Genomic DNA, 57,671 nt, shown 5'->3' on the forward strand with positions numbered 1-57,671 from the left:
CGCGGGGCGCTGAACGACCACGACGCCTACGTGGTGGCCAAGAGCGTACTCAACTCACCGCTCGTGAAGACCATGGTACATGGTGCCGACCCCAATGTGGGGCGCTTGCTCATGGCGGTGGGCAAGTGTTTTGACTGCACCATTCGCCCGTCGTCCACGGATGCGTGGATCAACGGGTACCAAGTGGTCGCCAATGGCGAGCGTCTCAATTTCGACGATGCCATCGTGCGCGCAACGCTGTCACGTGAAGTGGTGGACCTCGAGATCTCGCTGGGCGTGGGTGACGCCGCGGCGCGTGTCTTCGGGTGTGATCTGACCAAGGGTTACGTGGAGGAGAACGCGGCGTATTACTCGTCGTGATTGTCGGTTAGCCACATGGTGAACGGCGACTACCCGCCGTTCACCACCTGCCGCACGCAGTCCACAAACGTCATCGCCACTTTGGCCGGCGCGCGATCACGCGGCCACAGCGCGACGATCTCGCGCTCCAATACCATGTCGGTCAGCGGCACCACCGCGCAGCGCGATGTGTTGTGCTTGGCGGCTGCCATCTGCGGCACGATACTGAGCCCCATGCCAGCGCCCACCATCTCGAACACGGTGGTGAGCTGCGAACTGCGACACACCACGGACGGGTTCACCTGTTTGGCATTGCAGAATCCTGCCACCTGATCACCCAGGCAGTGCACAGGATCGAGTGTCACCGTGGGCGCGTCCTGCAACTGCGCCAGCGTGATTTTTCCCGCGCGCGCGGCGGGATGCATGGAGGGCACGGCCACCAGCAGCGCTTCGCTGCCCAGCACATCACGCGGCAACGTACCAAAGTCGTACGGCAATGCGGCGATGGCGACATCGATGGCGCCATCGCGTAGCAAGTCGGCGAGCACGGCAGAATAGTCCTCGCGCAGCTCGACACGTGCACCGGGATGCCGGTGCTGCAGTCGTTCCAACGCGGCGGGCAGCACATACGGCGCGATCGTGGGAATCGCGCCCACCGTGATACTGCCAAACCCCTCGGCCACCTCACGTCGCACGGCTTCTTCGGCGGCGCGCACATCGTCCACGATGCGGCGCGCACGGGGATACAGCCCCTTCCCCACATCGGTGAGTGCCACACCACGTCCATGACGCTCGAACAACGTGGTACCCAACTGCTGTTCGAGCCGCTGGATCTGCAGGCTGAGTGACGGCTGAGCGAGGCCCAGTCGTCGGGCGGCGCGGCTGAATGCGCCGGCGTCAGCGACCTCGAGGAACGCACGCAGCAGAGTGATATCCATACGACCTATAATAACAGCCTATTGAACGTATTGATGTTCAGCGATTGCTGGCTATGGCGCGCACTTGTAGCCTCAGGTGTGGGCGTCGTTTGCGCGGGAAGGCGCGGCGGCTCCACAGGGAACGGAGAAAGGGAGGTGGCCAGGAAGGCACGCGGGGGCCAGATCCCCCTGCGTCATCCTTCCTGGTCATCTCCTTCCGTCATTCCAGGACCGCTCAGTTACCGGCGCTCGGCCGGTAGCGCGGTGCCTTCCAGTGCTTCGTCACCTGCTCGTAGTCGTATACGAGCTGAATCAGGCGATACTCACTCCACGCCTTGCCGAAGAAGCTGATGCCGGCCGGCAACGTGCCACCGCGCGTGTACCCCATTGGCACGGTGATGGCCGGGAAGCCCGTGGTGGGCGAGAACAGCTGGCTGTTGTCGCCGTGCGGCGTGTTGAGATCGCCGATGAGCCGTGGCGGGTTGCTCCACGTCGGATAGACCATCGCGTCGAGCTTGAGCGAGTCCATGAGCTGCGTGACAGCGACGCGCACCGCGGCACGTACCTGCTCACGACTGCGGCAGCCTGGATTGTCCTCGGGCATCTGCGTGGCCGCCGCGGCATCACGCAGTCGCTGCTCCACGGTGGGATGGAAGCGTCGACTGCTGATGATATCGGCCAGTGTCTTTACGGGCGCATTGGGTGCACGGGCCGCGAAATAGCGTTCGAGGTCGGCTTTGAAGCGATTGCAGCCACCCTGCTGACGGCGCTGGATGGCGTCGAGCGAATCCACGCGTACCGTATCGAGCACCACGGCGCCCGCCTTGCGCAGATCGGCGACCGCACGATCGAACACCGCGTTCACTTCGGCATCGAGGCCGGGACGTTCGTAGGCCTGACGGAGCACACCAATGCGCGCGCCCTTGAGCGCACCACGCGTGAGCGCATCGGTGTACTTTGCCGACCGCCGATTGTCGGCCTGGGCGGTGACCGTATCGGCGGGATCGCTGTGTGCAATGACATCGAACACCGCGACGGCATCGGACACACGACGCGCCATCGGTCCGGCGATATCGGCGCCTTCGTTGAGCGGAATCACGCCGGCGCGCGACGTGAGCCCCATGGTGGAACGAATGCCGACCAATGCCTGATGCGAGGACGGCCCACGAATGGAATTGCCCGTGTCCGTGCCCAGCCCCAGCGTGCCGTAACTCGCCGCGACCGCAGCGGCGGTGCCACCGCTCGAGCCGGCCGTCACGCGATCGAGCGCGTAGGGGTTGTGCGTGTAGCCCGGCAGGATGGAGCTCACCGTTTCGTACGGTGTGAACGCCCACTCGGCCAGGTTGCTCTTCGCCAGTACGATGGCACCGGCGTCCTTCACCTGCTTCACCATCGTGGCATCCTGCAGCGGCTTCCAGCCTTCGAGCGCGAGCGAGCCGCCGGTGGTCTGCAACCCGATCGTTTCGAAGTTGTCCTTCACGATGAGCGGGATGCAATGCAGCGGGCCCACCGGGCCACGCGCCGCGTACGTCGCGTCGAGCAGTTCCGCGGTGGCGAGGGCCTGCGGATTCAGGGTGACGATGGCGTTGAGCGCGGGGCCTTTCTTGTCGAGCGAGTCGATGCGCGCGAGGTACTGCGAGACGAGGGTCTTGCAGGTCAGGCGACCGGCCTTGAAGGCGGCGTGGATGGTCGCGATCGACGCCGTGTCGATAGGGAACGGACGGCGGGGTTGGGCGTCGAGCGCGGCGGCATGTGTTGCCAGCAGCGCGATGGCGGCAAGAATAGTTTGGCGTGGCATTCGGAGAATATGGCGCCAATTCCTCACGGTATCAGGAGGAGTCAGGGGGAGAGTTGGAAAGAGTGCGGGTCGCAGGACAGCCGTGGTCCTCTTGAACTGCGCCCTCTCCAACTCCTTTCTGACTCCTCTGGAAACCGTGAGGCCGGGGCGCCAAGGCCCGTGGCGACGGGCTTACGCCGCCACGCTCTGCTTCCCCCGGACCAACGGGATCACCTGCTCTGCAAACCGCTCCATCTCTTCGAGCTGCGGGCTGCACTGCAGCAGCAACAGATTCACGCCCACGCGCTCGAACTCCCGAATGCGATCAGCGATCTGCTCCGGCGTGCCCACCAGCCCGGCGCGCAGCCCTCGGTTGGAGACCGAGTAGTCCTGCAGCGACACCTGCTGATCGAGCTGCGTGTTGGCAATCCAGTCCTGATAGTTGCCAAAGCCCGGTGAGCCCGGCTCCACGTTGGTGATGCGCTCGAGTTCCCGCTGCGCTTCGGCCTCCGTGTCGCGCACAATCACATACGCGGCCATACCGTACTGCATCGCCCGCTGCCCCGTGCGTTCACGGCGCGCCTGCATATCGGCCACCTTGGGCGCGACACGCTCGGCGGGATCACCATGCATCACATACGCGTCGCAGGCGCCCGTGATCAACGTCTTCGCCGCGTCCGATTCGCCACCCGCGTACAGCACCGGATGTGGACGGCTGCGGCTCGACACCGGCTTGGGCTCGACGATGAGATCTTCGACCTGGTAGTACTTGCCCTGATAGGTCAGCGCTTTCTGCGACCACGCGCCGTGCAGCACATCCAGCCACTCGGCCGTGCGGGCATAGCGATCATCGTGCTGGTCGAACTGCGTACCGTAGCGACGAGCTTCGTCCTTCCACCAGCTCGAGACCACGTTCAACGACAAGCGTCCGTTGCTGATGCGGTCGATGTTCGCCGCCTGCTTGGCCAGCGTGGCCGGGTGGTGAAACGTCGGGCGCACGGCAACCATCAGTTCGAGACGCTGCGTCACGGCCGCCAGCGCCGCCGCCGTGCTCCATGCGTCGAGCGCCGGGGCTTCGATGCCCTTGATGTCGTTCAGGAACAGTTCGGCGATGAGCGTGAGATCGAACCCGATCTCCTCACTGCGACGTGCCAGACGCTGCACGTACGCCCAGCTCGCATCCATGCCCTCGTCGGGCACATTGCGCAGCCATCCACCAAAGACCGGGAGCCAGTATCCGAAGCGCATCAGCTGGCCGCCGTGGTGACGAGGCCTGCGCGCTCCTCGAGGTAGTCCACCAGCTTCGCGAATGGATCGAAGCCGATCACGTTGACCGCATCAGCCACGAAGTTCGACAACGCGTTCACATCGTAGAAGTAGTGCTGTCCATCGCGGTCGTCCACGAGATACTCGATGCCACCCACATCGATGCCCGCGGCCTGCGAGATGCGCTCCACCTGGGCGATGATCTCGGCGGGCGGATCAGCACGCTCCACACGCATGCCGCTCTTCGGCGCATCAATGGCGCAGGCACCACGCACCAGCTCCGCGCCACTCGTGGTCTGGCACGCGTCGGCCGGGCACAGGTCGAACGATCCCACCGCCGGATACACGTTGATGGCGTAGAGGTACTTGCCGTTCAACGTCTCCACGCGGGTGATGTGGCCGTTGCGCAGCGGCGCGGCTTCCTGCACCAGCGCGGTACCGTCAACACCAAGGTCCACGGTGCCTGCAGCCACCGCAGCTTCGAGCGCCTCGCGCGACTCGTACTTCACGATGCCCGCACCGCTGCCTCCCACGTTCGCCTTCACCAGCACGGGGTAGCGCAGTCCTTCAGCCGCGGCCACAGCCTGCGACGCGTGATTGATCACGCGCGACTTGGGGTACGGCAAGCCGAGTGACTGCAGGAGGTCGAGCTGGGTGGCCTTGGACAGCTCGTTGCTGTAGGCCTGCACGCCGTTCACGATGGGCACACCGAGCCGCTCGAGGTGGCGCAGCCAGTGCAGCGTGTAGAACGTGGTCTGTCCGTGCCCGCGCAGGTACGCCGACGGGCTGGCGCGATTGAAGGCCAGTGACCAGCGCGCTTCCGTCTCGGACGGATCGAAGACATGCGCAGCGGCATCCAGCCGCTCGTACGGAATGCCCCGCGCGTCGAGTTCGGCAAAGAGCGGCCGGAACCAGTCCGGATGCTCGTGATAGATCGCGATGGGGAGAATGGACGGCGACGAGGACATGACCCGCTCCTGCTGCTCACGGTGGCGCCGTCTGCATACGACAATGCCCGGGCAGTGGAAGCCGCCCGGGCGTCGCGTTTTAGCTCTTTGTTTTACGTGGCGGCAATAGGCGGCAAATGACCACGGATCGGTTGTCCCATAGTATTGTCGCCTTTTGTCTATTAGTCAAGCAGTGAGAATCTTAAACATGTACAAATCATTAACTTAGGGCATTCCACACCATTCATCACCATTCGATCACGCCACGGCTCGTCGTCGGGCGTTCAAGGACAACTGATCGGGCAATCGGCCGGCTACGTCCCGGGTCTTGAAACCCTGCACCACCGCCGCCAGATGGCTGGCCTGCGCCAGCAGCTCATCCGATGACGCAGCCCCTTCCTCGGCATTCGCCGCGACCTGCTGCGTCACGCCGCTCATCACCGCCACACCCTTGGAGATCTCGCCCGTGGCCTCCGATTGCTGACGGGCGGCGAGCACGATCTCCTCGATGGCACCGGCCAGACGCTCCACGTGCTGCCGCGCGGCCAGCAGCTGCTCACGCACCTGCTCTTCCCGCTCCACACCACCATTCACGTTGGAGATCTCCTCGTCGATCAGTACGGCCGTCTGCCGCGCGGCATCGGCCGAACGAATGGCCAGGGCGCGCACTTCGTCCGCCACCACTGCAAAGCCGCGGCCTGCGTCGCCAGCACGCGCGGCTTCCACCGCCGCATTGAGCGCCAATAGGTTGGTCTGAAACGCAATCTCGTCGATGGTCTTCACGATGCGGCGTGTGGCATCGGCCGACTGCTTGATGCGCTGCATATCGGCATTGAGTGCGATCATGTTCTCAGCGCCGCGCTGCACACTCCCCCGGGCCTGTTCCGCACTGGCTTTCATCGAAGTGGCCTGCGCCGCCGACTGCTGAGCGCTCGTCGAAAGCGCGGCGATGGCCGCACTCACCCGGTCCGCATGCTCTGACTGCGTGGACGCGCCGGTGGCGAGCTGCTGACTGCTGTCGGCGATCTGCCGGGCCGCACCATCCAATTGCCCCGACGACGCACGCACCTGACGCACGGTGTCAGCAAGCTGCGCGATCGCCGTGTTCAGCGATTGCTGCATCTGCGCGAACTCGCCACGGAACTCACCCTCCATGCGCACTTCCAGGTCGCGCGCCGCAACGGCGGCCAGTACCCGCCGCGACTCAGCGAGTGGCGCGGCCACCGCGGCCACGACCCCCTCCACCCCTTCGAGCACCTCGGCGTAGCGCCCTTCGGCGCCCTCCCGCTGTGCCGTTCCGGTGAGCACTCCCTCGCGTGCCTCCGACGCCAGACGCCCAATCTCACGCACCGTGTGCGCCACGGCGTCCTGTGCACGCAGGCAGTTCCGCATCGACTCCTCGCACTCCACAGCCATGCGATCGACGGCCTGCGCCACCGCGCCGAGTTCGTCGTCCTGCGTATCGTCGAGGCGCGCAATCGCATGGTGTTGCAGCATGACCTGTTCACCGCGTGCGAGCGCAGCGAGGGCACGGCGTACACCTTCCACACCGAAGCGCTGCAGCGTCGCGACCTGTTCGGCGATGCGTTGCATGCGCTGGCCCAGGGATTGCGCGACATGCCACGCGAAGGTGACGCCTGCGACGAAGAACAGCGCAAAGATCACCCAGATGAGGATGGTCGCGCGCGAAAACTGCCGAGTGGTATTGGCTTCGACACTGGCGCTGAGTGCCTGAATCCCGTCGCCGAACGTTTCCATCCGACCTTCGAGTTCGGTGAAGCGCGCGCGAAATCGATCGAGACGTGCCGTGCGTTCCTCCACCGGCAGGTTCGCCCCATTCAGCGCGCTGTCGGCGATGGCCGCGTATGACACAACGGCTGCGCGCAGCTCGGGCAGGAGCGAATCGGCCGACGTCCCGTTCAGCAGGGAGTCCGCAGCGGCCAACGAGCCGGTGAACCGCGCCGCATGTTCCTGCAACGATGCCCGGGACGTTGTGATCGCCGCTGTGTCGTTGCGCGACGCCGCCAGCAGCGCCTCGAGCACATCGCCACGCATGGCGTCGTGCATCATATCGCTGTCCATCTGCAGACGCTGGGCGGTGTTGAACTCCACCAACTCCGCCGTAGCCTCGCGCGCGATACGTAGCGCCCCCTGACCAGCAATAGCCACGGCCAGCATTCCAACCGCACCAAGCAGAGCTACGGCGCGCAATCGCGCGCGCAACGTGCGCAGGGCAAACATTCGACAGGACGTGAGGGCGATGCGTATGCGCACCGACCTCGTCGTCAGCACAAGAGCGCACGCCGATGTGCCGACGTGCGCTCCTTATCAATATCGGACCTGCTGAGCGGGGACTTTAACGACGGGGTGTCGCCGGAAGCGTCTGCGCCGCGACCGGCCACTCGTTGTCAGCCGGATTCCGGTCGGGGAAACGGCGGTTCGGGTCGAGCACGATCTTCTCGATGGGGCGTGCACCGAACATGAGATCGGTGGTGACGGAACGTGCACCATTGAACCACACATCCACCGGAACGGTGACCAGTGCGGTGGTCTCGTCGAGCATCACGGCGTTCTTCATGGGGCGAATGGGTGCGCCCTTGGCCGCGAAGCTCACCTTGAGCACGATCGGCGCCGGCATGTCGCCGTCCTGCGCCACGGTGACCGACATGCGACCGGCCACCGTCTTCACCGAGGCGATGCGACCGTCGACGCTACCGGTGGTGAACAACCAGGAATACCAGAACCAGCCGAGGTCGCGGCCGAGGGCCTTGTTCATGAAGAACATGTAGTCCCACGGCGACGGGTGCTTGAACAACCAGGCGTTGGCCCACTCGCGATGGGCGCGCTGCACAGCGCTGTCGCCCACGATGCCACCGAGCATGGACAGCATGAGCGGCGTCTTGCTGTACGTGGTGAAGCCGTAGAAACCGGGACCGCCGTAGTTGGCGTTCCACATCATGGGGGCTTCGGCTTCGTTGCCCGACGTCTGGCCGTACTTCTGCCCCTCACCGTCGAGCACTGGAGCGCGGCCTGCCGCATCGGCGGCGGACAGAATGTTCATGTACTGATTGAACCCTTCGTCCATCCAGCCATACCACGTCTCATTGTTGCCAACGACCATGGGCCACCACTGGTGCGCCGTCTCGTGATCGGCTGCGCCCTGATTGGAGTTGATGACCATGGGATACTCCATGCCGGCGCTCGGACCGTCCTGCAGCGTGAGCTGCGGGAACTGGTACGGGAACCAGAGCTTGGAGTAAAACTCGAGGGCGTGGCGGGTGATCTGCGGCGCGCGCTCGAACACATTGGCACGACCCGGCAGGAACAGCATGTGAATGGGCACCGGTCCCTTGCCCGGGATCGTCGCCCGCGTGGCCTGCCACACGTACTTCTTGGCAGTGGCCCACGCGAAATCGTTCACCGTGTCCGCATGGAAGCGCCAGGTGAGGCGACCCGTATTGCTCGTCGCCGTGGCCTGACCAGGTCCCACTTCATCGGGCCCGACAATCATGGTGACCGCGTCGGACTGCGTGACCTTGGCAAGCTGTTCGCGTGCGCGCGCGGTGAGCACCTGCTCCGGATTCTGCAGCAGACCGGTGCCGCTCACGATCCAGCCGGCCGGCACATCGACGTTCACATCGAACGTGCCAAAGTTGTTGTAGAACTCCGACGGACCGAGATACAGTTCGGCGTCCCATCCGCGCAGGTCATCGTACTTGGCGACGCGCGGGAACCACTGCGTGGGCTGGAAGAGTGTATCTGCCCAGCGCTGCGTCATGCGGTGTCCGGTACCCGGGCCGCCCGGCAGCTTGTGCGACCAGTCCACCTCGAGCACCGCGCGCGCGCCCGGCAGCACCGGCATAGCGAGGCGAATGCGCGCATTGGTGGAACGACCATTCAGCAGCGTGTTCTCACCGGCGGCGTTGGCCGCCGCGGCCTGTGCCGTCTGAATGGCACGGGCCCCTTCGGCACCAGCAGCCTGCGGCGCGGCGTTCGATGCGATGTTCACCACCGCACCGTTCACCGTCATACGCGAGAACTGCATGCCATCGGTGATCTCCGCAGGCACCCACGGGGCGGCATGTGGCGCGGTGCCGATGAAGTGATTCGGATCGAGACGCAGCCCGATTTCGCGCAGCGAATCAGGGCTGGTGTTGTGCAGTGTGATGCGCGCCTTGCCCGTGAGTCGCGCACTGGCCGGATCGAGCGAGACGTCGATCTGGTAGTCGGTGCGCAGCTGCCAGTAGCGCGCCCCCGGACGGCCCGTGGAGTCGCGCACGCCCGCGCTCATCGCACGACGAATGGCGTTGGTGATGGGAATGTCGCGTCGCACCGCACGTGGCGGACGCTGTCCCGCTGCGGTGGTCGCAGCAGGTCTGGCGGCGGCTGTCTGCGCGTGCGCGCCAGTGGGAACGACCGTCAGGGCCAGCGCGGCCAGAGCGGCACGTACCGGTACAAAAACAGAAGAACGGAACATGGCCTCGGGGGAAGAGCGGAGGGGACCGATCCCCGATAACTAGCCTGCCAAGGCGCCTCCCGTCAGGGTGGGCCCCTTCGGGCGGCTTCCACCGGCAGCCCGGTGGGGCCCTACCCCTTCACCGCACTGGTGAGATTCGCCGCGGTCACCCGGCGATGCGACCCGTGCCACAGCACCTCGCCATTGTGTACGACGATGGCCTGCGGCGACTCATGCTGCACCTGCAACACCTTGGCCAGTGCATTCGACAACGGTCGTTCGGTCTGCACGATGACCATGCGCGTGGGCACATCGGGGTTGGCGGCCACGAAGGCGTCGTACTCGCGCTTCACCGACACCGAGATCGAGCAGGTGACGCTGTGCTTGAAGAGCACCGTGGGCTCGGCTGCCGCGGTCAGTGCGCGGGCTTCCGCCAGCGCCGGGTCGTGCTCGTCCACGGGCACCTGCCACGCTTCCTGCCACACCGGAACCGTCGGCGCGGTCGTCGTGCCTCCGGGCAGCGCCGCCTCGCCCAGCAGCCGGTCGACGGTCGCCGTGTAGGTCCCGTACGACTGCGCACCCGACTGACGGGAGACCAGTGCGCCGTTGCGGAAAGCGAGTACCGACGGCAGTGAGCGCACGTCGTACTTCACCACCGTCTCCACGTTGGCGTCCGCGTCGAGCGTGACCACCTGCGCCTTGCCGCGATACGCGTCAGCCAGACGCTCGAGCACGGGAGACAGGGTCAGACAGGGCGTGCACCAGGCCGCCCACACATCCACCAGCACCAGTCCGGGAGCGGCCAGCACACGCTCTGCAAAGTCCGCATCCGTAACCGCGGGCAGGACAGAAGAAGCACTCATACCCGGAAACTTAGTGGTGTGACACCGGCAGCCCTATGGCGCGGGTTACGGAGCGCCAAATCCGGCGTTCCGAGCGTGTTCGTAGATGAGTGAAGTCTCCACATGCACCACCTCTGGACGCGCCGTGATGGCCCGCAGGATGAGATCACGCAGCTCGTCCGAGTCCCGTACCGCCACCTGCACCAGAAAGTCGGTGGCGCCGGCCACATGGAACACCGCGATGGCTTCGTTCAGCGCGAGCATGGCCTGCCTGAAAGAAGCCACGGCGGCATTGGTTTGCCGCGAGAGGCGAACGGCCACCAACGCCTGCAAGCCGATACCCAGCACCTTTGGATCCACCTCGGCGTGGAACCCGCGCAACGCGCCACCGGCCACCAGACGCTTCACCCGTTCATGGCAGCTCGACTCGGCGAGCCCCACCCGCGCTGCCAGCTCCTTGTTGGTGAGCCGTGCATTCTGCTGGAGGGCCACGAGAATGGCGCGATCGATTCGGTCGAGCGCCTCTGGTTCCAGCAGAGGCCGAATCTTCTTCGGATCTTGGCTTTCCATAATGGATCTCATTCTACAGTCTAATCATCCCACCGAACACCGTCCGCCATCCGAATCCTGCCGGAGGCACCGTGATCCGCCCCGTCCCGCCCGACTTCGAGACCCTGGCCGTACACGCCGGCCGCGCTGACTTTCACGCGCTGGGGGTGCACGCCCCGCCGATCGACCTGTCGTCGACCTACCCGGTACCGGACCCCGAGCAGGGGACGGCCAGCTACGACGCCATGGCGGCAGGTGGCACCCCACAGGGGAGCGCGATCTATGCCCGGCTGCACAATCCCACGGTGGCACGTGCCGAACAGGCCGTAGCCGAGCTGGAAGGCGCCGAGGCCTGCGTGGCGTTTGCGTCGGGCATGGCCGCCACCACCGCCCTACTGCTGGCGGCCGCGATGGACGGTCGCCATGTGGTGGCCGTGCGCCCGCTGTACGGCGGCACCGATCATCTACTGGAGAGTGGACTGCTGCCGATCGACGTGACCTTCGCGCAGCCTGATGCGGTAGCGCAGGCCATTCGGCCCGAGACGTCACTGGTGTTCATCGAGACGCCCGCAAACCCCACACTCGACTTGCTGGATATCGAGGCCATTGTGCGTGCTGCGGGCACGGTGCCGGTGGTGGTGGACAGCACCTTTGCCACGCCCATTCTGCAGCAGCCCCTTCGCCATGGAGCGGCAATGGTGCTGCACAGCGCCACCAAGTTTCTGGGCGGGCATGGTGACGTCGTGGCCGGCGTGGTAGCGACGAGTGAAGCGTGGGCCCGGCGACTACGCCAGGTCCGCATTCTCACGGGTGGCATCCTCCATCCGCTCGCGGCGTTCCTGTTGCTGCGCGGCCTGCCCACATTGCCCATGCGCGTGGAGCACGCGCAACGCACGGCCGGCGTGCTCGTCGAACGGCTGGCCGAACACCCCATGGTGACGACCGTGCACTATCCCGGGCATGGCCTCAGTGACCCGCATGGCCTCATCGGCAGCCAGATGGCCGGGCCGGGCACGTTGGTGGCCTTCGAGGTGCGCGGCGGCGTGGAAGCGGCCAATGCGCTCATGCGTGCCCTCACGCTCATCACACCGGCGGTGAGCCTGGGCTCTACCGATTCGCTCATTCAGCATCCGGCGGGGTTGACGCATCGTCTGCTCGATCCGGCGGTGCGGGAAGCTGAGGGCATCACGGATGGGCTGTTGCGCCTGTCGGTGGGGCTCGAGTCGGCCGAAGCGCTGTGGCGGGACCTCAGCGCCGGTCTCGACGCGGCTGAAGACGTGGCCGAACACACCGAAGGAACACTGGCGATGTCATCGCGCTGACGCGCATGGGGTAGTTTGGTGCGACCCCCACACGGACGCACGACGGTGAATGCGATGGCTGATGCGAAGGTGAACCGGTGAACGGCGAACTCGAATCCCAGTACGAAGCGATGGCGGCGGCACTCGAGGCATCGGGCGACTATCAGGTCGTTCGGCGTCTGGTCGTGCCGCCGTTCTACTCGGCGCCGGAGTCCGTACCGCCTGGGACGCCGTTGATGCGGGGACTCGTCGTGGACGTGGAAACGACGGGTCTCGACACCAGTCGCGATGCCATCATCGAGTTCGGTGCGGTGCCCTTCGACTTCGACAGCGAGGGCCGTGTGTACACCGTACATGCGCCCCTGTCGTATTTCGAGGACCCGGGACGACCCATTCCCGCCGAAGCCGCGGCCATCACCGGCATCACCGACGAGGATGTGCGCGGCAAGCGCATCGACGATGCGGCGGTGCTGCAGGCGTTGGAGCAGTCAGTGCTGGTGATCGCGCACAATGCCGGCTTTGATCGCCGCATGCTGGAGCGGCGCTTTCCGGCATTTGCCGCGAAGCACTGGGCGTGCTCGCAACAGGAGGTGCCGTGGGTGCGCTTTGGCAGCCGCAGCATGAAGCTCGACTACCTGCTCTATCGCATGACCGGAGCGTTTCACACGGGGCACCGCGCGGCGGACGATTGTCTGGCGACGCTGCACCTGCTCGCGGCAGCGCGTGCCGAGCCCGCGGATCCGTCCACAGGAGATGCGTCCGACGCAGTGTTGGAAGCAGAACTGAATCCTCTGCGCCTGCTGCTGCAGAATGCGCGCAAACGTACCTACCGACTGTGGGCCACGGGCACGCCGATCGAAGTGAAGGATGTGCTCAAGGCGCACGGCTATCGCTGGTTCCCGGGCAGCGAACAGCGGCAGAAGGGCTGGTACCGCGACCTGCAATCCGACGAGGCGTTGGCCGAGGAGCAGGTGTGGCTGCAAGAGCACGGTTACGGCGGTCGCGTGAATCCCAACTGGAAGATCGAGAAGTTCACGGCACTCGAGCGCTATTCGGAGCGGATGGGCTGACGGTCCTCGAAGCCCGTGTATGTTGCGACGGTGACCGGGATGCCTATCGCGACACCATGCGCACATGGACATGGACAGCGCGGGCGTGGCAAGCGAACTTGGCACATGATCTCCCGTGTGCTGATTGTCGACGACGAACCGCTGGCGCGTGAACGCCTGGCAGAGCTCACGCGCCGTCACGCGCCGGATGCTTCACTGCGCGAAGCCGGCAATGGTGCCGATGCTGTGACACTCATCGGCTCCTGGCGCCCCGAGGTGGTCCTGCTCGACATCCAGATGCCGGGTGGTACCGGGTTCGATGTGATCGAAACGGTGGGCACCGATCGGATGCCGGCCACGCTCTTCATTTCGGCCCACGACGAGTTCGCGTTACAGGCATTCGAGGTCGCGGCCGTCGACTACTTGCTCAAGCCTTTCGACGATGCGCGATTCGCCACCGCCTGGAAGCGTGTATCTGAACGCGTCGCGACCGGGGCGGTACTGGAACAGGCGCGCATCCTTGGCGCCATGCTCGGCGCGCGTACACCCGCCGGAGCGGCAGACGAGAAACCCACAGCCTCTGCGTCACGAACGCCCGTCGGCGGACGCTGGGCCGATCGCATCGTCGTGAAGCACGACCAGCGCACCATGGTGGTGATGTTGGCCGAAGTGCAGTGGATCGAGTCGGACGGCAACTACGTCGTGCTGCACGCCGGTAAGGAACGCTATCAGGTGCGCGAGACACTCACGAGCCTCGAGTCACGGCTCGATCCGCGACGGTTCCTGCGCGTGCATCGGCAAACCATTGTGGACATGCGGGCCATGAAGGAACTGCAGCCCTGGTTTGGCGGCGATCAGATCATGATCCTGCGCGACGGAACCCGGCTCAAGGTCAGTCGTAACTATCGCGCCGAAGTGGCCAAACGACTCGCTGGCGAAACATGAGCGGCATGCGCACGTGGCGGGTGCGTACCGCGCTCCTGGGTTTCTGGTTGTTGCCGACCATCATCGGCACGATCGGGTTTCATCTGGTGCCCTCGCGGCTCAATCCCAGCCTGCCCACGGCGGCGTTGTTTCTCTCGCAGTTCGTGATGTGGGGCGCGTGGGGGCTATGGACCGCGGTCATCTGGTATGTGGGCGACCGTGTGCCTTTCCGCGCCGGCGAACGACTCCGCGCGTTTGTCGTGCACCTGCTGCTCGCGGCGCTGATCGTGTTCGTGCAGATCTTCGTGTATGCAAAGACGTCGGTGGCGTTCGGACTGGACGAACCGCGCGGCTTCGAGAGCACGTTGGTCATCGGCATTCGCTCCAATGGCGACGTGTTCCTCGTCATCTTCTGCGCCATCGTGGTCGCACAGATGGCCATGCGTTGGTACGACGAGTGGCAGGCGGAGCGCGTGTTGGCCGCCCGGATGGGGGAAGATCTGGCACAGGCGCAGCTGCGCGCACTGCAAGCCCAGCTCAATCCTCACTTCCTGTTCAATGCCCTGAACTCCATCGTCACGCTGATCGGGCGCGACCCGGCCATGGCGCAACAGCTCGTGGTACGCCTCGCCGACTTGTTGCGTGCCACGCTTCGAGCGGGCGATGGACAGGTCATCCCGTTGGCGCAGGAGCTGGAGTTCACCCGGCGCTATCTGGACATCGAGCTGGTACGCTTTGCCGATCGGTTGCGCGTGGAATGGCCAAGCGGTGTGATGCCCGCCGCGATGGTACCGGCCTTTGCCCTGCAACCGCTCGTGGAGAATGCGCTACTGCACGGCATCGCGCGGCAAACCGGCGCCGGCATGGTGTCCATCAGCACCTCACGGGAGGAGAACCATCTTGTGCTGCGTGTGACCGACACCGGCCCAGGCTTGTCTGCCGACACCACGTCTTCGGGCGCGGGCACCGGATTGCTGAACCTGCGTGCTCGCCTCTCGCGACTCTACGGCGAGGATGCCGTACTGCGCGTGCAGGATGGTGCGACGGGCGGCGTGGAGGCCGTGCTGCGCTTGCCGTTCGTGCCGGAGGAGATGGGCACGCACAGGATCACGGTGGGTGCGAGCGACGTACCCGCCACGCGCTGACCGCGGCCGTCGTACTGATTCCATTGGCTGTTGGCCACATAGACGAAATGGTCTCGCCAGATGGTGCCGATGGTGGGATCGGATGCGATGTCCGGCTGACGGTCGATCACCACCACCGACTCGACCTGCGTGAAGCGCTCGTCCAGCTGCATGCGCACCACACGGGCCGGCACGACACCGTTCTGCACGCCGTACAGCGCGCCGTCATGCCACACTAGACCATCGATACCGAGCACGGTGGTGCCAGGCGCATCTCGCAATCGATGCACGCGCGCTCCGATCACCGCCGGAGCGATTTCCACATGCAGCAATCCATGTGAGTAGTCGGCGACGATTACCGCAGATTTGCCGGGCACACGCGATGGCACGGCCACCACACCCTGCAACGAGCGAAACCACGGATCAGTGATCACTCGCAATTGTCGCGCGCGCGGGTCGAGCACATACAGCGCTTCGGCATGTGAGTCGGTGACAATCACCGTGCCGTCGGGTGCGACGGCGAGATCTCCCGGGATGTGCGGAGCGGTGTCCGGTGAGAGTGGCCAATAGCCCTGGATGTGGCCGTCGCTGATGCGCACCTGCACGAGGGCGCCACGTCCAGTCACCTGTGCGGTGGGCGGCAATGGTGGCGCCGGCGTGGATGCCGCATGTGGGGCGGTGGTGAGCCACAATGTCCGACCGTCGCGGGCCACGCGCACGCCGTACACGGCAGCGATGCGCGGATCACGGTGCAACTGCAGATCGCGCACGGTGCCATCGAGAGTGCGTTCATACACGGTGCGATGGCGGACGCTCGTCAGGTACAACACGCCCGTGCGCGGATTGGCGTCCACCCCTTCGGCGAAGAGGGTACTGTCGGAGAAGATGGCCGCGACCAGCGCGGGTGCTATCGGCACTGCGAACTGATCCAGTTGACGCCGTGCGTCGCCGAGTGCGGGCAGGCTCCACCAAGGCAGCAGCGAACTATCGGCCAGCAGTGGTTGTGGCACCTGCATGGCGGCCATGGCGCTCACGGCACGCACCACGGTGGCCGTGTCATGCAGGCGCCCCGCCACACGGGCCAGTGGAGCCCAGTAGGACGACTGCGAAGGCCATGCCGCGGTGGCACGCAGTAACAGGGTATGGGCGGCCTCGCGCGTGGAGGCACGCAAGGCGCTGCTGTAGGCTTCACGGGCCACAGCAGCGGAGTCGAGCGGTTGGGCATGCACCGACGTCGTCCATGAGAATGCCACGAACGTCGTCACCGCGCAGATGAGGGATTGGCGGCTCATTGAGGCATCGCTCCCGCCACCGGTGGCCGCGCAGGATTGCGATCAAGCGCTGCGGTCGCTGCACGTTGGAGAGCACGCACATCAGCACTGTCCATGGGCATGCCCGGAATGGTGGGCGGCAATTGCTCCGGCCGGATATCGCGCAGTCGCGCGAGCAACGTCAGTGCAGTCAGATACGTGCCCGGCCCCGTGGGATGCAGGCCGTCGGAATACAGACGGTCGTACTGCCCATAGGCGGTCCAGGCATCACCAGCTGGCGCGAACAGACCACCCACGCTGCCCGCCGCATTGCGGTAGGAAGTCAGCACGTTGGGGAAATCGAACAGGCGCCCCTGCTGTGGCCACACCATGAGCAGCACGGGCTGTGCGCCGGCTGCGCGGATGAGTGGTGCGAATTGCTCCGTCCAGCTGCGCAGATGCACCTGACTGGCCGGCAGCGCGGACGAGCCCTGCTGCATCACGACGTATTCCCACTGACGCTCCCGCAGCCAGCGGGGTGCGGTGCCCTGCTTCCAGTGCTCCTCGAGTGAATAGTCCGGCTCCGCCAGTGCGGCGACCGAGACGGAGGTGTCACCGGCCAGGCGGGCCAGCCGGAGCAGCATGCCCGGCAGGTCGTTGGTGTAGGTGAGTGAATTGCCGAGGAAGAGAACGCGGGTGCTGCCGGAGGGAAGTGAAGGGGCGGTGGGCGGGGTCAGGCAGGCGGCTGTTGCAACACACGCCAGCAGCAACAGCACAGCACGGAATGGGCGGATGGACATACCCTACGGTGCGGGCGGACGGCTACAGCGGCCGCACTTTGCGGACGAATGGGGGGCTGTGGCGGTTTGACGGTGCGGAAAATGTGATGAACCGAATCGTACCAGACCAAGCCCCAAACACCGCGCGGGCCTCCCCGAAAAGGAGGGGCCCTGTGGTGCGCCTTCTCATTTTGTCACGACTTCACATGAAACTGGTCGGTGAAATCAGTGCTATCTGTCGGGCGATTCTACGCACATGAAATTGCGGGCTGCCTTCGAGGTGCCCTCCGAACGTGGGTTTGACATGTAGTGCATCCACGGCGACGAGCGTACCGCTGTGCAACGAAAGCGTTGGAACCTTGCGCGTACGTGGTCTACTCATGCGCCATCTCCGCGATGAGATCAGCGGCCGCCTGGACGTGTGTCTTCCTAGTCATGGGGTTCATCCGAGTTGCCGCGGCACGCGATACGAGGTCCGCGTGTGCGGCTGTGAGCGTGTCCATCACCACAGCGGTGAAGTTGGGGTGGTCAGCGGGAGTACCCACGACCGCGGACTGATACACGCTTCGGTATACGCCCGCGTTTGGATTCGGAGTGGACTCCCGCATGTGGACTAGTTGATTTCGCCGAACCGCTACCGGAATCTTGGGAGAGAGAACTAGGAGCCGCATGCCCGCCGGCTCAATGGAGATCGATCTGCTCGCGAAGTCTCAGCTGAAGGCGGATGCGACGACCCCGCCGGCGCACTTACGCACGCAGCGCTACTTCGACTGCGGCTTGCTCATCATCGACGAAGTCGGCTTCCGCCCCTCGACCGCATGGAGGCGAATCTCTTCTTCCGGCTCGTCTCCACCCGCTACGAACGCGGCTCCATCCTGCTCACGTCCAACAAGCACGCCCGCGACTGGCCGGATATCTTTGCAGGCGACGAAATCCTGACCGCCGCGATCCTCGACCGCTTACTGCATCAGGTCGCGGTCATCCACATCGACCGTCAGAGCTACCGGCTCCGTGAACTCGGTGCCCTGCTCAGCCCCACCAGGGAGGGCCCTCGAGCGGACAGCCCCCGATCCACCCAACCCCCGGCGACTGCGGGAATTTGCGTGTTCATCAGGTGCGGGAGTTTAGGTGTACTTGCACAGCCCTGCATGCCGACTTCGTGTCCAGCGCGCGGACGCAAGCGGTGTTGCGCCTTCATGTGCACGACCTGCCGATGCTGGTAGACGCCTTTAAGTGAGGCGTTTGGGAGACAACGGGAGGCGTATGAGAGAGCGAGCCGCCCAAAGGGCTAAAGAGCGTCTGACCAAGGTTCGCTGACGAAGGCGGCGCGCGTACAGCAGTGCTCCGCTGCTTAAGAGAAGCCACCCAGAGGCCGGCTCAGGAACCTTTGGCGACGTCGTTGTGAAGAACGCGAGGTCATAGGTGTCAAACGTCGTCGGCAGGCTCGTTACGCCATTCGGAGCAAAAAACGCTTGGCCGCCTGCGTAGGGGTCGCCATCTGCGAAGTACGAAAAGACGTCTGGAGCGCTGCCCCAGAAGTACAGCCAATACTGCGTACCAGCGAGCACATCGATCTCACCAAGGTTGGTGTAGAGAAACGCGGTAACGCCGCCTCCGAGCGTCACGGTTCCCGTCGTGCTTCGCATGAGAGTGCCGCCAAGATGTGCGGGCGCAGAGTACAGCTGCAAGTTGAAGGAAAAGCCATTGTTGACGGTGCTCGAATTTCCTAAGTAAATCCCAACGCCGTCGATGAGGTACGTCGAGGCGCCCGTTGTGAATGACTGACCAACAATCGTTGTAAGGGGGGCGAATACACCAGAGACACTGCTCTGCACCTGCTCGTAAGATCGCTGCGCAGACGCCGAAATAGGCATGAGGAACGCAACGGCCACCAAAAACAGATTCCGCAATGTCACTCCTTGGCGCGCTCGCGCCGATAAGCTACTTGAAGAGTGGGCTGGCATACGCTCAGGCTCATCATTGACACACGACAAGTACTGCGCAAGCGCTCTCAGCCTTGGCAAGCTATTTCAAGCGGTTACTGAGACTCCGATTTACCTGCTGACTGGCCTGTGCAAGGACCCCACGCGCCCCGTCTCCTCCCGCTACTCGGCGGGGAGTTTTGGTTCAGGCTCGTTGACCGAGCACCAGGCGGACAGACGAGCAAGAGATCTTCGCCTTGCGTGATGAATTCGCCCGCCGCGAGCTCGAAGAGCAGTGCGCGATTCATCTTTTTGTTCAAGGTGAAGTGAAAGGAGTCGAGCGAGCGACTCGGGTCGCGGAAGCACGCCTGGACGCGCCGCCGCTCAGCAAGCGATGCTGCCGGCGCCGCAATTCATCATTGACGAGCATGGCGATGAGATCGAGCGGCGGCAGCCGTTCGGCCTGCGCATGGCGCAGGCGCGTCGCAAGTACGTCTGCCATACCGGAGAGGCGGAGTTTACAGAGGGCGCGATCCAGTTCGGTAACGTTCATGAGGCGGCTCGCTGTTCGATGAGGGCGCGGTAGACGGCGAGATAGCGGATGAGCGGGTCCATCTGTTTGAGCGCCATGGCCGGCAGCCTCACGCGTTCGAGATGGCGGCGCAAAAAGCGGTACGACGGCGCCGCCGCTTCGCGGGCGAAGTGGGCGGCGTCCTCGGTCAGCGCCGGGCCATGTTTGCGCGCCAGCGCGAGCACCCTGAGGATTCGGCGCAGGGCGAGCACGCCCTCGGTGCGATGGATGTGATCACAGACCGCGCCGATGGACGGTCCCGCTTTCCGCGCGACGTCGAGCAGCGCAAGCGTTTTCGCGGGCGCGGGTGCAGGGCGATCCGCATCGGCGACCCGATGATGCCCGCGGCGTGTGCGGAGATCTTCGCGCAGCAGACCGCTGGTCTTAGGATCGAGCACGCGCACGTGGAGGTCATCCCACTGCACGAGGACCTGTTGGCCGATCCAGCCCGGCGGTAGCTGTAGTACGCCGCCTCGACTTCGACACAGCCGTCGAGATGCACGACGCGCATGCCGCGGCAATATTAGCGGAATGGCTCGAGGGACAGCGCCTGCAGATGCCGGCACTCCTCCGGAAACATCACGTTGACCTGGCGCTTGGTCGTGCTATGGATGCGCGTGTCCGCCCAGCGGAGCTCCCAGTGATCGAGGTACGCTTGCGCGACGTCGAGCGTCACGAAGCGGAGGCCCTGGAGCGGCGTGCGCTGCGTGTGTCCGATCCCCGACTCGCCTTTCCCCTTGCGATCCGGATCGCGCACACGACACGGCAGCGCCACCACACCTTAGTGCGCGAGGACATCACGATACAGCGGATTGAGCTGCGCGTCGTACACGTCGGGCGTGAGCACGCCCTCGCGGAGATTGTCCAGGACGATCACGCGCGACGTGCCGCCCAGACGACGGAAGGCTTCCTCATGGAGCGCGGCCCACTGCTGACTACTGGAGCGCCACGTCAGCAGCCGCACCGACTTCCGCGAGTAGCCGGAGGGTGAGCACGAAGAGCCGCGTGCGTTTGTACCTCCCGCTCACCGGATCGTGGACCATCGGCCCTTCGTCGTAGTCGTCTTGGGCCTCTTCCCGGCGCGGTCTCGATGATGCCCGCTGGCTCGAGTGGCACGCCACCCGGCACGCGCCGCACGTAGCGCCGCACACTCGCGTAGCGCTCGTCGGAGCCGTGCTGTTCGACGAGGTCCTGCTGGATCGCCATCGCGTTCCGACCGCGCCGCGCCGCCTCGAGGATCACCTCGCGATACGGCTCGCACGCGGTCGGCGCACGGGCCGGCCGCACCGAGGCGGCCACCACGTCGGTGGTTACCACGTCGGTGGTTACCACGTCGGTGGCCACCGGGTCAGTGGACACCTCCCCCATGGTGGCCGGATTTGGCGGCGGCCACTCCGTCGACCGCCCCCCGCGACGCCGCACCGCGACGCTCGCCGCCTTCAGATACCCCTGCTGATCGTCTCGCGGCGCACGCCGGTCGCCACCTCGATGCGCCGCAGCGCCCACCCTAGTCGCCCCAGCGCGATCACCGGCTGCTGTTTGGTCTCGTCCAAGACGTTGCTCATGGCGGGAAACGTCCCTTTCGGAACGCCCCGCCGGCCTACGCCTCAGCTCGCCTTTGGTAGCCGGTTTTCAGGTGTCGACTGGTGGCCGGATTTGGGTGTCCACCGAGGTTACAAAACCGAGGCTATCCGTCAGCGCAGGGCGTGGAAGAGCATCGATTACGTGAAAAATGCGACGAGCAAATGGGTCGCGTGGTTCAACACCCGGCGCATCCTCGAACCCTTGTGGTACTTTTTCCCCGCGGAATCCGAGGAGCAGTATTGCCGCACCCAAGCGGCTCCTGCGGAGCGCTCGGCACCGAACTAACTGAGTCTCCTCAGGTCCCGGCGCGGTTCAGTGCTTCTCCAGAATGCCCCCGTCGCACTCTTCGGGCACCGATCTTCGGTGAGATTCCTCCACGCGTGCTCGGCGGTGCCCGGTACCACGCCGACCGCTGCTGCGTTGATCGGTGGGCCCCTCAGCCGTCTGGCCGGTGAACTCATGTTATCCGAGGCGTTGGCGACCCTGGAGACCGGCTCAATGGGATCCGGCGTTGTAGACAACCGGGCCGGGCGGCCTACTGAAGGGCCGGCGTCGGTCAGCGACACCACCATCTCCCCTTCCAGTAACTCGCAACAATCAGCGGGCCGGTCCTGCTTACACGGGAGTAGGGCGCCACATCAGGGGAGGCGGCTTGGTGGCAAGGTTGAATGAAAAGACAATCGGAGGCCCGCATGCGGAGCCTCCGATGTCATCATGCTGTCGCTCGTTGAGAAAGCAGCTTACCGGCAACCGGTAAACACAACCAATCTGTCGGTTTGGATGCTGTCTCGTAAATCGCGCTATCATCTACGAGAATATCGTCACAATGGCTGCCCTTACCATCTCGCATTTGGCACAGGCACCGGGTTTACCCGATCAGTCAGTCTAGATAGCTCATGGTCTGACGAGATTACTCTCGTGATTCAGCGCGAGAGACCCGGCGGCTTGGGGGTCGCCAGCCTCCCCGGTTGAGGCGAATCGTCGCACAGCAGCGCGACGAAGCGACGTAGCTGGGCGGCCGGCTGCTCGTGATGGTCCGCGCGAGCCAGTAGGCGGCGGCGGTGTTTGTCGGAGAGGGTATGCATTTCGCCCAGAGTACTGGAGACGTCATCGCTGCGTCATCCCGGGTCCCCGAGGACCCGAACGCGACTTAACCTTCAGGGGCCGCTCACTGACCCTTCCGCGCCCTCGTCGTGTCATCCCCCGATTCCCCTTCGACTTCTCCTACGCTTGACCAGCTCCGGTCACAGATTCGGTTCCATCTCTCGGAGCTCTCTAAGCGGAACGATCATCACGGGTTTGAGCGCCTGTGCTACGAGGTCGCTCGGGTCCGCATCGCGTCCAACATCTTGCCCGCCACAGGCCCCGTAGGGGCTGGCGGCGATCAAGGTCGGGACTTCGAGAGCTATCGGACGTACGTCGGCGGTTTACCGCTGGGGCCCCAGGCCATCGTAGGGCGCGCTAGGAGGGACCTGCTGGTGTTCACCTGCTCGACGCGTCAGACCCACGTCCGCCAGAAGATTCTCGATGACGTGGCCGCCGTCATGGGCGGACAGGAACGCCCGCAGGTGGTGTATCACTTCACCACGGCTGACGTGGCGGTGGCCGTCCGTCACGAGCTACAGGCGCAGTGTCGCGCAACCTACGGCGCGTCCCTCGAGATCTTCGACCTGCAAGCACTCGGGGATATGCTCGCGGACCGTGACTTGTTCCCCGTCGCGTCCCAGTATCTCCATCTTCCGGCCAGCCTGCTCCCGGCGATCCCGGCCGAGGACCCCTCGTGGTACGCGACCACCCGCATGCGCTGGACGTCCCGGGACGGGTCCACCGCCAACATTGCGGACTTCGACGATCTCCGCACGGCCATTCGCTACGCGGGGCACACGGAAGGTGCGTCCGGCGACGTGGCCATGTGGGCGCAGCGTCTCCGGGAATACGCCGCGCGCACGGCCTCTCCTCGTGTCGCACGGATCGCCACCTACGAGCGGACGTATGCGACCTGGTATGCGCGGGAAACGTTACGCGGGCTCGAAGGCGATCTTCGCGCATACTTCGAGGATTGTACGGCGTTCGGGTCAGCGGGGGAGCTTGAGGATGCCTCGACCCTGCTCACGCTGCTTGCGGGCTCTGTAACGCGTTGCATGGTCGATCTGAGCCCTGCCGAGGTGGGGACGTGGCAGCGTGCGATGAGCGCGGTCGTTGCGGACCGCCTCGCGCTCGAGTCGGGGTTCTCGGAGCGGGCCCAATTGCTCGCGACAGCTGGATTTGGCGCCCTTCTGCCAGACGTCGATGGGGAGCACCGGATGCTCGACCTTGATCAAGCACTGATCTTCTGGTCGGAGCTCGTCGCGCAGGTACACCGCGCACCCCTGTTCGCGCTTGATGCGTTCGCTGACCGTATGGGCAAGATGGCGCCGATGCTCGACACGCACCCGGGATACGACGACTTCGTGCAGCAACTCGACCAAGCCACGGCTGTGCGGTCCGGTCAACGCGCTGTGGCGAAGCAAGCGACTTCGCGCGCGTTCGCGTTCGCGCGGGCCGACCGACCACTACGCGCCATCCACGAACTGCATCAGGCGAAGGTCGACTGGTTCACCAGCGAGACGTTGCGGTCGTCACTGGCCGCCATGGTGCTGCTGTGCGACTGGTACCGACAGTTGGGCATGACCTTCGCGGCCAAACGATACGGGTTGGCGGCGGCATACCTCGCGGCCACGGCGACGGAAGCCGAGGCACAGGCATACGCGCCCAAGGCGATGTCGCGGGTGACGCTCGCGGACTTTCAGCAGGGCGCGTGGGTGGCCGCCTTAGGGGATGCCGACGCCACCGTCGGCTATCACGCGGCCTTTGCGCCCCGCGATAGCCGAGGAGACACCGAGACCGACATCGACTTGCTCGGCTACGTGGTCGGGCACATCACGGCGTGCGTCGAGGCCTTCCTGCCGGACGCCGTGCCGGCGGTCGCCGCTGTGACCACCGCGTGGGGTCAGTCGGAGTGGTTGGCGACGGAAGTCGAGTTGGCACGCGACATCTTCGGAGCGGACCTTGACGCGTTTTGGGCGGAGATGTCCGGGCGACTGTTCGACGCGGCATTCAGTGACGCGGGAGTGGAAGGAGAGGTCGTATGGGACGCGCTCGGCCTGCGCTTCACGGCACGATATGCGAACGATGCTCGCACGGTCCCGTTGGCCGAGGAGTTTCTCGCGGCGCTACAGATCGTGCTGAGCGATCTTGAAGAGCAGGAACTCTTGCTGGTGCCCACGCGAGTAATGCTTGCCATGGACGTGCACTGGAGCGAGACCGAGCCTCCGACGGTGTCGCTCACGCCGTTGCCGTCCAACGCGTCGCGGTCGTGGGCGCTCACGCTCCGCGTTCCGGAGCGGATGCCGCACGCGGCGATGCGAGAGTGGGAGTCGCTTCTTCTCGGCGGTGTCCTGCAGATCCTTCGGGAGACCACGCTCTTACCCGCCGCGCGATTCGATGCGCTGCTGGAGCGGCTGATGCGCCGAAACATGCCCGGCAAGGTATCGGTGGCGTTGCCGTACCACGTGCTGTACACGGAGATGCTCGGCACGCATCGCTTCTATCCGGGCCTGCGCATGGCGGACATGCGCGCCCTCCGGCGTCGACCGCTCCCCCGGCCGATGATTCGAGAACTCGCGTGGAGTGAGTCTCTAGGGCCCGGATACGACGCCGCGGCCGCTGCTGAACGCATCAAGCGGCGCTACACCCGTGGGCTTCCGCCGTGCCGACAGACACTGGCGCGGTTGCGTCTGGAGCCCGACTTCGTGGCCGCCGTGGAAGCGTTGCGCAGCGAGGGGTGGAAGGACTGGCACATCCTCGTCGGCGTAAGCGCCATCATCCTGAACACGCGCAATGCGGCCGCATTACAAAACGCGTCCGACCCTCAAGCGGCTGCCGCGCTCTTGTCGCCCGCAATGGACGAAGTAGAGCCGGCTGACGCGCCTCCGCTGCCGGTCTCTCTGTTCTCGACCTCGCGCCTGCGGACCCAGATGCAGCTCAACATGCTTAACGAGGTTCGCGGCTGTGGTTTAGAGCTGCACCAGCGAACCCCAGACTTGGAGGGACTGCAGCGGTTCTTCGCGGTGCGCTACCGCTACCTCTCGGATGACCAGCCGCATCCTGCGGATCTGCTCACCCCAGCAGCGCTCTCGTAGGATGGGTCCGAGGTCAGCCGCAGCGTGTCGCGCCGAAGGGTGCGTCGTACGTATACAACGCCCGGCCGCTCTTTGTCTGGCGAAAATGGGGTGCGCGATGCCGCCGTCCTGGCGTTACAGTCGCGGGGCTGCAGACGAGACCTGGCCGACGGACGCGATCCGCTCACACGGTCAGGTGGCGCAACCGCCGTAGCACCGGCGACCAGCAATCGAATCTCAAACGTCGTTCCCTGCTCTCGAATACTGAAAGTACGAGAACTGCGGAGTAACTCGATCTCGACGACCTCATGCCACCTGGGGTGGCGATGATTCAAAAGTCTTGTCGGCAATGCGCGCTAGAAACGGGCACTACAACACACTGGTGGGGGCGACACTGACCGCGACCCGGCGGATCTTTCTTTATGCATCGAGACGACAGTGTTTTTCTGATCAGCTACATCGTCGTACACGACACTCCCAATACTGCGAACCCCTACAGCCCATTCCAAGGGTACGGAACGGGCATCCTCAGTACGGCGGCCGCTTTTCTCCGAATTGCCGCCCTCGGCTTTGATTTGCGAGATGCGCCGGACGCTCTTGAAGAACGGCTGTGGTCTCGAATGACGGGGGTGGGCGCCCGCGTCATTCCACTCCAGCTTAGTTCGTTAACGGAGGGACTCCCACTAGTTCCAGGCCCGTTTATTTGCGTCTGCAGCGCGCCAGGTATTGAAGGGTCGGTAGCCGAGATAATCGACGATTCTGGCCGGCCCATCTGGCACGTGCCGGCCAGCTCCACCAAAGCGTTCTCTTCGACCACCGAGGGGAACGAAGGCGGAAATGACGGCGATCCATACGTGGACGGAGCGGAGGAGAACGAGGCGTTCTCTGCTCTGTCGCGCTCAGGATTACGTGACTACATACTCTCCACTCTCGACGCGCTGTCCGGAGAGATCCCCTCAGACTTCGTCGATTTGATTCGCGACATACTCGCGCGGCAACAAATGTCCCTCGGCACCAGTAGGGTCGGCGTTACTGCTCGGTCCACGAACAGCTACGGACACCTCGTGACTCTTCCAAACGAGTATGTCCTTGAGGCTCTAGGCTTCCATCTCCGTAACGTCGATCCACCGACGTTACCATCAGCCTCTTCGCTTCCGTACGAAGAAGCCATTGCTGATGGCGCGGAAACTGTCTTAGGCGTCCGCGCGGCAGCTTTGGCGAAGGACGAAGGACTCAAGAGGAGGCCAAACCTCCGCAGCTTGGTTCCGTATGACATCATGATTGTCGCGCCGGCGATGGGTCGCCATTGGTATAGCGGCGCCCTCCGGCAAAAACTGGGGAATAAAGATCGTGAGATCTCCAAGGCTCTGCGAAAACTGTTGCGCGCCTTTGCAGAGCAGGCTGGCTATCACCTCCAGATGGAGGTGGCGGCATTTCAACTCGCGGCGGCTTCACCCATTGGCCGGGCAATGCTGCGAATCCGCCGTTTGGAGTTGGAGACGCTGACTTCCGTGGTTGCTCTTCGCGCGGTCGCGGACGTAGTGCCAGTCATACGCGCCCCGTGGAGAATTAATACGGTACACGAAAGAGCAGAACGGGTGTGTAGAGCGGCTCGCCAAGCCGGGGCGAATCGGGCCGAGCGCTTGAACAAGTTCGCACGTGAGATGTCCGACCATCTGACGAGTGCGCTACCACCGTCGTTTCTGACTTTAATGGAGAAGGCCGGCCCAGGTATAAAGATCGTCGCCGACGCGCCTCTGGAGTGGGCACGAATACGGCAAGTGCCGCTTCTTCTGCGAAAGATCGTGAGCCGCATTCCAGCCACGCCTGGAAACCTGAATGTCCTAGCGACTTTGCCGGTTGAGGAGGAACTCATTCCTATCTCGGCTCTATCCCAAGTACTCGTACTCCGATCATTCGCACCGCACGATCCAATACGAAACGATCTGGAGAACGCAGTAGATCTCATGAAGCAGATAGCTTCGAAAGACGGCGATCAGCGCGTCGATTTGAGATTCACTGATGTCAACAGCGAAGATGATGTTCTCGCGGCGCTACAGTCTTTCGAGGGAGCACTCCTCATTTTCGACTGCCACGGTTCTCACAATCGGGGCGACGAGTACGGCAGCCTTCGGATAGGAGGTCGAAACCTCGATCCGCGCCAGCTTCGAGGCCGAGCCAGAATTCCGCCAGCAGTAGTGATGAGCGCCTGTGATACGCATCCCCTAGATGGATCGCACGCATCGGTTGCGGCGGCGCTACTTGCAGCGGGAGCCCGCACGGTACTGGGGACGACGATGCCCGTCACATCCAGTTACGCGGCATACTTCGTGGCACGTCTCGTCATTCGGCTGAGCGAGTGGTTACCAGCAGCTCTCGGACGGCCGCCGCATATGGCGCGGTGGTCCACTTTGGTGTCTGGACTCCAGTGGCGTGTTCACATGACTGAGCTGCTTGAAACGGTAGACGGGAAGTCTGGAATTCACCTGTCTCAAGCGGCTCGGCAGTCTATCGCCATTCGGGTTGGTATGAAGATCGAAGAGGGCGTCGAAGATTGGTACGATGAGCTGTTGTCACTCGTTGCGTCGGAGTCACATGCGGACCTGCAATCAATCCGCGAAGCCGTTACGAGATGGGCGACGATCACCGATGCGCTCAAGTACATTCAACTCGGCAATCCTGAATCTCTCGTCATCATATCGGATCGGATACCGCGCACCACGGCCAGCTGAATTTGAGTTCCGTCTGTTCAGGAATTCGCTGGCGTTGTTAGTGCCGATTGAGGAGCTCGGAAGTGCCGACCGAACTTGCACTCTCGGGACGCCTCATGGGGCCGTACTGGTCGGAAGGCGCGGATCATAGGTCCATCGCCGTACCTTGCGCACGGTGACCGCCTTCATGTCGGGATGCATCGGGTTGAGGAGATAGTTCGGCTCTTCCGGCACGATCACGGAGGGCACCTCGGCGATGAGCGCCGTCATGTCTCGCGCCCACGATGTGCCCCAGTCGAGGGAGACCAGCCCGGCGGGCAGCGCATCCCACCCGACGTGCGAAGCTGGGTTGAAGATGGTTCGACTCATCCAACTCGCGTACGGTACGATGACCTCGACCAGGTAGCGGTTGAAAGGCCAAGCGCCGGCCGGCGCGACGTGCACCAACGTCTCCAGACACGCCAGCGCGCGTGAGGGCGCCGCGTATATCACCGCCGTATCTGGTCGATTCCACCGACCACCGGTCTTCTTGGCGCCGGCACCTGTTCGGTCATCCGCCCCGTACGCGGGCGTGTCCGCGGCGATCCTGAAGAGCGTGACTGGTGCCGCGGCGAGCGATGCGCCAGCGGTCACCAGAAGGTCCCTGACTCAAGGCTGCCGAGCACCTGCGTCACCAAGGTCCGACCTTCCGCCGTATCGAGCAACGTCAATGGCGCGGCGCCGCCGAGCGCGGGATTGGCCGTGGAAAGCCACTCGCCGAGCCATGCGGTTGGGGCAAAGCCGTCGGGCGCGCCGTCGCCGAGCTCCGTGGCCCATCGTTCGACCATGCCGACGAGCTGCATGACGCCCGCCACGCGCTCACTGTCGGGCGTGCTCAGCGCAATTTCTTGGCGGGCCCTGCGATTGAGGGTGGGCACCGAGATGTCCAACGCCGTGGCGAGCTGTTCCTTCGACAAGCCGAGCCCGCCGGCGAGGACTGTGACCGCGTTGGCCGGGATACCCTGACGCACGATGGTGATATGCCGCATGACGTCCGCCGACGCGTAGTCTCTCACCAAACCGCGCAACCTCTTCTCGTCCCGTTTGACCGTTTGAGGCCGGGTTCCGGGCCGCACCTTCCCGGCCGTGCCAGACTTCCCTCGTATGAGGAGCTGGCCGGCGTTCTTGGGCTTGGGGACGTCCTTTCCGCGTTGCGTGTGACGGGCCATCGCGCCTCCGATCAAGTGATCGATGAATATCGCTCAAATGAGCTGAGCCGACAACGGGATAGGAGGCGATCCGAAAGGTAATGCGGCCGGGGCTTCACGTCGGGACTGAGCGACCGGGGTGGTCCCACTCGCTCGAGCAGGCTTGAGCCATGCCTCCAGTCGGAAACTCAGAGGGCGGCCAGCGCCGCTGTCGCTCTTGCAGGCAGCAACCCGCCCCTCGCGGCCGTCGCCTCCTGGTCCTGCGCAACGCCCGTGAAGGACTTTCGAGCAACGCAGGCAGCAAACACTTACCGGCGAAGCGTTTACCCCGCGTTCCGCGTGAACCGATGCATTCCCGCGGGCGTTCAGGATGAGAGCGGCTGCGCAGTCGAATCGTCCCAGTTGACATGGGAGCTTGTGGCCGCCGAAGAAATGCCGTAGCGTCGTGGGTATGGAGCTTGATCGGGATATCGAGAAGTCCATGCGCATCGGGGAGCGGAATCGAGAGGTTATCGAGCTCCTAGGGAATTGGTGTGCACATGCACGCGTAGTGAGTGACGGGGGGATTGGCCTTCTGGAACAGATGTCCGGCCTGCCCATCGGCATGCGACGCGTCACCTGCGTTCACGAGCGGGCCAAAGGCAATACCAGCATGCACATGCAGCTCAATGCGCTGGATTTCTATGACCGAAACTGTGAAGGCTGCGCTGAACGTCTTCCGGTGCGGCTCCCGAACCTCATTGAACTGGTCCGAGCCCGGGACTCCAAGGCCTTTGCACGTGAGCAAGAGCGCAGCACCCGCGAGGAGGCGGCCGCCCGCGAGTTGGATCGCCGCACGAAGGAGCGGTTCGCGACCCGCCTCACGGCGTCGCCACTGGAGACGAGTGTGCTTGACCTGCTGGATGCTTTTGACCGCGATCCCACGCCGGAAGCCGCGAGCCTCCTCGTAGAGAGCGCCCGCGCTGTGCCAGGAGCGTTCACCCAGGTGATCGTGCGACACGTAACTGATGTGGTGGGCGCTGGCGGCGTTGAGCGAACCGAGGGCGCACTGTCGGTGCTCGATGTCGTGCCAACCAACCCGACTGCTCATCTCGGTGTCGCACTGGGCGCGCTGGCAAGAGGTGAAGCGGTGCCGTTAGCGGCGAAAGGCGTGGCTCGTCTGCTCACCCGCCCCCCGGTCGATTCGTCGCCCAACCCGTCAGAAGCCGCTTCGCCGACACGGGCTCGCGCAGAGTTCGCGCCAAAAGGCGCGGCGCAGGCAGCATTGTCCGACGACGGAACGACGCGCGCAGATGAGGACACTGCGATGCGCACGTCGGCGGCGAACGCGCTGGATCCCTCGATCCTCGCGGCGCTTCCCGGCGCGATGCCGAGCCTGATCGGCTTAGCGCGGCCAATTCCTGGCTGGGCATTCATGGGAGACGCACGCGATGCGCAGCCGGCGGGGCTGATCGCCGTGTTTACGGCTGCCCCGAGCATTGCGGCCGTTGGGGTGCGCCGCGCGTTGCGGTCGGAAGCAAAGGCGTGGCGGAAAGCTGGTGCCCATGCGGTTGCGGCCATCCTCGATGCGAGCGGGCCGGCGGCGGCGCTACAGTTTGTGCCTGATCTCCTCGCGGGCTTTGCTCAGCCGGACGATCAGTATGACGACGGCGACGCCGCCCATACGCTGGCTTGGGTGTTGGCCGAGCTGCTGCAGCGTGAACCCGATATCGTCGATGCGGCACTCTGCCGCGCGGCGGCGCAGGGTGGCGCGCCTGAGCGACACGGGGTCCTGCGCACGTATGCTGCGGCGCTAGAAGGGCACGACGAGCGCACGGGAGCTTTGGAACGTCGCGGAAAGGAAATTGGCCGTGATCGCGCCGCGACGACCGTAGAGGCGCTCGCGTACCAGCGGCTTATTGACGCACTTGCGCGACTGCCCGAGGAACGGAGGCTCGTGGATGCCGTGGAATCCGTTTTTCGGTACGGGTCTGGCGTGCCAACAGCGCTGGAGCGTGACGCGGCACCGACCCTGCTCGGCATTGCGGCGCTCGCCGCCAGTGCAATGACGGTTGACACGAACGCGCATGGCACCCTGGACGCTTCCGGCCTTGTGGATCCGCGCCCGGCCGCTGAACGGGACTTGGACCGCACGGTGCGTCACCTCACGCTCGACCGCCTGATTGACGCAGCGATGGTAACGGTGTTGCGCGCCGCGTCGGAATCACCGTCGCCAGATCTCCATCGATCCATCGTTACGATGATGGTGGACACACTCGCCAGCGTGCCGGAGGTTGCCGATCAGTTTCGCGCGAGGCTTGTGAAACACCTTGGGAGCGTGAGTACGAATGCCGCCAGCGCGTCGCTTGTGTTGCCTTCGATCTATCGGGCCATGACGGACAGCTCGTCACGCGTGCGGGCTGCATCCGCGGAAGCGTACGGCGAGTTGGTGCGCGAACTCGGCGAAGATAGTCTGCCAAGCCTGCTGCACGACACCTTTCTCGTGCTACTTGCCGATCCTTTTGTGATCGTCCACCGTGCGGCCTTGCATGTTATCGACCGCATTGGAGTACCAACGACCCACCTCGGGGAAGCATTGAGCCGCGTCAGTGTCCTGCTGAACATCTACGCCGACGGTGAGTCGACCGATGCGCTCGACGTGACGCTGCGTGTCTTGATCGATCTGATGCGCCAATTGGATCGTTTCACGCCGCGAGCCCGCGCAGTTGCGGTGAAGCTCGCCGCCAAGTTGCCGCCCTACAGCGCCATGCACTATGTCGAGCGTAACCGCATGGGCCTGCGAGGTTCGCCCGGATACGCAGAACTGGTCATCGCGCTGCTGGCGAACCCCGCTACGTTTGAGACATCACATGGGCCGCTCTTGGACGAACTCTCCGAGCTCGGCGCGCCGGAAATTCAGCGCCTGGCAAGCGCGCTCGTCGCCGCGGGCAAGCTGGTACTCGAAGTCTATCCGTGGCATCTCGAACGCTTCCTACAGATGCTGGGTGATGCCGGGGCGTGGGAGGAAGCGCAGGGGCTTTCAGCAGATGCCGTGGCGGCCTGTGGCGACAGACGTGATCGCCGGTCCCGAAAGTTGCACACGGTGCTCGCAGGAAAGCTGGTCAGTGTCGAAGCTGCCGCGGCCTACGGGGATGTGGAGGCGGTCATTCGCGCCGCGCGTGCGGCGCACGTGGCCGACGTCGCCGTAGATGAAGACAAAGCGAGCAAACCAAGTCGAGATGATATCCGGCGACTACTCGAAAGCGCGTCTCTCGTCGATTGAGGCGATTGCGGCACTCCGACGAGCCGTGCAGCAGGCGGTGTACGCCGACACGTCGGCACTAGATGCAGCCGCCGACGTCATGGAGGATTCGATTGCGCATGTGATCGACGCCGACCCATTGAGGCGTGCGTACACTGAGCTTGCGTCGCTGCTCCGGGCTACCTCGCTGCTGGCGCGGTGGGCGAACGCGGTCCGCGCCGCCGAGCCCGATGCCGCGCGATTTCTCACGGCGAGCCGCCAAGCCGTGCGCGACCTCCGTCGACGGATCGCGCCGCGCACGCTTTTTCCGGCGCTCGCCGGCCCGGCGGACGCCATCGAAAAAGTGAATGTACTTGAGGACGTCGAGGATGTCCTTGGCGCGTTGCTGCGCGCCTCGCTTCCACTACCGCTCGGCAAACACGAACTGAGACGGGCGCCGATGCCACGGCTTGAGGGCGCCCCACCCTCGTCCACGCCGACCTCAGATGCAACGAACTTGGGCCGAGCAGAGCCGGTTCCCGTCGCCTTCCTGCACTTCAGTAGTCCAGGAGTGAAGCATTCTGGGTCTGACGTCATCACCCTGCAGCCCGACGTGCTTTATGATTTGGCGCTCGAGGTCAAGCTGTCGCGCTGGCCCCGTGACACCTCACGCATCGAATTCCTGCCACTCCACGTAGAGCCCGCAGGGACTCTTACTGTTCCGGCGTTCAGCTTCGACCGGCCGGTCGACCGCGATGACGTGACCGCCGAAGCGCGCGCAGTCGAGCTACGAGGTACCGGGCGAGTTCGCGTCCATGGCGCGCAAGATCTCCTCGCGCGGCCACTCGAAGTCACGTATGTAGGTCAGGTCGTAATTTCGAGCCGCGAGTCCTCGCCAAGCTCCGAACGGGTAAGTGACGAAGCCTCGGTGGAAGCGGTCAGCCTACGGTCGTCACGGATCGAGGTCCGGGGACAGCACCGCCTATCGTTTTGCGGGTTGGACCCTCGACTTACGCCAATCACAGGGTTTCCTCTGCTCGATGCGCACCTCCTTGCTCTCCGGACCGAGGCGCGTCGGTTCGGAATTCCGGACAAGGATTTGGCCCCGTTCCTCGCGCTGTTGGCGGCGACTGGGCGACTGGCGCAGTTAGCGATCACTGACGCCCTGTATCCAGGCAGCTGGACAGAGGAGAACTTCCAGCGCGATCTACGCGACAGGCTCCGCACGACGTCGGAGATTGGTTTCGACCTTGAGGAACACCCGCACGTCGCGGGGGGCATCTCCGACCTCGTCCTTCGCGGCATTCACCTCGAACTCAAGGTTGAACAGTCTTCTGGCCTCTCCATCGAAAACGTCGCGGAACGGTACGGCCAGCAGGCGACACAGTATGTCGCCGCGAGTGGGCGCCGATGTGGTGCGCTCGTCGTGCTGGATTCGTCAGCGAAGACCACCGCTCCGGGACTGGTCCAAAACGACATCGCGCTGCGTGCTATCGCCCCTCCGTCAGGTTCTGGCCTGCCGGTCATTCTGGGAATCGTCATTCTTCGGGGCAACCTCGCTCTCCCGAGCGCGCTGTCAAAGGGCGGCCGGCGTCGTCGAAAGGCAGAGCCAAATACGTAAACGCCGTCGCCAGCACGGCGGTCTGCCACGAGGGTGCGAAAGGACAAGAGGAGGGTGCCCGTTTCACAACGGGCACCTGTCGGCGCGGATGCGCTCTCGTAGTCTCGGCCACGGCGCAAAAACTTCGTCACAGTCTCTACCCGATTCGTCGCGTGGGGGGACGCTTTCTTGCTCGCACCAGCGACCACCGTTGAACAAGCGCGCGCATGACGAAGAGGGCTCGGCTCTCTCGCTCACCGCCGACGATGTACATCGACGCATGGGACACGGCGGTGACTCTGGTGCGCATAGACGGCTCACGAAATCGCATCCCCAGCGCGCGCGCACTGCCGCCCCCGCACGATGTGTCCGCCCACGAGATGGACTCGTGCACCAGCTCCGATGCGCTGCTGATGAACATCGCGTGCTACCCGGGCGCGATTTCTGGCGGCCTGTCCACGCTGCTCGGCGTCGCGGACGGGGACGTGCCACACTTCGGGGTGGCGGGCGCGGTCCCGCTGGCCGATGGGTCAGTGGACTCGACCGAGGTAGACATGCGGATCGGCGACACCAACTTCGAGGCGAAGCTGACCGAGACGTCGTTCACAACGAAGTCTCTGGCCGCCGTGGAGCGCTACGCCGACCTCGATCAGGTGTTCGTTCGCGAGGCGATGCCGAAGGCTGACGGCGACAGTCGCGACGCATCGGCCTACGCCAGCTATCAGCTCATTCGCAATGTCCTCGCCGTCGCGCGCAATCCGGCCGCGCGGTTTGTCGTACTGCTCGACGGTCGCCGTCCCGATCTGCTCCACGAGTGGTGGCGAGTATACGGTGCCATACGCGACGCTGACCTACGCGCGCGTTGCGGCTTTGCTCTCTGGCAGGAACTGGCGGCGGTCGCGCCTGCTCCGCTTCGAGAATTCCTCGCGACGAAGTACGGGCTGTGAGTCGTAGCTCGACGCATTCACCGTTCGGCGTGGTCTACGCCGCCGACATTGGATCAACACGGGGAGCTCGCGCTGCCTCTGGATTTGGATGGTTCCGGATCGGCCCAGACGACGGTCCCGCGAGCGGGCGATGCATCATGGAACTAGCGACCGCGATTGCCGCCGATCTTCGAGGCGGGCGTTCGGTAGCACTCGGCTTTGAGGCTCCGCTCACGATCCCGGTGCCGGAAGATCACCGTCGGCTTAGTTACGGGCGGTCGAACGAGGGCAACCGCTCCTTCGCTGCGCCAACGGGCCTCGCGGTCACCACGCTCTGCCTCCATCAGTCGGCGTGGCTTCTCGCGGAGCTTCGCCGACAGCTCGGCCCCGCGGCCAGTGCCGTGACGTACTCGCAAGACGCGTCCGCGTGGCCGCCAGCACAGCAGACGCTCTTTTGCTGGGAAGCGTTCGTATCGGGTGACGCCCATTCTGCGGACCATATCGCGGATGCGCGAACCGCCTCGCACGCATTCTTGGAGCATGAGGACGACCTCGCCGCCGCGAGTGCGGTTCACGCCGAGCGGACGTCGAGCGTTGTCGGAGCCGCCGCGCTCTGGAATGGTTGGCTCTCCAACCCGGAGGCCCTCAGAGCCGACGTGATCGTGATCAGACCACGACACGAAGCACGTCCGGTTCGAGTTGTCGCGAAGCGCTCGACCTAGAGCTGAGCTAGCGTTAAACGCGGCCGTTAGTCTTCGACCACCGTAAGCTCAGCAGCGGACGTCTCGTCGCGTACGCGTTCACGCTCCAACTGTTCGCGCGCCTGGGTTGTCAGTTCCGCATAGAAGGCGTGCACCCGCGGCCGTCCGGCGGCAGCGTAGAACTCCGCGTGCAATGCCGCTCCGTCTGCGACGCGACTCAACACAAGACTCGGCGTACCTACCGACCGCGCGACCGGCGGCCCACTAAATGCCCCTTCGATCATCGCGTTCGTCACAGTCGCCTTCACGCTGGGTTCACATGCGTCGAGAAACTCCAGCAAGTCGGCCATGAGCGGATGCTGGTCTAAAACGAAGTTGGCGGTCAGTCGAGAGAAGAGAGGAGACGCTCGCACAAGCATGTCGTGATCACCCCGAGTCATCCAGCCGCGAAGGACTTCCTCCAGCACACCATCCCATCGACCAAAGTTACGAAGGACGTCGTGAGCGGCCGCGTCATGAACGAGGGAGCCATCGACTACCGTACCAAGCGCCCCAAGTACGCGTTCGATGACTCCAACGTAGTCCGGAGACCGCTCGAAGGCGTCCTGCAGGCCGTCAAAGCCACGATACGGAATCGCATCGTAGTCATCGCGCGAAAAGTCCAATATGCGCCCTTCGCTCGCACGTTCTGCGCGAAACATGTGCTCTCGTCGAATGCGGGCGTCCAAGAAATCGAGGATGCGATGCGGGAAGGTCTCCGCAATCGCCGACAGCATCAAGCCGATGCTAGTCTCCGCTTGACCGAAGTCTGGTACCGGCACGAGTTCACCAAGCAGATGTGTCGCAGTGACGTCGTCCAGAATTGGAATGGTATCGTCACGACGGCGCATGCCCCAAGTATCGGCGAGGTTGCGGGCGGCAACGCGATCCCCGTGTACTTGGACGTCCCCTAGCAGCAGTTCCACCTGTGCCGCCTCCATGACCGCCAATGCACGAATGGCGGCGCGCGAGACGACCAGCTCCGCATCCCGCAGCAGTCGACGCAGGACGACCATCTCACTCGGGAAACGCTGTCTCGCCCCAAGCACGCGCGCCATCGACCATGCGGCAGCCGCACGCACCCGTCGGTCATCGTGAGCACTCGCGTCCTCCAGTAACCCGCCGTACCCGCTGGTATCTTTCGGTCGGAGCGCGGTCAGCAGGCTACTCAACCACTCCACCTGCGGAGTCGCCAACTCAGCGGCATGCTCGAGCAAATGCCGCGCTAGCGCCAAGGCAAGAGCGGGGTCATGAGACGCGAGCGAATACATAAGCGGCGACGCGTCGCAGGAGTCTCTGGCGGCCATCCAGGCCTCGCACATTGCTCCCAAACGCGCCACGAGCAGCGGCACTACCGGGGTGCCCGCAGCCAGCTCCTTCGCGACACGAATACGATTCTCCTCGTCCGCCGCCATCTCTTCTTCGACGGAACGGTCGGCCACGTGCCAATCAGAGTTGAAGTATCCAAGCGCTCGAGCGAGCCTCGTGTCTTCGTCGTCCGGCACGGTCGCAGCCACTTCTCGCATGCGCGATGCCTTCCAGTCGAGGTGAGTATGGTGCGCCGCAATATGGAGTCGCGTGCGGATCAAGAGCATCGCGACTGGATCTACCCTTGAGCGCACGATCACGTCGAATACGTCCAAAATGGCGGTAAACTGATCACGAAATGCCTCCTCCTCGTCCTCCGTAACCTCGTGTCCCAATGTGCCTCGCTGACACTCCAGCGCATTGAGCAGGACCCTGAGCGCTTCGTGCTTCTCATATACATCACCGCTGCGCGCAATTTGTCCTGTGATGGCGATAGCGCGCAGTCGCAGTGACATCGTGTTCTTCGCGTTGACGCCGTGCCGAGTCAGCGTGAGACTGAGCCCATCACGCGCTGGCGTCTGCTCCATCATCTCGGTCGCCAGCACCGCGTCCGCCACGAGAAGCGGTGTGTGGAGATGCCGTGCCCATCGCGCATCAGCGAGCCAGCGTTCCATGGCATCGAGCGCCGCATCCTGCATCCAGAGGTCGCGATGCCTCGAGTACCCAACCAGATCCTTCAGCTGCCGGATCCCGTGCTCCGGATAGGGATTGGTCTCTCGCGCATCACGCTGTCCTAAGTTCCAGAGGAGGTCCAGCGCTTGCGCTACGGCCGGGCGATGATGAGCGGCCAGCGCGATAAGGGGCGGCAGTTCCTCTAAGACCTGCGCATAGGTGCTCAGCATGCCCCAACTCCCCCGCTCTTCAAGCACGTCAGGCGGCATGGTGAGGAGCATATGCGCGAAGTCGAGCATGGCGCGCGGTTGAAAGGCAGCCACGGGTGCCAGCTTCCTAAGCCACTCACGCTGGTCTTCCAGCGGCGCCGCCCGAAATGCCTGGATGAACGACGTCCACACTCCCTCAAACATGCGTACTGGGTCGCCAGACGCTTCGCGCTGCCAATCAAGTTCGGCGACATTCTGCACCAGATTGAGCAGCACGGCCGGACCGAGACGCTCAAGGAGTTCACGATCCAACTGCGTTGGGGCTCCCCGAGCTACCATAGCACGGTGTAGAATATGGTCGCCCAGCACGTCGGGTTGGATTCGCAGCCCGCTTCGCTCGTCCCTGAGCACACCCGCGCGAACAAGCGTATCGAGGATTCGCTGGAGCGTGCTCCCATCCACGCCAACGTACGCGGCAAACGCAGCCGCAAGCTCGCCCTCGCGCAGCGTTACGGGCTGTACTGCGGCGAGCGCGTCGAGTGTGCGCTGAGCGGCGCGCTGATCTAGGATGTCTGGCAGCGCGGCAACGGATTCTTCGCGGAAGCTCTCCAGCACGATCTGTTGAAAGTCCGCGTCGAGCGGGACGGTTCGGGGATCGCGATTCTTGGTCCTTAGGAGTCGCCCGGCGACGAGAGCTACGAGTATCGATCCGCCGGCCAATCTGAGGAGATCGTAAGCGGCGTGAGCGTACGCGGGACCGAGTTCCTTGGCAACGATTCCCTCTAACTCGTTCTTTGGAACCTCAGCCAAGATGCCCAGATCAACGAAGTTCTCGGTGGGCAACTTCGCGACATTCACTGCGGTCGAGACGGCCGCGCGACCGTAGGGTCTGGCGCCCAGAATCAGTACGGTGGGCTCGCGTCGGAAATCCACAAGCCGAATTAACTCGGTGAGATCTTGACGTCGTTGCGCATCATCGCAGAACAGCACGAGCGGACCGGCTGGTAGTTCGCTCAGCGCCGCGAAACTGACAAGTTCGCCATCCCGTACCCAGCGAACGGTAGTTGGCTCGACACGACGCGCCACCTCGAGAAGTAACCGGGTCTTCCCGGATCCACCGACAGAAGCCAACGAGACCACTGTGGCGTCGCCGCTCGTCAGCCCGCCTTCAACACACTCGAGAAGTCGCGCCAACACAGCCTCGCGTCCGACCAGTGGGCGTCCGTGATGAAAGGCTGACTCCACACTTAACAAGCGACGGAAGTAACTACCCGTCGTCGCGAAGTGGAGCGAGTCACCAGATTCCAAGACGGTATCTGCGTCCGCAACCCCGAGTCGCTGATCGGCACGCAGCGCCCCTACCGATTCTTCGACCCGCGCAGAGCTCTCGCGAACTTCACGCACTTCATGCTGAAGGTCGGCCAGCGCTACAGCGGTGTAAGCGCGATAAAACGCTTCCGTAGTAGTCAGCGCGTGCTGCAGCTGCTTCCCAAACCTGCGCATAAACCCATCACGGCCGGGCCGGCCTCCGAGGAACAACGCGATAAAGTCTCGGGGAAGGTCCTCCGGTCCCACAGCCTGTCGCAACTCCGCGAGGACAGCCTGCTCAGCCAACTGCTCGAGCGCCTGCTCTGCGCTCCGATCTAGTGGAGTCGCAGAGTGTGCTGCCTCGCTCGAAACGACTTGAATCGCAACGTCAGCGTCGGTCCCGCCGGCCGTGCCGTCCTGGAGTGCCGAGTTAATCGCGGTGAGGCTCGCGCCCCGCGCTCCAAATCGGGCGCGCAAGTGGCCGCTTAGCTTGTGGTCGTTTGCCCGTTCACGCTCAAGCGCGATGAAGCTAGGCAGCCGTTCGACGAGTGATCTTGTGGATCGCGACCAGAACAGGCGTGGCCGCCGTATGGAGTGCTCGTACTCATTCAAGAGTTGTGACAGTGCTTCAAGCTGCGCGATCCGAACGTTCCTCGCGATGATCTCGCCGTCCGGACCTGGCGGCTCATCGCGAAATTGGTCGCGCACGCGCCGAACAGCCACGAGGAAAGCGCGATCTGCGACGGCGCCGACGATCCCGCTCATAGCGGCTGCGGGAGCGGCTTTCGCGAGCGACCCCAAGCCAGAGATAGCCAAGGCCGCAAGAGAGATTGGGTCAGCCATGATCACACCGGGCAACCAGACATGCCCCACGCAGATACTTCGCATTGCCGGCGGGCCAACACCTGACTCTTAATACCCCTCGGGAGTTCGTTACCATCGTCGTCCTCGGCGTCGTCGACATTGTGTGAGGCGGCGGCCTCGCGACGATTAGCCGCGGCGGCGTGGCTTGGGTGACGCCTTCGCGCCCTTCGTACCCTTCGCGGCCTTGGCGGACTTCGCGGTCTTGGCGGACTTCGCGCTCTTCGCGACCTTCGCCGTCTTCGCGCTCTTAGGAGACTTCGCCGTCTTTGCGCGTGAGGTGGTGGCGCCCTCCCTGCTTGGCTTGGGCAGCAACCGGAGATCGTCGCGATCCTTCTTACGGCCACTCGCCAGCTTGTTCGTTCGGAGCGCCTCGAGACCAATCACCGGTAAGGGTTGGCCCGGTGCGATCTCCACCTGCATCGCCGTGGCCTGCGCGTCCTCAAACGTGACGCCGGAGATGTCGGCGAGCAGGTCGATCCGCGTGGGGGGTTCGCCGAATTGCGTGACCGACTTGGGTTTGGTGAGCTGCGCGCGGTCCACCACGATCTCCGGCGCGCCGAACGCGGTCAGGGCCTTGATCAGACGGTCGACATTGTCCGGCGAGGTCCGATAGAAGAAGTCGATGTCGGTGGTGGCGCGAATATGCCCGTAGATGCCGACCGCGTACCCGCCGACGAGCATATACTCGACGGCATGCGCGTTCAGTTCGCGAATGAAGTCGCGGAAGTCGACCGGGAATGCGGCATCGGTGACTTCGTTGGGGCGCCCCTCTCCGGCTGGTGTCATCGGGTGGGTCGTGGCGCGCGTTTCGGGGTGACCTGCGTTTGGTACTGGTAGGCCTTCCGGAGGCCACCGGCCAGGGCGGACGCCTGGGCGACCGCGAGCAAGCGCTGGGCCGCCTGCGTGGGCGGGGCCGGCGTCGCTTGGGTCGCGAGGGTCGAGAAGGTGCCCTGCCAGGTCTGTCGCCGCCGCGCGGCGCGTTCGGCCCGCGCGGTGTGCTCGTCCGCTACGGCATCGCCGAGCGCGAAGAGCGGCGCCCCCACCTGCTGAAGCAGACGCATGGCAGTCTCGAGTGAGACATGGGGGCGCTTCCCCCGCTCGAACTCACTCACGAGGCGCGGACTCACGCCGACGTCGTGGGCCAAGGCGGCGATGGTGACGCCCTGCGCTTCCCGATAGCGCCGCAGGAGCTCGGCCAGCTGGTCGACGATCTGGTTAGGAGTGGACATAAAGGGAATGTAAGGCTACGCTTCCACCACCGCCATCCCTTTATGTACGGTCAAGCCTGCAGGCACGCGCGCGGCCAGGAGTGGGGCGCGGCCCCTCGCTGCCCGACCCTCTGGACATGACCGACACCCTGACAGCCGCCGCCTCGATCCTCGACGTCATCACGTGTGGCGCTCGTTTCTGTTCCTCTTTGTCCTTCGGCGTAAGCGGCGAGGGCAAGACCTCGAAAAGGGGCGGCGGTGGCCTGAGTGGTCACCGCCTCCCCTCTTATCCTCACAGATCTCGCTTGTCGACCGCAAACTCAAATGCGACAACCACTTAGGTGTCGGTGTGGACAGTCGCTCGCAAATCGGGCGCGCGATATCAAGAAGCTCGTCACAATGGCTGCTCAATCCGTTTCGCCAACTCACGAGCACTGTCATTGCAGCAACTCTGGTGAGACTCACTTCGACAGCACCACCGCGCGATAGTTGAAGATGTCGACACGACCGTCGAGGTTGAGCCAGATCCGAAACTCCAGAGTCCCCTTTGCGAAGACCGCCCGGTACATGTCTGGACCTGCCGCTCCGACCCGCATGAACGTCAGCGACTGGAGTGCACCGAGACCCAGAATGGTAGCTTGATGTTCTGTAATCTGGCGCCGCGTCTGTTGCGCCATGGCAGGGCTCAAGCGGTCGTACTCGGGCATCCCGCGTCGCAACTCTTCGATGATCCGCCGCACGGCGGCCTCGCTGTGCGGCGACGCGACCTGCGCTTTCACCCGCCGATTGATATCCGCTTCAATCTCGGCGCGATGCGCCGCGGCGAGCGTCGAGATGATGTTGAGCGCAAGGCCGTCGGGATCTTGCTCTCCGCCGACAACGTTGCGCAGGACAACCACGCCGAGTTGCGCGTGTCGGTCGTAGTACATCGCCGCCCGGTAGCCCGCGACGCTCCCGCTGTGCCCAAGGACGGGGAATCCGTCCCGCTGCATCGCCATGAATCCCAAGCCATAACCGGTCTGTAGGAAGGCGTCCGTCGCCACCAGGCCGGCGAAGGCGTCGTCTAGGACCGAGTGGGCGAGCACGCTGTCTGGCGCTTGCCCCAGCTCGAAACTCACAAAGCGCGCGAGGTCGTCGACCGTCGTGAAGATCGCCCCGTTCGGCACCTTGTAACCTCGCCCGCCGCGTGCCTCGTGGGCTGCGGTGGTGTCGTCGAGGGTACCGTCGCCATTGACCTGATACCCCACGGCCAAGTCCGACGTGATCGCCGGGTCGAGGTCGAAGCGCGTGCGGTTCATCCCGAGCGGCCGAAACACGCGCTCGCGCTCCCATTCGACGTACGGCTGGCCGGCCACGCGCGCGAGCGCGGCGCCCAAGATCGCGTAGCCGATGTTCGAGTAAGAATGCTCGGTGCCTGGATTCGAGAGGTAGCGCGTGTGCGGCAGTGCGGCGAGCAACGTCCGCTCCCATTTCGACACTGGGCCGGTCCAGAAGGGCCCTGCTTCGTCGGGCTCTCGTGCGAGCCCAGCGGTCATGGTCGCAAGCTGCAGGAAGGTAAACGGCGCAGCGCCGGATGGGCGGGCGGCGATGCGGCGGACTTCCGGGAGATACTCTTCGACCGGGTCAGACAGTCGCACGCGTCCTGCGGCCACCAACTGCATCAGCATGACCGCAGTAAATGGCTTGGTAACGGAGCCGATCCGATAGACCGTCTCGCGGTTCGCCCGGCGACCTGCCTCTATGTCCGCGAAACCAACGCTGCGTGTCCACACGAGCTGCGAACCGGCAATGACGCCGACCGTGAGGCTGCCGACGCTGTCCTTGGCAAACTCCGCGGAGACGAGCGAGTCCGCTGCCGCTATGCCCATGACCGAGCGGAGAGGTGCCGTCTGAGACGCCGCGCGCTCGACGAGCGCGGTAGCGCCCGCGACGCCCATGCAGAGCAGGCTGGCCAAAGCATTGCGCAATACGCTGCTCCTTCCGGTCCGTGGCCTCGTTCGAGGGCTCATGGAATGCTGCCGTTCCGTGTGAGCCGACCGAGAGGGAATCGTGGGTGCATCACCGAATCGCCGTCACGGCTCTCGATCTCGGTGGAGCGTGAGTGTGCCAACGTTTGCCGGGACGGCCGTCCGTGCTCCGGCTTCAGATGGGTATCCAACGGTGACCCACGCTCCCGGCACCCGTGCGACACAGCGCGTGTCGTGGACCCCAGGCCCGAGCACGGGCATACACATCACCGCGCCATCTACCGCGAGCGTCAGCGCGGGCTTGGCGTCCGGCGTCCGGATGAGCGACAAGTAGAAGCGCCCTGCCGGCAGCGTCCAGCGGACGGACGCGCCCCGCGCGAGCCGCACCGGGGCGGCAACGAGCCGCTGGTCTCGACGGAGTCACTCGAGCGTGGACACTGGCTCGAAAACGCGCACGAAGAAGTCAGTGGTGCGGTCGCCGACGCGTAGGCTTGCCCGAGTTTCGCCGGGCGAGCGAGGCTCGACGCGCAGGCCAGAGAGCACGGCAACCGTGCTGTCCTCGACGCTCAGTCGAGCGCCGAGGCGTGTGGCCAGCCTGCCGTCAACGTCAACGGCCGTAACATCGAGATCCCGCCCCGATTCACCGAGCACGAAGTCGGCCCAGAAACCGGCGCTCACGGCGCGCACCGGCCGACACAGGAGGTGGAGGGTCGTGGCCAGCGAGCCGAGCGAGGCGCGTACCTTGGCGTCGCCTGAATGCGCACACGTGACTATCCCGCGTTCGGAAACGGACACTGGTGCGCCGCCGATCCACGCGTACCGCACCCCGCTATCGGGCAGCAGACGCCCATCTGCGTCGAGCACCCGTATAGACAGCGACACTGGCCGCAGGAAATTCACGAGAATGGTGTCCCCGGTGCCGGCGACTAAGCGAACGGGCGGGCCGTTGCGGGCTGTGCGCGCGAACAGGATGACGGACGCCACGAGCGAAAGGCTGGCGACCGCCGCGGCGAGGCGCGCACGCCCCGCAGCGTGCCGCCCCGCGCTCCGGATCAGGTAAGGCGCTGAGCGTATCATCTGGCCCGCATACCACTGGCGCGCGGCGCGGACACCAAACGTTGCCCGCTCGGCGTACTCCTCAGCCAAGTCACCGAGGACGGCCTCTGCAAAGGACTGGTCGACCCCGAGCGCGAGAAGTATGCGCTCGGCGGCCGACGCCGAGCCGGTACAGCGCCGCGAACGACGGGCGCTCCCCGACACGCGCTCATTCCCGGTCACGCGCGCTCCGGGCCAAAGGTGATCCCCACGCCAGACCAGATCGCCGCCGCATGCCGCTCAGCGTCGCGCATCGCGCGAGCTCCGGCGCCGGTCAGCGCGAAGTGGCGGCGCGAGCGTCCGCCCCGCACCGGCAGCGGGTCGGTGGCGTGCGAGGTAAGCAGTCCCTTCTCCTCGAGCCGTTGCAGCGTGGTATACACGGCCCCTACCGAGTAGTCGCGCCCGGTGCGCGTTGCGAGGTCGCGCCGTACCAACAGTCCATACGCCTCGTCGCCCAGTCGGGAGACGGCGAGGAGCACGGAGAGTTCGAGTGTACCGAGCTTCGAGCTTGCCATTATATCTATACTGTAGAACAAATCAGTAATGCGCAACCTTATGACGCAATCGACAGCCGGAACGTAGGCCGCGATTTTGATCGGTCAGGCGGCTGCACCGTCCAGCGTCCCGGTGCGGTAATCGCGGGCTACTCTACGCCAAAGGATCACGACTGGTTGTCGGTCACTGCCATCCACGCCGAGTCTGTCGTTCTGCGACGAATCGGGACGTACAAGACGCTTGGCATCCCTCCCTCAGCGTTTGCCCCCATGCCGATGACGCCCTTCTGGCTGCGCGATGAACGGGAAAGGCGGCGGAGACCCGGAAGGTCACCGCCGCCTTTCGCTCGCCGAGAATTGGTCTCGCCGCCGCAACTCTCAGAAACCCAACACCTTAGCCAGACTTACGAGAGCCAATCCGCCGAGTTACGAGAGACTGCGCGGTCGATTTACGAGAGAGCGTCCAAACCGGCAGGTAGAGGGGAGATATGCAACACGGGGCCCTCCCCGAAGGAAGGACCCCGCGCGGCCACCCGTGGAAGGGAGGCTATCGCACCGCGTTCACCATGTCGAAGATCGGCAGGTACATCGCGACGATCATGCCACCGACCACCACGCCGAGGAACACGATCATGATCGGTTCGAGCAGCGAGAGCAGCGCACTGACGGCTGCGTCCACTTCATCATCGTAGAAGTCGGCGATCTTGCTGAGCATTTCGTCCAGGCCGCCCGTCTGTTCACCGACGGCGATCATGCTGATCACCATAGGCGGGAACACTTCGCTCTTCTGCAGCGGGCCAGCGATGGTCTCACCACCTGCAATGCTCGAGCGCGAGCCCATGATGGCGTCCTGCACGACGCGGTTGCCGGACGTGCGGGCCGTGATTTCGAGACCGTCCAGGATGCTCACACCGGACGAGATCAGCGTGCCCAGTGTACGGGTGAAGCGTGACACGGCCGACTTGCGGAGCACATCACCGAGCACCGGTACCTTGAGCAAGAGCCGGTCGATGACCAGCTGACCCTGCGAGGTCGCGTAGTACTGCTTGATGCCAAAGGCTGTGCCGGCTGTACCCAGCAGCAGCATCCACCAATAATTGTTCAGGAAGTTCGACAACCCGATAACCACCTGGGTCGGGAGCGGCAGTTCCATGCCGACACTGCCGAACATGTTGGCGAACACGGGGATCACCTTCCACAGCAGGATCACCACGCAAAGCGCGGCGACACACATGATGACTGTGGGGTAGATCATGGCGCCCTTCACCTTGCGGACGAGGGCGTCGTTCTTTTCCATGAAGATCGCGAGGCGATTCAGGATGGTGTCCAGAATACCACCCGCTTCGCCGGCCGCGACCATGTTGACGTACAGGTCAGAGAACGCCTTGGGATGCTTGCGCATGGCGTCGGCCACCGTATTGCCGGACTCCACATCGAACACCACCTGACGAACCACCGCGCTCAGCGCCTTGTTCTCGCTCTGCTTGGCGAGAATGTCGAGCGCCTGCACGAGCGGCAGGCCGGCGTTGATCATCGTGGAGAACTGCCGGGTGAAGATCACGATGTCGCGCATCGAGACCTTGCCGAGGCTCTTGGTGGGCGTCGCCTTGGACTCGTCCACCTTGATGATGGTCAGTCGCTGGCGGCGCAGCTGGGCTACGGCGTCGTCGCGGCTGGGCGCGTCAATCGTGGCCGACTTGAGGTCGCCGTTGGTTGTACGCGCGGTGTAGGTGAACGTAGGCATCGTGTCTCCGACAGGTCTTCAGGTGCCGGCACGGGTCCGGCGGGGTGTTGGTACGTATCTACTGCGAGTGTGCTGCGTGTAGGCGGTGTGACTATCGCTTGGCGCCGGCCAAGGCCCGCTCACCAGGTCGGCCACCGTTCTGCGTGGATGCATTACCGGCGTCGTCCTGCGGACCCTTGCCGATCATGCGCAGGAATTCGTTGGGGTCGCCGGACGAGCGCACGCACTCGTCGGCGCTCACCTGGCGCGAGATGTAGAGCTGATAGAGCGCATCGTTCATGGTCTGCATGCCGAACTTCTTGCCAGACTGCATGAGCGAGTAGATCTGGTGCACCTTGTCATCGCGAATCAGTGCCCGAATGGCCGGCGTGACCACAAGAATTTCAGCGGCCATGGCGCGACCACGACCGGTCACGCGCGGCAACAGCACCTGCGTGATGATGCCTTCCAACACGAAGGCGAGCTGCGCCCGCACCTGGCTCTGCTGGTGACTCGGGAAGACGTCGATGATGCGATTGATCGCCTCGGCCGCGCTGTTCGTGTGCAACGTGGCGAACACGAGGTGACCCGTCTCCGCGATCGTAAGCGCGGCCTGGATGGTCTCCAGGTCGCGCATTTCGCCGATCAGGATGACATCGGGGTCTTCACGCAACGCGTACTTGAGGGCCGACGCGAAGCTCTTGGTGTCGGCGCCGACTTCGCGCTGGTTGATGATGCAATTGCGATGGCGATGGATGAACTCGATCGGGTCTTCCACCGTGATGATGTGACCGCGGCGTTCCGTGTTGATCTTGTCGATCATCGCGGCCAGCGTGGTGCTCTTACCCGAGCCCGTCGGGCCGGTCACGAGCACGAGCCCGCGCGGACGCTCGGCGAACGACGAGATCACCTGCGGCAGCTGCAGCTCAGCGAACGTCTTGATCTGGAACGGAATGCGCCGGATGACCATGCTCACGCAGCCACGCTGCTTGAACACATTGCCGCGGAAGCGCGAGAGATTGGCGATGCCGAACGAGAAGTCCAGCTCGTCCTCCATCTCGAAGCGCTTCTTCTGGTTCTCCGTCAGCACCGAGTACGCCAGCTGGAGCGTGTCACGAGGCGTCAACACATGCTCAACAGAGGCGTTCACGATGTCGCCATCCACCCGCAGCTTCGGGCGATCGCCGGCCGAGACGTGCAGGTCGGACGCGTCCCGCTCGATCATTTCGTCGAGCAGCGTGCGCAGGGAGATGGGTGACTGAACGGGTGCGGTCATCGGGAGGCAATCGGGAAGCGGGGGCGCGCCATTGCCCCCCGGTCTGGACGAATCGTCATGCGACAGGAAACGGCGGTATCACAGAAACTCAGCTCGCCGTTTCACGGATGACCTGATCGAGGGTGGTGACCCCCTTGAGCACCTTGAGCCAGCCGTCCATACGCAGGGTCAGCATGCCCTCATCGACGGCCGCGTCGCGGATCATCTGCACGTCGGAGTTCTGCATGACGAGCTTCTTGAGCGTCTGGGTCATGAACATCACTTCGTACACACCCTGGCGTCCCTTGAGGCCCGTACCGGCGCAGGCATCACAGCCGTAGCCCTTGAAGAAGGGCAGTTCTCCGATGCACGTGTCCAAGCTCAAGTTGGCCAGGAACGGCGCGGCTTCCGCCGATGCTTTGGCTTTGGCGTTCTCGAGGGCCTCTTCCGTGAAGCGCAACTCACGAAGCTTGGTGTCGGGCTTCACCTTGGCACCGGTGAGTTCCGCGATGTCCGGTTCGTACTTCATCTTGCACTTCGGGCAGATGCGACGAACGAGTCGCTGCGCCAGGATCAGGTTGAGCGCCGAGGCCACGTTGAATGGCTCGAGTCCCATGTCCAGCAGACGCACGATGGTTTCCGGCGCCGAATTGGTATGCAGGGTGCTCATGACCATGTGACCGGTGAGCGCGGCCTTGACCGCGATGCCACCCGTCTCGAGGTCTCGAATTTCACCGACCATGATGACGTTCGGATCCTGCCGAAGAAACGCCTTCAGGGCCGCAGCGAACGACATGCCGATTTCGGTGCGCACCTGCACCTGGTTGATCCCGAACAGGTTGTATTCCACGGGATCCTCGGCCGTCATGATGTTCGTGTCGAGGTTGTTGATCTTCGACAGGGCCGAGTACAGGGTGGTGGTCTTGCCGGAACCGGTGGGGCCGGTCACCAGCACCATGCCGTAGGGGTTGGAGATGGCCTCCATCAGTTCCCGTTCGGCGCGTGGCTCGATGCCGAATTTCTCGAGGTCGAGCGTGAGGTTACCCTTGTCGAGAATTCGGAGCACGACCTTCTCACCGAACAGCGTAGGCAGGGTGCTCACGCGGAAGTCGATGACCTTCTTGCCGATCTTGAGCTTGATACGGCCGTCCTGAGGCACGCGTCGTTCCGCGATGTTCAGCGACGACATGATCTTGAAGCGCGAGATGAGCGCCGCGCGCATCTTCATTGGCGGCTTCATCACTTCCTGCAGGGCACCGTCAATGCGATAGCGCACGCGCAGTTCGTGTTCGAAGCACTCGAAGTGGATGTCTGACGCGCCCTTGTTCACGGCATCACCAAGGATCGCGTTGATGAGCTTCACCACGGGCGCTTCGTCGACCTGTGCGGCCAGCACACTGGCATCGACGGCGTCGTCCTGGCTTTCGATGACTTCGATGTCATCATCGTCTCCTGCGATGTCCTGCAGGAGGGACTGCATCTGGATCTCGTTGGCCTCGTAGTGCTTCTCGATGGCCGCCCGCATGGAGAACTCGCCCGCCAGCACCGGTACGATGTCGTAGCGGGTGATGAACTTGAGGTCGTCCACCACGGCCATCGCCGTCGGATCGGCAATCGCAACCGTGAGCTGCCGGCCGTCGCGCTTGAGCGGCAGCACGGTGTGCTTGGATGCCAGTTCCGCGGGGATGAGCTTGAGCAGGCGGGTGTCCACCTCGAACCGCGAGAGATCCACAGCCGGCATGCGGTATTGCCGCGCCAGCATGCGCACCACTTCGGTCTCGGGCACCATGCCCAGGCGCACGACGGTCAAACCCAGTCGTTGGCCCGGATTGGCCGACTGCTCCTGTAGTGCCTTCGAGAGATTTTCGCGCGACAACAGCCCCTCGCGAACGAGGAGATCGCCGAGTCGGTCGGTCGTGCGACTCGCCAACGGTGCAGCAGGAGCGGCCATATAGACGTGATTTCCGTCCGAACGCGTACGCAGGGTGATATCCGGGTGGGGGTGGTTCCCCACTGTGTAAGGGACTGTGCCGCCCTGAAAACGTCACCAGTGTGTCGAACAAGCGGAGAGTGGCCGGACCGATGCCACGGACGTGACGGAGGTCGTCCAGAGACTGGAAGGCACCGGCACGTTGTCGGCGCTCGATGATCCGCTTGGCGAGGGCCGGTCCAACCCGAGGCAGCGCTTCGAGTTCGGTGGCTGAAGCCGCATTGAGGTCAATGGGGAACGGCGACGGACGGGGCCCGCTGCCGAACGGGGCATTGTCCGGCGACTGGCCGGGCTCCCGCTTCTTTGACGCTCGGGCCCCCGCCGTCGTTTCCGCGGTGCTGGTGGCGCCGCCCCTGGCCCGGGTTTTGGTGCTGCGCGACCGGCTGGTGCGTGGAGCGCGGCGTGCCGAATCGACAGCGGCGCGCTGGGCGGCCAGTGCCCGGGCGGCTCCCATAGCCTGCTGCTTACCGCCGTCGCCCAAGGTGGCCTGCTCGAACCGCTGGACACCCACGAAGCGCACACCCGCACCGATGAGTGCGATCGTGATCAGAAAGCCGAGGATGCGCCGTTCGCCGCCGGTTGCCATGGGCCCATGGTAAGGACCGCGGGCGTGGGGTGCGTCATCAGAACATTGCGGGCATGGTCATAGCGACGCGTGACGGGATCAGCGCATCGTGCCCGAGAAGAAGCGCAGCTGCAACACGGCGCTGAAGATCACATTGGTGGTCTGCCGGTTGTACGCCCGATCAAAATTGACCACATGACTGCCGGTGAACGTGAACGTGAGCAGTTCGGTCAGGTCCGTGTTGGCGTTCAGGTTCAGCGCTCGGCGGCCGTTGTTGGTAAGCACCGACGGTGCCGTGAGCAGCAGGTCACCGTCTCCGCTGGTCACGGTGGTGCCGGTCACCACGGACGTGTTCTCCTCGCTGTCGTACGACACATTGGCGCGCAGCTGGCCATTGCGGGTGTTCCAGCTCTTCGGCAGCGGGAACGTGCGCGCCAGATTGAACGACAAGCGATCCGTTTCGCCATTGATGATCGAGCCGGGTCGCAAGTCTTCACGTGACTCTCGGCTACTGCGCGCCGTGGTGGTGAGATCGCCCAGGAATGCCCACGTCACTGACGCCGACAACGGCTGGCGGCGCGACGTGAGGCGGCTCCGATCGGCCAGCCCACCGGTTTCGTTGGGGATGGTGGTCTCCTGCTCGGTGATGGCATAGGCGCCGTCGACGTTGAGCATGGAGATGAATTTGCGCATGCGTTGCGGGCGCCAGCTCCATCGCAGGGAGTAGTCCGGGTAGACCATCTGCGTGCTCGTGATGATGGCCTGGAAGCCATCGAGCGCGCGACGGGTCCACGTCTCGGTGGTGCCATTCTCGATGCGCGTTTGCAGGCGCAGTGACAGCGGCAGGTTGAGTGAACCCACGGCGGTGGCCCGTCGCATACGACCAGCCGTTGTGGCAAGCCGCGTGTCGAGCCCACGGAAGGCATCCACGCTGCCCAGGCCGAACTGATAGCCCCAGCCCGGGACATACGCCGTGTTGTCGTAATTGGACGTCAGGCTCTGCTGCCACTGCACGTCGATCGGCGCGAACATATTGCCGATCCGGCGCACCCAGCTCGTGTCGCGGGTGCGCATGTTGATCAGCCGACCAAAGTCGACCGTCGTGCCCAGGTTGAGTGAATTGGCGGCGCCGAGTCGCTGCGGCAGGCGCAGTGCGCCGGTGCTGTCCCCTTCGCGGAGCAACGTGCGCGCATTGGGGTCCTTATTGAGCGTGAAAGAACTCGTGAAGTCCGCGCGTGGGCGCAGCCATTGCGACATCGACGGCTGAATACGGAACGCCGACGTGAATGACCGTTCCCGCTCGAGTCCGATATTGCGGCCAAGGAATCGCGTGCGCTCGGCATAGGCCGTCGCACCACGATCGATACTGTCGGCATCGGCGCCTTCCATCCGATAGTCGCGCAAGTCGAGCAGTTGGCGGGCCGTGAAGTCCGCACTGATGCCGGGCGTTGGCGCAAAGGCCAGCACCGCCAGATTCTGCCAGGCGTGCGTGAGCGCGCGCACCACTTCACCTGTGTCGGTGGGCGATGCAGCCGCCTTGGTGAAGGAAGTGGCCGAATAGCTGGAGCGGGCCAGTGACGTGTTGATACGGAACTGTGTGGGGCTCCAACGCAGCCGCTGCTCGCGGAAGTTCGTGACCGATTGCGATTCCCGCAGGCTCCTGGGCAGCAAGTCCAGCAGACGACCGATGAAGCCGGGTATGCGGCTTTCTCGCTTCTCGCTGAGCAAGGCAATTCCGCCGCCCACCACGTAGCTGCTGTTGCTCAGCTCCTGGAAGGTGGACTGCGAGGAGCCGTTGGACCACGTGCCGTTGAGCGACAATCCGTTCAGCAGCGGTGCGTACCAGCCGGTGGTGAGCGGCGTGAGTCGTCGCAAGGCGAGCGAGTAGTTCACGCGCCGGTCATTGGGATTGCGCACCCCATCGATGGCATCACCCCGCACATCGGTGCGGTTGACGAAGAGTTGCTCGATGCCCGTTCCCGAGTAGTCGACACTGAGTGGCATCGCGATGCCCAGTCTGGCCGGCAACGCACGTTCGAGGTGCAACGTGGTACCCACATTGACCGCGTTGGTGGTCAGGAACGTCGGTGTTTCGTTGAGCTGCCGGAAGTTCGGATCGCGTCGACTGAGATTGACGCGCACATCGGCCAGATCGCCGGCATTCATGTTGAGGCCGATCTCGCCAGCGAACCCGATGTCGTCCACGACATCACTCAACCGGATGTCATTCACCCAGAGTTCGAGTGTGTCGTTGTTCATGATGCCCGTGCCGCCGCGCGGGATGCTGTCCACGCGCACGATGCCCACTGCGAGCTCCTGCACACCGGCCAGATTGGGCGGGGTGACCGCTGGATCGGTGGTGTACACGATGTACCCATCCTGACAGACGGCGTACCGACGTCGCGCGCCGCCCATCGGTGTGCCGGAGCGACGTATGAGCTCGAGGTCCACGCCGGAGCACTGCAGGGAGTCGGCGCTGCTCTGCAGATATGCCGTTTCGAGTTGGGCGCGCAGCATCTGGAATCGGGTGAGGTCCACGTTCACCTCTGGCAGCCAGGTGCTCTGGCCATTGCCCGCATTCACTGGCGTGCGATACATGTAGAAGTTGTGCTCGTCGCGGCCGATCTTCACGTAGCCATTGAGCTCCCCCTGCACGCCCCAGCCGTTGCCTCGACCGCGCATCCACAGGCGCAGCGTGCGATAGCCCATGAAGGTCTTGGTGCCCTCGGGGAATCGCAGGAAGGCCTCGGCGCGATCGAACGGACGCAGCTGCCGACCCGGCACGCCAGCTTGAATGCGGAGCGCCTGTTCATTCACCTGGATGCGCGCATTGGCATAACCAGACTGACGATCTTCCGGTTCTTCCACGACACCGGGTGGTGGCGTGTACGACAATATGCTGGTGGAATCGAGCGTGCCGATCACGCTGGCCACCACATAACCACCCAGTTGTGCGGTGGAATCGCCCGCCATGCCGGAGAGCGGCTCGGTGGAGCGCTTGAGCCACGGCGCGCCGACGAGACGGAACCGCGCGAGGGCAACACGCGTGAACTCGTCGTCGGATGCGTTGACGTTGGAGATCATCGTCATGCGCATGGCCCGCATGCGGCGCTCATTCGGGGTATTGAGCTCCTCGGTGGGGGCACGCCAGTTGAGGCGCACCTGCACCCAACACAGCGAGTCGGCGGTGACGCCGGTGGCACTGGAGTCGCGTTGCTGGAAGCACCGCCCCACACGTGTCCAACTGTTTGGATCGCTCAGGTCCACCACGAAGCGCTTGAGTTGCTCCTGGTCGATGGACGAGGTGGGAATATTGAGCTGGCCGTCGAGATCGATGTCTTCTTCGTCGAGGCGGTTGTTGCGCGCCGTGCAGTTCGCGCGACTATCGCCCAGCACCTGGATGGTCTGTGCCGACTGCGAGCACAGCGACACCTTGTACTGTGTGCTGATGACCGGTGCACCGCTGGTGCGGTCGACCACGACGATGGTGTCGGCCACATCGCCAGCGAGCCCTCGATCGTTCTCGACAGCATTGAACGCCCGCGACAACGGGTCGCGCTCCGAATCGAGGCGATCGAGCCCTACGAGCCGCTTGCCGCTATAGGTCGTGTCGGCCGCGAGACCAGGCGCCGCGGGGGCGTTCACAGTCAGCGTTTCCGGCGCAAACGTCACGGAGTTTTCGCTGATGTCGCCGAAATCGAACACCAGCATGGGGTTGCGGCGCAACTTGTTGGCTTCCGACTGCACGAGTACGAAGAACTCGATGTTCTCCGTACGCGAGAGATCCTGGCCGCTGGGGTTCAGCACGGTGCGCAGTGAGCGCCACCGACGCCCTGATGGGGTCGGACCGGCCATGCTGTTGTCCCCGATGGTCCAGGCGTAGCGTCGAATGCTCGTCCCGGGCACCCGATCGAGGATGCCGCCGGTCTTGAGGGGATACATCGTCATCCATAGCAGCTGCTCGGATTGTTGCACGCCGCTGCCCACGATGCGCACCGACGGATCGATCTGCTGAATGGTGAACTGGGGATAGTTGCCCGACAGGTCGACACCGTTGTTCTGGTAGGCCAGCGTGGCGGCGCGCGCATTGGTGAAGACCGATAGTCCACTCCCCGCCAACGACGATCCCAGCGCTGGCAGCGAGCTGAAATACCACGAGGACTCCAGCAGCGACAGCGATCGTTCGGCGTTGCCTTCAAAGCTCTCGATGTAGGCCTGTCCCGCCGCATTGGGGCGCGGCTTGCTCATCGCAAACTCTGCCTGGAGCGCCACGCGGGACGGCGACGTGCTGCGGGCAAAGGGAAGTCGGCTGATCGCGTTCGTGAGCGCGGAGGCATCCCATTGCAGCGCACTCGTGATACCGGCCACCAGCGAACCCACCGGTTCGAAGCCCAGCGGTGGCCGATTCAGATTGGAGCGCTGCTGCTGCGAGATAGCCGTGAACGCGATCTGTCCCTTGTCGAGTTGCAGCTGCGACGCAAACCCCATGATGGTCGTGGGAGCCGTCGCGAACAACGGATTCTCCTCGTAGCGCACCGACACCTGGCGTGGCTGCGGGAAGAGTGTATCCGGGCGCGTGAAGGTGATGATGCCCAGATCATAGTCGATCTGATAGTCGAGTTCGCGCTGCAGCATACGCCCATCGACCGACACCCGCTCGGAGTTCTGCCGCACCTGAATGGTGCTCAGCTTGATGGACTGCGTATCACCACCACCATCCGACTGATAACTCACCATCAGGCGGTAGATGGCCTGCGGACGCTGCTCCGAGTACAGATACTCGTTCGGGTAGCGGTACAGCGTATCGTTGGCCGGGTTGGCCAACGGCTGTGCCAAGCCATTGCGGGCGAATGGCTGCACCGACGGAAACACAACGAAGTAGTCCGGGATCAGCTTCTGCTGACTCCCCGATCCACTGAAACTGGCGCGAAAGTTCGGGTCATTGGGTCGCGGCCAGACACGATTCTCCACGTCGAAGGCCCCGGCGTTGGTGGCCTGCGAAAGTCCAAAGAGGCGCAGATACGTTTCGCCGCGCGACGCGTCGATGGGCTTCTCCTGATCGCCCGACGTGCCCGTCACCAGTTTCACGCGCAGCGATTCACGCTGCAGGTCTTCACCGCCAAGTCGGTAGACCGATTTGATCTCCCGCAGGAAGTACGCGGGGTTGGTGGGCTGCAGCTCGGGTTCCCACAGCAGGTTCGCGTACTGCGGCGCGTCGGTGTACTCGATGTCGGGGGTGCCGCCGGTGGACGGATTCCGTCCGGGGAGACCACCCACGTTCACTTCGTAGGCGATGGCCAGACGTTCGGTGTTCACGCTGAGCGGACGTACCAGCGCGATCCACAGCATCGACGGGTCGACATAGTAGTCGACATTCTCCCGCAGCAGTTCATAGATCTGCCGCGAGGGATTCCGGGCGCCACGAACCGAGAACTGGGGGCCTCGTGGGTTCTGATTGGTCGCACCGATGAGCTGCCGGTACACATAGAGTCGCACCGGCCGGATCGAATCGGGCAGCGACGCAGCCAGCTGCTGCATCCGGGGGCGGTTCAGCAGGTCGATGTTGGGATAGCCACCCAGCTGTCGCGGATCGAGCGTGAAGAAGAAGCGCCGCGTCTCGATCTGGATGTCTTCGATCACGCGCTCGACCTGCTGCCGGGTGCGCTCGCCGATCGTGAAGACGTTGTCCTTCGAGACGTTGCCCTTTTGCTGCGCGAAGATGGACGTGAAGCGCATGGCGCCCACCTGGGCGATCGCCTGCACGCCGTAGTTGCCCGATGGGATACCCGATGTCAGGTAGCGCGACGGGGGCGGTTGGAAGGTGACGTTGCCCACTTCCACACGCTGCAGGAACTCGCCCGGCTTGCCTTCGTAGCGCGCCGACAGATTGTTGGACGCGTCGAACTCGCGTTGCGAGTCGTAGTCGACATCCACGAAGAACCGATCCGCCACCACGCCGCCCGTCCGCACATTGAACTGGAAGTCGAATGTGGGCAGCAAGGGCGACCCGCGGCAGCTGTTGCCCGGGAAAGCCAGCTGGTTGGAGGTGCAGCGGTCGTTGCGCAGGCGCTGGACCTTGGACTCGAGCCGGGCGTCGAGCGTCAGGTTGAGGTCTGACAGCTCACTGATCACATCCGCTGCCCGCTGGCCGACGTCGCGGTAGGGGGTGTCGACCGGAATGAGGGCGCCGGCCACGGTAGGCGCGGCCAGAACGGCCGCCACATCGACGGCCTGAGTGCGGAAGGTGCCGAACCCCGTAGGCAGCTGGGTCGGGAGAGAGGTGGGCAGCGCCGGCAGCGCTCCGTTCCCGGTACCGCCGAACAGGCTGGCCTGCGGCCGGGAGAGGCGCCGGCCACGGAGCACCAAGCCATCGATGGCCTGCTGGGAGGCCGGCGAGAGAGGCGCCCGCCCCGGCCCGGGGGCCGCCAACGCCCCCGATCGCGCCCCTGGCGGGTCGGTGGGCCGTTGGGCCGGACGTTCCTGCGCCCCGAGCGCCGACGACAATGCCCCTGGCAAAGCCACCGTCAGCGCCCATCTCAGGAACAGCCTGCGCACCGAACTCCGATCGTGGTGTACCAGCGGCAGCCCGCAGCGCCGTGGTACGGTGTCCGTGTTGGCGTCACGGATCCGCCCAGGAATCGCGACGCCCTTGATAAAGCGGGTGGTCTCCGGGGAATTTACGTTGTGAAGCTCCTTACCCGCTATGTCATCCGTGAGCACATCGGCCCGCTCGTCTTCGCCCTGTCGGCGCTGACGTCGCTCCTGATGTTGCAGTATGTGGCACGCCAACTGGCCAACCTCGCCGGCAAGGGATTGCCGTGGGGGACCATCGGCCACTTCTTCGTGCTGTCGCTTCCATTCACCGTGGCCAT

General features: G+C 64.3%; 35 protein-coding genes, 2 pseudogenes and 1 riboswitch (1 of these 38 running past the window's edge). Of the genes and pseudogenes, 12 read left to right on the forward strand and 25 right to left on the reverse strand.

Features of this window, described 5'->3' with window-relative positions; genetic code table 11:
• Nucleotides 1-360: bifunctional ornithine acetyltransferase/N-acetylglutamate synthase (locus tag VGE27_RS06865; RefSeq protein WP_331048901.1), on the forward strand; the 360-nt coding region annotated here is incomplete at its 5' end.
• A gap of 29 nt (nt 361-389) precedes the next feature.
• Here VGE27_RS06865 and VGE27_RS06870 read toward each other — a convergent pair.
• The 8 genes from VGE27_RS06870 to VGE27_RS06905 form a co-directional block, all read right to left on the reverse strand.
• Nucleotides 390-1,277, reverse strand: a complete 888-nt coding sequence (locus tag VGE27_RS06870) for a LysR family transcriptional regulator (RefSeq protein WP_331048902.1) — start codon at nt 1,275-1,277, stop codon at nt 390-392.
• 214 nt (nt 1,278-1,491) lie between these two features.
• Complete coding sequence (locus tag VGE27_RS06875; protein WP_331048903.1) at nt 1,492-3,054, reverse strand: amidase family protein; 1,563 nt, start codon at nt 3,052-3,054, stop codon at nt 1,492-1,494.
• A gap of 171 nt (nt 3,055-3,225) precedes the next feature.
• Entirely contained in the window at nt 3,226-4,281 is a 1,056-nt protein-coding gene (locus tag VGE27_RS06880) for an LLM class flavin-dependent oxidoreductase (protein WP_331048904.1), read from the reverse strand.
• Nucleotides 4,281-5,267: a hypothetical protein gene (locus tag VGE27_RS06885; RefSeq protein ID WP_331048905.1), complete on the reverse strand. Its 987-nt coding sequence runs from the start codon at nt 5,265-5,267 to the stop codon at nt 4,281-4,283. Before VGE27_RS06885 ends, VGE27_RS06880 begins: the two co-directional genes overlap by 1 nt.
• A gap of 59 nt (nt 5,268-5,326) precedes the next feature.
• Nucleotides 5,327-5,401: riboswitch (SAM riboswitch) on the reverse strand.
• Between the two features lie 103 nt (nt 5,402-5,504).
• Complete coding sequence (locus VGE27_RS06890) at nt 5,505-7,487, reverse strand: methyl-accepting chemotaxis protein (protein WP_331048906.1); 1,983 nt, start codon at nt 7,485-7,487, stop codon at nt 5,505-5,507.
• 115 nt (nt 7,488-7,602) lie between these two features.
• Entirely contained in the window at nt 7,603-9,723 is a 2,121-nt protein-coding gene (locus tag VGE27_RS06895) for a M1 family metallopeptidase (RefSeq protein ID WP_331048907.1), read from the reverse strand.
• A gap of 110 nt (nt 9,724-9,833) precedes the next feature.
• The gene (ytxJ, locus tag VGE27_RS06900; protein WP_331048908.1) at nt 9,834-10,565 is read right to left on the reverse strand and encodes a bacillithiol system redox-active protein YtxJ; all 732 of its coding nucleotides are present in this window, start codon (nt 10,563-10,565) and stop codon (nt 9,834-9,836) included.
• 45 nt (nt 10,566-10,610) lie between these two features.
• Nucleotides 10,611-11,114 (reverse strand): Lrp/AsnC family transcriptional regulator, encoded by a 504-nt coding sequence (locus VGE27_RS06905; RefSeq protein ID WP_331048909.1) that lies wholly within the window; start codon nt 11,112-11,114, stop codon nt 10,611-10,613.
• 71 nt (nt 11,115-11,185) lie between these two features.
• On the opposite strand from VGE27_RS06905, the gene VGE27_RS06910 reads away from it, so the two are divergent.
• From VGE27_RS06910 to VGE27_RS06925, 4 genes are all read left to right on the forward strand, one after another.
• Nucleotides 11,186-12,415, forward strand: a complete 1,230-nt coding sequence (locus tag VGE27_RS06910; RefSeq protein ID WP_331048910.1) for an aminotransferase class I/II-fold pyridoxal phosphate-dependent enzyme — start codon at nt 11,186-11,188, stop codon at nt 12,413-12,415.
• Nucleotides 12,416-12,492: 77 nt separating this feature from the next.
• Nucleotides 12,493-13,464 (forward strand): 3'-5' exonuclease, encoded by a 972-nt coding sequence (locus VGE27_RS06915; RefSeq protein ID WP_331048911.1) that lies wholly within the window; start codon nt 12,493-12,495, stop codon nt 13,462-13,464.
• 105 nt (nt 13,465-13,569) lie between these two features.
• Nucleotides 13,570-14,388 carry a LytTR family DNA-binding domain-containing protein gene (locus VGE27_RS06920; RefSeq protein ID WP_331048912.1) on the forward strand — a complete coding sequence of 273 codons (819 nt, stop codon included), beginning with the start codon at nt 13,570-13,572 and terminating at the stop codon, nt 14,386-14,388.
• Nucleotides 14,385-15,512 (forward strand): sensor histidine kinase, encoded by a 1,128-nt coding sequence (locus tag VGE27_RS06925; RefSeq protein WP_331048913.1) that lies wholly within the window; start codon nt 14,385-14,387, stop codon nt 15,510-15,512. Before VGE27_RS06920 ends, VGE27_RS06925 begins: the two co-directional genes overlap by 4 nt.
• A 1,267-nt stretch (nt 15,513-16,779) precedes the next feature.
• On the opposite strand, the gene VGE27_RS06930 is transcribed toward VGE27_RS06925, so the two are convergent.
• Nucleotides 16,780-17,541 carry an SGNH/GDSL hydrolase family protein gene (locus tag VGE27_RS06930; protein ID WP_331048914.1) on the reverse strand — a complete coding sequence of 254 codons (762 nt, stop codon included), beginning with the start codon at nt 17,539-17,541 and terminating at the stop codon, nt 16,780-16,782.
• Nucleotides 17,542-18,338: 797 nt separating this feature from the next.
• Here VGE27_RS06930 and VGE27_RS19475 point away from each other — a divergent pair.
• Nucleotides 18,339-18,743 (forward strand): ATP-binding protein, encoded by a 405-nt coding sequence (locus VGE27_RS19475; protein WP_345787991.1) that lies wholly within the window; start codon nt 18,339-18,341, stop codon nt 18,741-18,743.
• 6 nt (nt 18,744-18,749) lie between these two features.
• Here VGE27_RS19475 and VGE27_RS06935 read toward each other — a convergent pair whose 3' ends face one another.
• From VGE27_RS06935 to istA, 3 genes and pseudogenes are all read right to left on the reverse strand, one after another.
• Nucleotides 18,750-19,412, reverse strand: a complete 663-nt coding sequence (locus VGE27_RS06935) for a choice-of-anchor R domain-containing protein (protein WP_331048915.1) — start codon at nt 19,410-19,412, stop codon at nt 18,750-18,752.
• Nucleotides 19,413-19,758: 346 nt separating this feature from the next.
• Complete coding sequence (locus VGE27_RS06940) at nt 19,759-19,995, reverse strand: hypothetical protein (protein WP_414653544.1); 237 nt, start codon at nt 19,993-19,995, stop codon at nt 19,759-19,761.
• Nucleotides 19,992-21,578, reverse strand: a pseudogene (gene istA / locus VGE27_RS06945) (IS21 family transposase). Before istA ends, VGE27_RS06940 begins: the two are co-directional and overlap by 4 nt.
• Before the next feature lie 1,497 nt (nt 21,579-23,075).
• On the opposite strand from istA, the gene VGE27_RS06950 reads away from it, so the two are divergent.
• Both VGE27_RS06950 and VGE27_RS06955 read left to right on the forward strand, forming a co-directional pair.
• The gene (locus VGE27_RS06950; protein WP_331048916.1) at nt 23,076-25,778 is read left to right on the forward strand and encodes a hypothetical protein; all 2,703 of its coding nucleotides are present in this window, start codon (nt 23,076-23,078) and stop codon (nt 25,776-25,778) included.
• A gap of 401 nt (nt 25,779-26,179) precedes the next feature.
• Nucleotides 26,180-28,489: a CHAT domain-containing protein gene (locus VGE27_RS06955; protein WP_331048917.1), complete on the forward strand. Its 2,310-nt coding sequence runs from the start codon at nt 26,180-26,182 to the stop codon at nt 28,487-28,489.
• A gap of 93 nt (nt 28,490-28,582) precedes the next feature.
• Here VGE27_RS06955 and VGE27_RS06960 read toward each other — a convergent pair whose 3' ends face one another.
• Complete coding sequence (locus tag VGE27_RS06960) at nt 28,583-29,101, reverse strand: RES family NAD+ phosphorylase (protein WP_331048918.1); 519 nt, start codon at nt 29,099-29,101, stop codon at nt 28,583-28,585.
• On the reverse strand, nt 29,098-29,676 hold the full coding sequence (locus VGE27_RS06965; protein ID WP_331048919.1) for an antitoxin Xre-like helix-turn-helix domain-containing protein: 579 nt from the start codon (nt 29,674-29,676) through the stop codon (nt 29,098-29,100). The genes VGE27_RS06960 and VGE27_RS06965 overlap by 4 nt, the downstream gene beginning before the upstream one ends.
• A 562-nt stretch (nt 29,677-30,238) precedes the next feature.
• On the opposite strand from VGE27_RS06965, the gene VGE27_RS06970 reads away from it, so the two are divergent.
• From VGE27_RS06970 to VGE27_RS06980, 3 genes are all read left to right on the forward strand, one after another.
• The gene (locus VGE27_RS06970; protein WP_331048920.1) at nt 30,239-32,917 is read left to right on the forward strand and encodes a hypothetical protein; all 2,679 of its coding nucleotides are present in this window, start codon (nt 30,239-30,241) and stop codon (nt 32,915-32,917) included.
• Nucleotides 32,874-34,496, forward strand: a complete 1,623-nt coding sequence (locus tag VGE27_RS06975; protein WP_331048921.1) for a hypothetical protein — start codon at nt 32,874-32,876, stop codon at nt 34,494-34,496. Before VGE27_RS06970 ends, VGE27_RS06975 begins: the two co-directional genes overlap by 44 nt.
• 344 nt (nt 34,497-34,840) lie before the next feature.
• On the forward strand, nt 34,841-35,422 hold the full coding sequence (locus VGE27_RS06980; protein WP_331048922.1) for a PGN_0703 family putative restriction endonuclease: 582 nt from the start codon (nt 34,841-34,843) through the stop codon (nt 35,420-35,422).
• Between the two features lie 727 nt (nt 35,423-36,149).
• Here VGE27_RS06980 and VGE27_RS06985 read toward each other — a convergent pair.
• From VGE27_RS06985 to sprA, 11 genes and pseudogenes are all read right to left on the reverse strand, one after another.
• Complete coding sequence (locus VGE27_RS06985; protein WP_331048923.1) at nt 36,150-40,403, reverse strand: hypothetical protein; 4,254 nt, start codon at nt 40,401-40,403, stop codon at nt 36,150-36,152.
• Nucleotides 40,404-40,628: 225 nt separating this feature from the next.
• A complete protein-coding gene (locus tag VGE27_RS06990) occupies nt 40,629-41,288 on the reverse strand; it encodes a hypothetical protein (RefSeq protein WP_331048924.1) in 660 nt (219 codons plus the stop codon).
• Complete coding sequence (locus VGE27_RS06995) at nt 41,285-41,731, reverse strand: helix-turn-helix transcriptional regulator (protein ID WP_331048925.1); 447 nt, start codon at nt 41,729-41,731, stop codon at nt 41,285-41,287. Before VGE27_RS06995 ends, VGE27_RS06990 begins: the two co-directional genes overlap by 4 nt.
• Before the next feature lie 440 nt (nt 41,732-42,171).
• Complete coding sequence (locus VGE27_RS07000; RefSeq protein WP_331048926.1) at nt 42,172-43,677, reverse strand: serine hydrolase domain-containing protein; 1,506 nt, start codon at nt 43,675-43,677, stop codon at nt 42,172-42,174.
• Nucleotides 43,678-44,097: 420 nt separating this feature from the next.
• Nucleotides 44,098-44,955 (reverse strand): hypothetical protein, encoded by an 858-nt coding sequence (locus VGE27_RS07005; RefSeq protein ID WP_331048927.1) that lies wholly within the window; start codon nt 44,953-44,955, stop codon nt 44,098-44,100.
• Nucleotides 44,952-45,287: a PadR family transcriptional regulator gene (locus VGE27_RS07010; protein WP_331048928.1), complete on the reverse strand. Its 336-nt coding sequence runs from the start codon at nt 45,285-45,287 to the stop codon at nt 44,952-44,954. The genes VGE27_RS07005 and VGE27_RS07010 overlap by 4 nt, the downstream gene beginning before the upstream one ends.
• 526 nt (nt 45,288-45,813) lie before the next feature.
• On the reverse strand, nt 45,814-47,010 hold the full coding sequence (locus VGE27_RS07015) for a type II secretion system F family protein (protein ID WP_331048929.1): 1,197 nt from the start codon (nt 47,008-47,010) through the stop codon (nt 45,814-45,816).
• A 91-nt stretch (nt 47,011-47,101) separates the two neighbouring features.
• Nucleotides 47,102-48,265 carry a type IV pilus twitching motility protein PilT gene (locus VGE27_RS07020; RefSeq protein ID WP_331048930.1) on the reverse strand — a complete coding sequence of 388 codons (1,164 nt, stop codon included), beginning with the start codon at nt 48,263-48,265 and terminating at the stop codon, nt 47,102-47,104.
• An 88-nt stretch (nt 48,266-48,353) separates the two neighbouring features.
• Nucleotides 48,354-50,195 carry a GspE/PulE family protein gene (locus VGE27_RS07025; protein ID WP_331048931.1) on the reverse strand — a complete coding sequence of 614 codons (1,842 nt, stop codon included), beginning with the start codon at nt 50,193-50,195 and terminating at the stop codon, nt 48,354-48,356.
• A gap of 175 nt (nt 50,196-50,370) precedes the next feature.
• Nucleotides 50,371-50,820: pseudogene (locus VGE27_RS07030) on the reverse strand (ComEA family DNA-binding protein); the annotation flags it as partial.
• A 78-nt stretch (nt 50,821-50,898) separates the two neighbouring features.
• Nucleotides 50,899-57,321, reverse strand: a complete 6,423-nt coding sequence (gene sprA / locus VGE27_RS07035; protein WP_331048932.1) for a cell surface protein SprA — start codon at nt 57,319-57,321, stop codon at nt 50,899-50,901.
• Between the two features lie 162 nt (nt 57,322-57,483).
• On the opposite strand from sprA, the gene VGE27_RS07040 reads away from it, so the two are divergent.
• On the forward strand, nt 57,484-57,671 hold the 5' end (the start) of the coding sequence (locus VGE27_RS07040; RefSeq protein WP_331048933.1) for an LptF/LptG family permease. Its footprint extends 1,516 nt past the window's final position; the window shows 188 of its 1,704 coding nt (coding positions 1-188); its start codon is at nt 57,484-57,486; its stop codon lies beyond the right edge, outside the window.

Source organism: Gemmatimonas sp. (assembly GCF_036405635.1).
Lineage (GTDB): Bacteria > Gemmatimonadota > Gemmatimonadetes > Gemmatimonadales > Gemmatimonadaceae > Gemmatimonas.

What these genes read in the sequence shown, in the direction of transcription:
- VGE27_RS06975 (WP_331048921.1), top strand. Translation starts at nt 32,874, where the DNA reads ATGATATCCGGCGACTACTCGAAAGCGCGTCTCTCGTCGATTGAGGCG.
- VGE27_RS06875 (WP_331048903.1), bottom strand. Translation starts at nt 3,054, where the DNA reads ATGCCACGCCAAACTATTCTTGCCGCCATCGCGCTGCTGGCAACACAT.
- VGE27_RS07020 (WP_331048930.1), bottom strand. Translation starts at nt 48,265, where the DNA reads ATGACCGCACCCGTTCAGTCACCCATCTCCCTGCGCACGCTGCTCGAC.
- VGE27_RS06885 (WP_331048905.1), bottom strand. Translation starts at nt 5,267, where the DNA reads ATGTCCTCGTCGCCGTCCATTCTCCCCATCGCGATCTATCACGAGCAT.
- VGE27_RS06995 (WP_331048925.1), bottom strand. Translation starts at nt 41,731, where the DNA reads ATGTCCACTCCTAACCAGATCGTCGACCAGCTGGCCGAGCTCCTGCGG.
- VGE27_RS07010 (WP_331048928.1), bottom strand. Translation starts at nt 45,287, where the DNA reads ATGGCAAGCTCGAAGCTCGGTACACTCGAACTCTCCGTGCTCCTCGCC.
- VGE27_RS06955 (WP_331048917.1), top strand. Translation starts at nt 26,180, where the DNA reads ATGCATCGAGACGACAGTGTTTTTCTGATCAGCTACATCGTCGTACAC.
- ytxJ (WP_331048908.1), bottom strand. Translation starts at nt 10,565, where the DNA reads ATGAGTGCTTCTTCTGTCCTGCCCGCGGTTACGGATGCGGACTTTGCA.
- VGE27_RS06985 (WP_331048923.1), bottom strand. Translation starts at nt 40,403, where the DNA reads ATGAGCGGGATCGTCGGCGCCGTCGCAGATCGCGCTTTCCTCGTGGCT.
- VGE27_RS06990 (WP_331048924.1), bottom strand. Translation starts at nt 41,288, where the DNA reads ATGACACCAGCCGGAGAGGGGCGCCCCAACGAAGTCACCGATGCCGCA.
- VGE27_RS07025 (WP_331048931.1), bottom strand. Translation starts at nt 50,195, where the DNA reads ATGGCCGCTCCTGCTGCACCGTTGGCGAGTCGCACGACCGACCGACTC.
- VGE27_RS19475 (WP_345787991.1), top strand. Translation starts at nt 18,339, where the DNA reads ATGGAGGCGAATCTCTTCTTCCGGCTCGTCTCCACCCGCTACGAACGC.
- VGE27_RS06930 (WP_331048914.1), bottom strand. Translation starts at nt 17,541, where the DNA reads ATGTCCATCCGCCCATTCCGTGCTGTGCTGTTGCTGCTGGCGTGTGTT.
- VGE27_RS06870 (WP_331048902.1), bottom strand. Translation starts at nt 1,277, where the DNA reads ATGGATATCACTCTGCTGCGTGCGTTCCTCGAGGTCGCTGACGCCGGC.
- VGE27_RS06940 (WP_414653544.1), bottom strand. Translation starts at nt 19,995, where the DNA reads ATGAACGTTACCGAACTGGATCGCGCCCTCTGTAAACTCCGCCTCTCC.
- VGE27_RS06905 (WP_331048909.1), bottom strand. Translation starts at nt 11,114, where the DNA reads ATGGAAAGCCAAGATCCGAAGAAGATTCGGCCTCTGCTGGAACCAGAG.
- VGE27_RS07015 (WP_331048929.1), bottom strand. Translation starts at nt 47,010, where the DNA reads ATGCCTACGTTCACCTACACCGCGCGTACAACCAACGGCGACCTCAAG.
- VGE27_RS06920 (WP_331048912.1), top strand. Translation starts at nt 13,570, where the DNA reads ATGATCTCCCGTGTGCTGATTGTCGACGACGAACCGCTGGCGCGTGAA.
- VGE27_RS06965 (WP_331048919.1), bottom strand. Translation starts at nt 29,676, where the DNA reads ATGGCCCGTCACACGCAACGCGGAAAGGACGTCCCCAAGCCCAAGAAC.
- VGE27_RS06880 (WP_331048904.1), bottom strand. Translation starts at nt 4,281, where the DNA reads ATGCGCTTCGGATACTGGCTCCCGGTCTTTGGTGGATGGCTGCGCAAT.
- VGE27_RS06925 (WP_331048913.1), top strand. Translation starts at nt 14,385, where the DNA reads ATGAGCGGCATGCGCACGTGGCGGGTGCGTACCGCGCTCCTGGGTTTC.
- VGE27_RS06970 (WP_331048920.1), top strand. Translation starts at nt 30,239, where the DNA reads ATGTCCGGCCTGCCCATCGGCATGCGACGCGTCACCTGCGTTCACGAG.
- VGE27_RS06895 (WP_331048907.1), bottom strand. Translation starts at nt 9,723, where the DNA reads ATGTTCCGTTCTTCTGTTTTTGTACCGGTACGTGCCGCTCTGGCCGCG.
- VGE27_RS06890 (WP_331048906.1), bottom strand. Translation starts at nt 7,487, where the DNA reads ATGTTTGCCCTGCGCACGTTGCGCGCGCGATTGCGCGCCGTAGCTCTG.